The sequence below is a fragment of the Cellulomonas sp. NTE-D12 genome (assembly GCF_027923705.1).
In the GTDB taxonomy this organism is placed as follows: domain Bacteria; phylum Actinomycetota; class Actinomycetes; order Actinomycetales; family Cellulomonadaceae; genus Cellulomonas.
Window position 1 is genome coordinate 1476498 of sequence record NZ_AP026442.1, and the last position, 56362, is coordinate 1532859.

Annotated in this window: 51 protein-coding genes, 3 tRNA genes, 1 other RNA gene and 1 riboswitch (2 of these 56 only partly in view); of the genes, 27 read left to right on the forward strand and 28 right to left on the reverse strand. The window is 73.5% G+C overall.

Annotation, left to right across the window (positions count from 1 at the left end):
• Window positions 1–384, reverse strand: partial view of a metal ABC transporter substrate-binding protein gene (locus QMF98_RS06825; protein WP_337975253.1) — the 5' portion only. 585 nt of this gene lie to the left of the window's left edge; 384 of the gene's 969 nt are visible here — the first part of the coding sequence; its start codon is at window positions 382–384; the stop codon falls past the left edge of the window.
• Between the two features lie 131 nt (window positions 385–515).
• Here QMF98_RS06825 and QMF98_RS06830 point away from each other — a divergent pair, with 131 nt between their 5' ends.
• The 7 genes from QMF98_RS06830 to dusB all read left to right on the forward strand — a co-directional run bounded on the left by QMF98_RS06830 (window position 516) and on the right by dusB (window position 7429).
• Window positions 516–1901, forward strand: coding sequence for a glycine--tRNA ligase (locus QMF98_RS06830; protein WP_337975254.1), 1386 nt, complete (start codon window positions 516–518; stop codon window positions 1899–1901).
• A gap of 100 nt (window positions 1902–2001) precedes the next feature.
• A complete protein-coding gene (locus tag QMF98_RS06835) occupies window positions 2002–2958 on the forward strand; it encodes an ABC transporter ATP-binding protein (RefSeq protein ID WP_337975255.1) in 957 nt (318 codons plus the stop codon).
• On the forward strand, window positions 2955–3779 hold the full coding sequence (locus tag QMF98_RS06840) for an ABC transporter permease (RefSeq protein WP_337975256.1): 825 nt from the start codon (window positions 2955–2957) through the stop codon (window positions 3777–3779). Before QMF98_RS06835 ends, QMF98_RS06840 begins: the two co-directional genes overlap by 4 nt.
• A 47-nt stretch (window positions 3780–3826) precedes the next feature.
• Window positions 3827–5008, forward strand: coding sequence for a sensor histidine kinase (locus tag QMF98_RS06845; RefSeq protein WP_337975257.1), 1182 nt, complete (start codon window positions 3827–3829; stop codon window positions 5006–5008).
• The gene (locus QMF98_RS06850) at window positions 5005–5628 is read left to right on the forward strand and encodes a response regulator transcription factor (RefSeq protein ID WP_337975258.1); all 624 of its coding nucleotides are present in this window, start codon (window positions 5005–5007) and stop codon (window positions 5626–5628) included. The genes QMF98_RS06845 and QMF98_RS06850 overlap by 4 nt, the downstream gene beginning before the upstream one ends.
• Before the next feature lie 110 nt (window positions 5629–5738).
• Complete coding sequence (locus tag QMF98_RS06855) at window positions 5739–6134, forward strand: VOC family protein (protein WP_337975259.1); 396 nt, start codon at window positions 5739–5741, stop codon at window positions 6132–6134.
• Window positions 6135–6229: 95 nt separating this feature from the next.
• A complete protein-coding gene (dusB, locus tag QMF98_RS06860; protein WP_337975260.1) occupies window positions 6230–7429 on the forward strand; it encodes a tRNA dihydrouridine synthase DusB in 1200 nt (399 codons plus the stop codon).
• Window positions 7430–7509: 80 nt separating this feature from the next.
• On the opposite strand, the gene QMF98_RS06865 is transcribed toward dusB, so the two are convergent.
• Entirely contained in the window at window positions 7510–8403 is an 894-nt protein-coding gene (locus QMF98_RS06865; RefSeq protein WP_337975261.1) for a carbohydrate kinase family protein, read from the reverse strand.
• 87 nt (window positions 8404–8490) lie between these two features.
• Here QMF98_RS06865 and QMF98_RS06870 point away from each other — a divergent pair, with 87 nt between their 5' ends.
• Entirely contained in the window at window positions 8491–9993 is a 1503-nt protein-coding gene (locus QMF98_RS06870) for an alpha-amylase (protein ID WP_337975262.1), read from the forward strand.
• 46 nt (window positions 9994–10039) lie between these two features.
• Here the strand turns inward: QMF98_RS06870 and QMF98_RS06875 are convergent, their stop codons facing one another.
• Window positions 10040–11746: a glycoside hydrolase family 13 protein gene (locus tag QMF98_RS06875; protein WP_337975263.1), complete on the reverse strand. Its 1707-nt coding sequence runs from the start codon at window positions 11744–11746 to the stop codon at window positions 10040–10042.
• A gap of 124 nt (window positions 11747–11870) precedes the next feature.
• Entirely contained in the window at window positions 11871–12935 is a 1065-nt protein-coding gene (locus tag QMF98_RS06880; protein WP_337975264.1) for a LacI family DNA-binding transcriptional regulator, read from the reverse strand.
• 218 nt (window positions 12936–13153) lie between these two features.
• On the opposite strand from QMF98_RS06880, the gene QMF98_RS06885 reads away from it, so the two are divergent.
• The 8 genes from QMF98_RS06885 to QMF98_RS06920 all read left to right on the forward strand — a co-directional run bounded on the left by QMF98_RS06885 (window position 13154) and on the right by QMF98_RS06920 (window position 24366).
• Window positions 13154–14401 (forward strand): sugar ABC transporter substrate-binding protein, encoded by a 1248-nt coding sequence (locus tag QMF98_RS06885; protein WP_337975265.1) that lies wholly within the window; start codon window positions 13154–13156, stop codon window positions 14399–14401.
• A 175-nt stretch (window positions 14402–14576) separates the two neighbouring features.
• Window positions 14577–16196: an ABC transporter permease subunit gene (locus QMF98_RS06890; RefSeq protein ID WP_337975266.1), complete on the forward strand. Its 1620-nt coding sequence runs from the start codon at window positions 14577–14579 to the stop codon at window positions 16194–16196.
• A gap of 1 nt (window position 16197) precedes the next feature.
• Window positions 16198–17127: a sugar ABC transporter permease gene (locus QMF98_RS06895; RefSeq protein WP_337975267.1), complete on the forward strand. Its 930-nt coding sequence runs from the start codon at window positions 16198–16200 to the stop codon at window positions 17125–17127.
• On the forward strand, window positions 17124–18995 hold the full coding sequence (locus tag QMF98_RS06900; protein ID WP_337975268.1) for a glycoside hydrolase family 13 protein: 1872 nt from the start codon (window positions 17124–17126) through the stop codon (window positions 18993–18995). Before QMF98_RS06895 ends, QMF98_RS06900 begins: the two co-directional genes overlap by 4 nt.
• Window positions 18996–19038: 43 nt before the next feature.
• On the forward strand, window positions 19039–20331 hold the full coding sequence (locus tag QMF98_RS06905) for a deoxyguanosinetriphosphate triphosphohydrolase (protein ID WP_490715665.1): 1293 nt from the start codon (window positions 19039–19041) through the stop codon (window positions 20329–20331).
• Window positions 20332–20348: 17 nt separating this feature from the next.
• The gene (dnaG, locus tag QMF98_RS06910) at window positions 20349–22316 is read left to right on the forward strand and encodes a DNA primase (RefSeq protein ID WP_337975269.1); all 1968 of its coding nucleotides are present in this window, start codon (window positions 20349–20351) and stop codon (window positions 22314–22316) included.
• A gap of 92 nt (window positions 22317–22408) precedes the next feature.
• The gene (locus QMF98_RS06915; RefSeq protein WP_337975270.1) at window positions 22409–23311 is read left to right on the forward strand and encodes an ABC transporter ATP-binding protein; all 903 of its coding nucleotides are present in this window, start codon (window positions 22409–22411) and stop codon (window positions 23309–23311) included.
• Window positions 23308–24366, forward strand: a complete 1059-nt coding sequence (locus QMF98_RS06920; RefSeq protein ID WP_337975271.1) for an ABC transporter permease — start codon at window positions 23308–23310, stop codon at window positions 24364–24366. Before QMF98_RS06915 ends, QMF98_RS06920 begins: the two co-directional genes overlap by 4 nt.
• 17 nt (window positions 24367–24383) lie before the next feature.
• On the opposite strand, the gene QMF98_RS06925 is transcribed toward QMF98_RS06920, so the two are convergent.
• The 8 genes from QMF98_RS06925 to QMF98_RS06960 all read right to left on the reverse strand — a co-directional run bounded on the left by QMF98_RS06925 (window position 24384) and on the right by QMF98_RS06960 (window position 30057).
• Entirely contained in the window at window positions 24384–25064 is a 681-nt protein-coding gene (locus tag QMF98_RS06925) for a LysE family transporter (protein WP_337975272.1), read from the reverse strand.
• On the reverse strand, window positions 25061–25798 hold the full coding sequence (locus QMF98_RS06930) for a spermidine synthase (RefSeq protein ID WP_337975273.1): 738 nt from the start codon (window positions 25796–25798) through the stop codon (window positions 25061–25063). The genes QMF98_RS06925 and QMF98_RS06930 overlap by 4 nt, the downstream gene beginning before the upstream one ends.
• A complete protein-coding gene (locus QMF98_RS06935; RefSeq protein WP_337975274.1) occupies window positions 25795–26835 on the reverse strand; it encodes a LacI family DNA-binding transcriptional regulator in 1041 nt (346 codons plus the stop codon). The genes QMF98_RS06930 and QMF98_RS06935 overlap by 4 nt, the downstream gene beginning before the upstream one ends.
• A 44-nt stretch (window positions 26836–26879) precedes the next feature.
• The gene (gene galK, locus QMF98_RS06940) at window positions 26880–28073 is read right to left on the reverse strand and encodes a galactokinase (RefSeq protein ID WP_337975275.1); all 1194 of its coding nucleotides are present in this window, start codon (window positions 28071–28073) and stop codon (window positions 26880–26882) included.
• Between the two features lie 21 nt (window positions 28074–28094).
• Window positions 28095–29066 (reverse strand): UDP-glucose 4-epimerase GalE, encoded by a 972-nt coding sequence (gene galE / locus QMF98_RS06945; protein ID WP_337975276.1) that lies wholly within the window; start codon window positions 29064–29066, stop codon window positions 28095–28097.
• Between the two features lie 199 nt (window positions 29067–29265).
• Window positions 29266–29338: transfer RNA gene (locus QMF98_RS06950), tRNA-Asn, on the reverse strand.
• A gap of 66 nt (window positions 29339–29404) precedes the next feature.
• Window positions 29405–29911 carry a hypothetical protein gene (locus QMF98_RS06955; RefSeq protein WP_337975277.1) on the reverse strand — a complete coding sequence of 169 codons (507 nt, stop codon included), beginning with the start codon at window positions 29909–29911 and terminating at the stop codon, window positions 29405–29407.
• A 72-nt stretch (window positions 29912–29983) separates the two neighbouring features.
• A tRNA-Ile gene (locus QMF98_RS06960) sits at window positions 29984–30057 on the reverse strand.
• A 109-nt stretch (window positions 30058–30166) separates the two neighbouring features.
• Window positions 30167–30242: riboswitch (cyclic di-GMP riboswitch) on the forward strand.
• Window positions 30243–30260: 18 nt separating this feature from the next.
• Here QMF98_RS06960 and QMF98_RS06965 point away from each other — a divergent pair.
• A complete protein-coding gene (locus QMF98_RS06965; RefSeq protein WP_263730281.1) occupies window positions 30261–30473 on the forward strand; it encodes a BldC family transcriptional regulator in 213 nt (70 codons plus the stop codon).
• Window positions 30474–30564: 91 nt separating this feature from the next.
• Here the strand turns inward: QMF98_RS06965 and QMF98_RS06970 are convergent, their stop codons facing one another.
• From QMF98_RS06970 to QMF98_RS06980, 3 genes are read right to left on the reverse strand one after another with little or no spacing between them, the layout of a single operon-like run.
• A complete protein-coding gene (locus QMF98_RS06970) occupies window positions 30565–31101 on the reverse strand; it encodes a TetR/AcrR family transcriptional regulator (protein WP_337975278.1) in 537 nt (178 codons plus the stop codon).
• 13 nt (window positions 31102–31114) lie between these two features.
• On the reverse strand, window positions 31115–33247 hold the full coding sequence (locus QMF98_RS06975; RefSeq protein ID WP_337975279.1) for a YhgE/Pip family protein: 2133 nt from the start codon (window positions 33245–33247) through the stop codon (window positions 31115–31117).
• Window positions 33248–33294: 47 nt separating this feature from the next.
• Window positions 33295–34056, reverse strand: coding sequence for an AAA family ATPase (locus QMF98_RS06980; RefSeq protein WP_337975280.1), 762 nt, complete (start codon window positions 34054–34056; stop codon window positions 33295–33297).
• A gap of 153 nt (window positions 34057–34209) precedes the next feature.
• Between QMF98_RS06980 and def the strand changes: the two genes are divergently transcribed.
• Window positions 34210–34698 carry a peptide deformylase gene (def, locus tag QMF98_RS06985; protein WP_291762362.1) on the forward strand — a complete coding sequence of 163 codons (489 nt, stop codon included), beginning with the start codon at window positions 34210–34212 and terminating at the stop codon, window positions 34696–34698.
• 151 nt (window positions 34699–34849) lie between these two features.
• The gene (locus QMF98_RS06990) at window positions 34850–35350 is read left to right on the forward strand and encodes a DUF3145 domain-containing protein (RefSeq protein WP_263730287.1); all 501 of its coding nucleotides are present in this window, start codon (window positions 34850–34852) and stop codon (window positions 35348–35350) included.
• 102 nt (window positions 35351–35452) lie between these two features.
• Here QMF98_RS06990 and QMF98_RS06995 read toward each other — a convergent pair whose 3' ends face one another.
• The 5 genes from QMF98_RS06995 to QMF98_RS07015 form a co-directional block, all read right to left on the reverse strand.
• Window positions 35453–36697, reverse strand: coding sequence for a beta-ketoacyl-[acyl-carrier-protein] synthase family protein (locus QMF98_RS06995; protein ID WP_263730288.1), 1245 nt, complete (start codon window positions 36695–36697; stop codon window positions 35453–35455).
• 94 nt (window positions 36698–36791) lie between these two features.
• Window positions 36792–37040, reverse strand: a complete 249-nt coding sequence (locus QMF98_RS07000) for an acyl carrier protein (protein WP_263730289.1) — start codon at window positions 37038–37040, stop codon at window positions 36792–36794.
• Between the two features lie 61 nt (window positions 37041–37101).
• On the reverse strand, window positions 37102–38109 hold the full coding sequence (locus tag QMF98_RS07005; RefSeq protein WP_263730290.1) for a beta-ketoacyl-ACP synthase III: 1008 nt from the start codon (window positions 38107–38109) through the stop codon (window positions 37102–37104).
• Window positions 38106–39080, reverse strand: a complete 975-nt coding sequence (locus tag QMF98_RS07010; RefSeq protein WP_337975281.1) for an ACP S-malonyltransferase — start codon at window positions 39078–39080, stop codon at window positions 38106–38108. Before QMF98_RS07010 ends, QMF98_RS07005 begins: the two co-directional genes overlap by 4 nt.
• Before the next feature lie 89 nt (window positions 39081–39169).
• Window positions 39170–40441 (reverse strand): PucR family transcriptional regulator, encoded by a 1272-nt coding sequence (locus QMF98_RS07015; RefSeq protein ID WP_490715653.1) that lies wholly within the window; start codon window positions 40439–40441, stop codon window positions 39170–39172.
• 148 nt (window positions 40442–40589) lie between these two features.
• Here QMF98_RS07015 and QMF98_RS07020 point away from each other — a divergent pair, with 148 nt between their 5' ends.
• Window positions 40590–41276 (forward strand): hypothetical protein, encoded by a 687-nt coding sequence (locus QMF98_RS07020; RefSeq protein ID WP_337975283.1) that lies wholly within the window; start codon window positions 40590–40592, stop codon window positions 41274–41276.
• A 127-nt stretch (window positions 41277–41403) separates the two neighbouring features.
• Here QMF98_RS07020 and aceE read toward each other — a convergent pair whose 3' ends face one another.
• Entirely contained in the window at window positions 41404–44151 is a 2748-nt protein-coding gene (aceE, locus tag QMF98_RS07025) for a pyruvate dehydrogenase (acetyl-transferring), homodimeric type (protein WP_337975284.1), read from the reverse strand.
• Between the two features lie 278 nt (window positions 44152–44429).
• Here aceE and QMF98_RS07030 point away from each other — a divergent pair, with 278 nt between their 5' ends.
• On the forward strand, window positions 44430–44849 hold the full coding sequence (locus tag QMF98_RS07030) for a DUF3052 domain-containing protein (RefSeq protein ID WP_263730295.1): 420 nt from the start codon (window positions 44430–44432) through the stop codon (window positions 44847–44849).
• 44 nt (window positions 44850–44893) lie between these two features.
• On the opposite strand, the gene QMF98_RS07035 is transcribed toward QMF98_RS07030, so the two are convergent.
• A tRNA-Val gene (locus QMF98_RS07035) sits at window positions 44894–44967 on the reverse strand.
• Window positions 44968–45017: 50 nt separating this feature from the next.
• On the opposite strand from QMF98_RS07035, the gene QMF98_RS07040 reads away from it, so the two are divergent.
• The 3 genes from QMF98_RS07040 to QMF98_RS07050 all read left to right on the forward strand — a co-directional run bounded on the left by QMF98_RS07040 (window position 45018) and on the right by QMF98_RS07050 (window position 47803).
• Window positions 45018–46238 carry a Nif3-like dinuclear metal center hexameric protein gene (locus tag QMF98_RS07040; RefSeq protein ID WP_337975285.1) on the forward strand — a complete coding sequence of 407 codons (1221 nt, stop codon included), beginning with the start codon at window positions 45018–45020 and terminating at the stop codon, window positions 46236–46238.
• Window positions 46235–46957 (forward strand): zinc ribbon domain-containing protein, encoded by a 723-nt coding sequence (locus tag QMF98_RS07045; RefSeq protein WP_337975286.1) that lies wholly within the window; start codon window positions 46235–46237, stop codon window positions 46955–46957. Before QMF98_RS07040 ends, QMF98_RS07045 begins: the two co-directional genes overlap by 4 nt.
• A gap of 66 nt (window positions 46958–47023) precedes the next feature.
• Window positions 47024–47803, forward strand: a complete 780-nt coding sequence (locus tag QMF98_RS07050) for a histidine phosphatase family protein (protein ID WP_337975287.1) — start codon at window positions 47024–47026, stop codon at window positions 47801–47803.
• A 53-nt stretch (window positions 47804–47856) separates the two neighbouring features.
• Here the strand turns inward: QMF98_RS07050 and QMF98_RS07055 are convergent, their stop codons facing one another.
• On the reverse strand, window positions 47857–50418 hold the full coding sequence (locus QMF98_RS07055) for an ABC transporter permease (protein ID WP_337975288.1): 2562 nt from the start codon (window positions 50416–50418) through the stop codon (window positions 47857–47859).
• A complete protein-coding gene (locus QMF98_RS07060; protein ID WP_337975566.1) occupies window positions 50415–51206 on the reverse strand; it encodes an ABC transporter ATP-binding protein in 792 nt (263 codons plus the stop codon). The genes QMF98_RS07055 and QMF98_RS07060 overlap by 4 nt, the downstream gene beginning before the upstream one ends.
• A 102-nt stretch (window positions 51207–51308) precedes the next feature.
• Here QMF98_RS07060 and rnpB point away from each other — a divergent pair.
• Window positions 51309–51691, forward strand: an RNA gene (gene rnpB, locus QMF98_RS07065) — RNase P RNA component class A.
• Between the two features lie 78 nt (window positions 51692–51769).
• Complete coding sequence (locus tag QMF98_RS07070) at window positions 51770–52378, forward strand: PilZ domain-containing protein (protein WP_337975289.1); 609 nt, start codon at window positions 51770–51772, stop codon at window positions 52376–52378.
• A gap of 28 nt (window positions 52379–52406) precedes the next feature.
• Here the strand turns inward: QMF98_RS07070 and ppgK are convergent, their stop codons facing one another.
• Complete coding sequence (ppgK, locus tag QMF98_RS07075; protein ID WP_337975290.1) at window positions 52407–53186, reverse strand: polyphosphate--glucose phosphotransferase; 780 nt, start codon at window positions 53184–53186, stop codon at window positions 52407–52409.
• Window positions 53183–54055 (reverse strand): type I methionyl aminopeptidase, encoded by an 873-nt coding sequence (gene map / locus QMF98_RS07080; protein WP_337975291.1) that lies wholly within the window; start codon window positions 54053–54055, stop codon window positions 53183–53185. Before map ends, ppgK begins: the two co-directional genes overlap by 4 nt.
• Before the next feature lie 55 nt (window positions 54056–54110).
• Between map and QMF98_RS07085 the strand changes: the two genes are divergently transcribed.
• Window positions 54111–54287 (forward strand): SPOR domain-containing protein, encoded by a 177-nt coding sequence (locus tag QMF98_RS07085; protein ID WP_337975292.1) that lies wholly within the window; start codon window positions 54111–54113, stop codon window positions 54285–54287.
• A gap of 31 nt (window positions 54288–54318) precedes the next feature.
• Here the strand turns inward: QMF98_RS07085 and panB are convergent, their stop codons facing one another.
• The gene (gene panB, locus QMF98_RS07090; RefSeq protein WP_337975293.1) at window positions 54319–55128 is read right to left on the reverse strand and encodes a 3-methyl-2-oxobutanoate hydroxymethyltransferase; all 810 of its coding nucleotides are present in this window, start codon (window positions 55126–55128) and stop codon (window positions 54319–54321) included.
• On the reverse strand, window positions 55125–56362 hold the 3' portion of the coding sequence (locus QMF98_RS07095; protein WP_337975294.1) for an NAD+ synthase. The gene runs 457 nt beyond the window's last position; 1238 of the gene's 1695 nt are visible here — the last part of the coding sequence; the start codon falls outside the window, past its right edge; the stop codon is at window positions 55125–55127. Before QMF98_RS07095 ends, panB begins: the two co-directional genes overlap by 4 nt.

Genomic DNA, 56362 nt, shown 5'->3' on the forward strand with positions numbered 1-56362 from the left:
GGTGCCCAGGTCCATCAGACCGGCGTGTACCGCTGCGTCGAGCACGTGGCGCGGGCGCACCTGGCGGACCGCGTCGTCCACCGCTGCCTGGAACCCGGAGAGGTAGACCACCAGGTCGGCGGTCTCGACCGCGGACACCTGGGCGGGGGACAGCTCGACGTCGTGCGGCTCCGCGCCGGGGGGCGTCAGGGAGTCGACGTGCACCCGGTCGCCACCGACCTGCTGCGCCACGAACTGCAGCGGGTAGAACGACGCGAGCACCTGCACCTTCCCGGCAGGTGCGCCGGCGAGGGTGCCGCCGGCGCCGGCCGTGCCGCACGCGGTCAGGGCGGAGAGCGCGACGACGACCGCCGCCGCCAGCCCGCCGATCCGTCCTCTGCTCACGACGAGGATCTTGCCGAAGACGAGAATCATTGTCAAAAGCGCGCACGGGGCGGTGTTGCTGCAGGCCGGTAGCCTGGGGCGGCTGTTCCCGCGGCACCCAGCCGCGGGCCCTCGACCCAGGAGTGCTCACCGTGGCCGCACCGTCCCGCCTCGACAACGCCATCGCCCTCGCCAAGCGGCGCGGCTTCGTGTTCCCGAGCGGCGAGATCTACGGCGGGACCAGGTCGGCGTGGGACTACGGGCCGCTCGGCGTGGAGCTGAAGGAGAACATCAAGCGGCAGTGGTGGCGGTTCATGGTCACCAGCCGTGAGGACATCGTCGGCCTCGACTCCTCAGTGATCCTGCCCCGGCAGGTGTGGGTCGCCTCCGGTCACGTCGGCGTGTTCACCGACCCGCTCACCGAGTGCCTGCACTGCCACAAGCGGTTCCGTGAGGACCAGCTGATCGAGGAGTTCACCGAGCGCAAGGGCCACGAGCCCGAGGGCGGCCTCGCCTCGGTGCCGTGCCCCAACTGCGGCACCAAGGGTCGGTGGACCGAGCCGCGTGACTTCAACATGATGCTCAAGACGTACCTCGGCCCGGTCGAGGACGAGTCCGGCCTGCACTACCTCCGCCCTGAGACCGCGCAGGGCATCTTCGTCAACTTCGCGAACGTGCTGACCGCCGCCCGCAAGAAGCCGCCGTTCGGCATCGGCCAGATCGGCAAGTCGTTCCGCAACGAGATCACGCCCGGCAACTTCATCTTCCGCACGCGCGAGTTCGAGCAGATGGAGATGGAGTACTTCGTCGAGCCCGGCACGGACGAGACCTGGCACCAGTACTGGATCGACACGCGGACCGACTGGTACGTCGGGCTCGGCATCGCCCGCGAGAACCTGCGGCACTACGAGCACCCCAAGGAGAAGCTGTCGCACTACTCGAAGCGGACGGTCGACATCGAGTACCGGTTCGGCTTCCAGGGCAGCGAGTGGGGCGAGCTGGAGGGCATCGCCAACCGCACGGACTTCGACCTGTCGACGCACTCGCAGCACTCGGGTGCCGACCTGTCGTACTTCGACCAGGGCCGCGGCGAGCGGTACGTGCCGTACGTCATCGAGCCCGCGGCGGGTCTGACGCGCTCGCTGATGGCGTTCCTGGTCGACGCGTACACCGAGGACGAGGCGCCCAACACCAAGGGTGGCGTCGACACCCGCGTCGTGCTGAAGCTCGATCCCCGCCTCGCACCGGTGAAGGCCGCGGTGCTGCCGCTGTCGCGCAACGAGCAGCTGTCGCCGAAGGCCCGCGACCTGGCCGCCGAGCTGCGCCGGGCGTGGAACGTCGACTTCGACGACGCCGGCGCCATCGGCCGTCGGTACCGCCGCCAGGACGAGATCGGCACGCCGTTCTGCATCACGGTCGACTTCGACACCCTCGAGGACGACGCCGTGACCATCCGCCACCGCGACGACATGTCGCAGCAGCGCGTCGGGCTCGGTCACGTGTCGGAGTACCTCGCGCAGCGGCTGATCGGCGCCTGAACCGGATCGCTCGAGCCACCGGCTGGGCATGACATCCGTCATGCCCAGCCGGTGACGCGCGGCGTGGGCCGCTGACCTGGTAGGTCGCCAGGATCGGTGCATGACCTTCACCGAGACCTCCCTCCGGCCACGTGCGGCCGGGGATGCCCCGCCGGCCATCGACCTGCGCGGGCTGCACAAGTCGTTCGGCTCCGTGCACGCCGTCGACGGCATCGACCTGGCCGTCGAGCCGGGCGAGGTCGTCGCGTTCCTCGGACCGAACGGCGCGGGCAAGACGACGACGATCGACCTGCTGCTCGGGCTGTCCGTGCCGGACGCCGGGACGGTGCAGGTGCTCGGCCTCGACCCGACGCGGGCGATCGCCGAGGGCCGTGTGTCCGCCGTCATGCAGACCGGCGGGCTGCTCAAGGACCTCACCGTCGGCGAGACGGTCGAGGTGACCGCCTCGTTCTTCCGGTCGGCCCGCTCCGCGGCCGAGGTGCTCGGCCGTGCCGGCATCGCCGACATCGCGGGACGCAAGGTCGGCTCCTGCTCCGGCGGCCAGCAGCAGCGGCTGCGGTTCGCGCTGGCGCTGCTGCCCGACCCCGACCTCATCGTGCTGGACGAGCCGACCACCGGGATGGACGTCGAGGGCCGCCGGGAGTTCTGGACGGCCCTGCGGGCGGATGCGGCGCGGGGCCGCACCATCCTGTTCGCCACGCACTACCTCGACGAGGCGGACGCGTACGCCGACCGCATCGTGCTGGTCAGCCACGGCCGGATCGTCGCCGACGGCTCGGCCGCGCAGGTGAAGAACCTGGCGTCCGGCCGGCTGGTGTCGGCCACCCTGGCCGACCTGACGCCGACGGACGAGGCCGCCCTCCGCGGGCTGCCCGGGGTGCAGTCCGTCGAGCTGCGCGGTGACCGGCTGCTGGTGCGCACCTCGGACTCCGACGGGGTCGCGCGGCTGCTGCTCACCTCCACCACGGCCACCGATATCGAGATCACCGCCCGTGGGCTCGAGGACGCCTTCCTCGCGCTGACCAGCGACACGACCACCGCAGGGAGCCCCTCATGACCACCACCGAGACCGCCGGCGCCGTGCAGGCAGCGACCGGCACCACGCCCCGCCCGACGGGGGCGTCGGACCGCACGCCGCGCACCGGCCTGCTGAACGGTCGATTCCTCGCCGTCGAGCTGCGTCGGCTGCTGCGCAACCGCCGCACGGTGATCTTCACCCTGGTGATGCCGCCGGTGTTCTTCCTGATCTTCGGGGCGAATTCCGCCTACCGGCACCAGTCCGTCGGCCACGGCAACGTGACCGCTTTCATCATGGTGTCCATGGCGCTGTACGGCGCGATGCTCGCCACCACGGGCGGTGGCGCCAGCGTCTCGGTGGAGCGTGCCCAGGGGTGGACCCGTCAGCTCCGCCTCACGCCACTGCGCCCCGCCACCTACGTCACCACCAAGGTGCTGGTGGCCATGGTGCTGGGCCTCGCAGCCGTGGTCGTGGTCGGCGCGGTCGGGCTCGCCGAGGGTGCGACGGCGCAGGGCGGCGCGCTCGTGTGGTCGCTCCTGCTCGCCTGGGTCGGCTCCGTGGTGTTCGCCGCGTTCGGCCTGTTCATGGGCTACCTGCTGCCGGCCGAGAACGTCATGCAGATCCTCGGACCGGTGCTCGCGCTGCTCGCGTTCGCCGGTGGGCTCTTCGTGCCGCTCGGTGACGGGGTGTTCGCGCAGATCGCCAAGGCGGTCCCGACGTACGGGGTGGCGCAGATCGTCCGAGCGCCGTTGACGGGTGAGGCCGTGACGGGGTGGGCGGTGCTCAACGTGGTCGGCTGGGCCGTGGTCTTCGGGCTCGGGGCCGCGTGGCGGTTCCGGCGGGACACCGCACGGGTGTGACCGGCGGGCGGCCGGTGCCGGTGCGGCCGCCCGCTACCGTGGGCGCCGTGAGGCGCGGGTGGCCCGGCTGGGGCGAGCAGCCGGTCGCGGCGTCGGAGTCCGACGGCGCGGCGCGGCCCCTGAACCGACGGGTGATGGCGGTGGTCGGGCCCGCCATGGGCCTCGTCTGGGTCGTCTTCCTGGTGCAGCCCTGGCTGGCGGCCTGGCGCAGCCACGTGGGGCTCGCCCGGGACGTGTCGCTCGCTGCCGTCGCAGGGCTCGCGCTCAGCTTCGCCTGGACGGTCGTGACGCGGGGCGGCGGCCGTGGTGAGCGGATGGGCAGCCGCGGTGTCGCGCTGGTGCTCGGCGGCCAGGCCGTGCTGGTCGGGCTGTCGACCCTGGCCGCCGCCGAGCAGGGGCTGGTCGGGCTCGTCTTCCTCTCCGTCTCGGCCGTCTTCCTGATCTGCCAGCCGCGCGCGCTGCTGGTCCCCCTCGGGGCGAGCGCCGTTGTGGTGGGGCTGCCGCGGGTGGTCCCGGGCTGGCTCACCACCGACGGGCTCGTGCTGTCCGTGCTGCTGGCGTCGTTCGCCGTGTTCGGGTTCACGCAGCTGGTGCAGCGCAACCGCCAGCTGCAGCTGGCCCAGGCCGAGGTCGCGGTGCTCGCCGTGGAGCGGGAGCGGGAACGGATCGCCCGCGACATGCACGACATCCTGGGGCACTCGTTGACGGTGATCGCGGTCAAGGCCGAGCTGGCCGGCAAGCTGTTCGAGCTGGACCCGGAGCGGTCCCGTGCCGAGATGGCCCAGGTGCAGGCCCTGGCCCGCGGCGCTCTCGCCGACGTGCGCGGGATGGTGTCGGCGACCCGTGCCGTGACGCTGGCGGGCGAGCTCGCCGGCGCCCGGCAGGCGTTCGACGCGGCGGGCGTCCAGGCGCAGGTGCCCGGCAGCGTCGACGACGTCCCGGAGCACCTGCGTGAGCTGTTCGCCTGGGCGCTGCGAGAGGGGACGACGAACGTGCTGCGCCATGCGGCAGCCAGCCGCGTGGAGGTGACCATGACGGCGGACTCCCTCGTCGTCGACGACGACGGCCACGGGCCCTCGGGCGGTGCCGCCGGGGAGCCGACCGCACCGGGGAACGGGCTGCACGGGCTGACGGAGCGCGCGCGGGCCGCCCGGGCTCGCCTCGAGGTCTCGACGAGCCCGTTGGGCGGCTACCGGCTCGCGGTGATCGCGCGGAACGAGGGCCGATGAGCGAGCGACCGATCCGGCTGCTGCTCGCCGACGACCAGGCGCTGGTGCGCGGCGCCCTCGCAGCCCTGCTGGATCTCGAGGCCGACCTGACCGTCGTGGCGCAGGTCGGACGCGGCGACCTGGTGGTCGACGCCGCGCGCGCCAACGGGGCCCAGGTGGCGCTCCTCGACGTCGAGATGCCGGGCATGGACGGGATCGCCGCCGCCGCGGCACTGCGTGCCGCCTACCCGTCCTGCCGGTCCTTGGTGGTCACCACCTTCGGCCGGCCCGGGTACCTGCGGCACGCGCTCGACGCGGGCGCGAGCGGGTTCGTGGTCAAGGACACCCCCGCCGAGCAGCTGGCGGACGCCGTCCGCCGCGTGCACGCGGGGCTGCGTGTGGTGGACCCCGACCTCGCGGTCGAGTCGCTGGCGGTGGGCGCGAGCCCGCTGACCGATCGTGAGCGGGACGTCCTGCTGGTCGCCGGGCGCGGCGGGACGGTGGCGGACATCGCGCGGGAGACGTTCCTGTCCGAGGGCACCGTGCGCAACTACCTGTCCGCCGCGATGGGCAAGACGGGTGGCCGGACGCGGGCGGAGGCAGTCCGCCTCGCCCAGGAGAACGGGTGGCTGCTGGGCTGAGTCGCGGGTCCGCGACGCGGCCGCCGGAGGCGTCGTGGCTCACCGAGCGGGCGACGTGCGCCGCTGCGAGAGTGGGGCCGTAGATCCGCATCGTGCGCAGGAGGTCCATCGTGTCCCGTGTCGTGCACTTCGAGATCCACGCGGACGATGTCGCCCGGGCCCGGGAGTTCTACGGGTCGGTGTTCGGCTGGCAGTTCCAGGACTGGTCGGGCGTGGCCGACGACGAGTACTGGGGCGTCAGCACCGGCGGGGGTGACCAGGTCGGCATCGACGGCGGGCTGCTGAAGCGACGAGCCCCTGCGCCGGCCGCCGAGCAGGGCCCCAACGCGTTCGTCTGCACCGTCCAGGTGGACGACTTCGACGCCACCGCCGCGGCGATCGAGGCCGCAGGGGGCCGCGTCGCGCTGCCCAAGTACGCCCTCACCGGCATGGCGTGGCAGGGCTACTTCCTCGACCCCGAGGGCAACACGTTCGGCATCCACCAGGCCGACCCCGAGGCCCGGTAGCCGCTCGGTCGTCGTCGCGACACCTGACGACCGCGCACCCCGTGGCCGGTCCGCCGGGCGGCGGTCGTCCGCGGCCGGATGCGACACTGGACGGCATGCCCCCGGTCCTCGACGACGCCGACGCACGCCCGGCCGCCCCGACGGTCGGTGCCGTGCTGCCCCCGCTGCACATCGGTCCGATCGTCGTGGACACCCCTGTGGTGCTCGCGCCGATGGCCGGCGTGACCAACGCGGCGTTCCGCCGGCTGTGCCGCGAGTCCGGCGCGGGTCTGTACGTCGCGGAGATGGTGACCAGCCGCGCCCTCGTGGAGCGAAGCCCGGAGTCGTTCCGGATCATCGACTTCGCGCCGGACGAGCGCCCGCGCTCCGTCCAGGTGTACGGGGTCGACCCGACGACAGTCGGCGCCGCGGTGCGGATGCTGGTCGAGGAGGACCGCGCCGACCACGTCGACCTGAACTTCGGCTGCCCGGTGCCGAAGGTCACCCGCCGCGGCGGGGGAGCGGTGCTGCCCTGGAAGCGGGACCTGTTCTCGTCCATCGTGCAGGCGGCCGTGGCCGCCGCGGCGCCCGCCGGGGTCCCGGTGACGGTGAAGATGCGCAAGGGGGTCGACGAGGACCACCTGACGTACCTCGAGGCGGGTCTGCGTGCCCAGGACGCCGGCGTGGCGGCCGTCGCCCTGCACGGCCGGACGGCGGCGGACTACTACTCGGGGACGGCCGACTGGGATGCCATCGCGGCGCTCAAGGCCGCCGTGACCGACATCCCGGTGCTGGGCAACGGAGACATCTGGTCGGCGGAGGACGCGCTGGAGATGGTGGCGCGCACGGGTGTCGACGGGGTGGTCGTCGGCCGGGGGTGCCAGGGGCGGCCGTGGCTGTTCGCCGACCTCGCGGCGGCGTTCTCCGGTTCTGACGTGCGGGTGCGCCCGGGACTCGGCGAGGTCGCGGCCGTGGTGCGGCGGCATGCCGAGCTGATGGTCGACACCTTCGGTGACGAGTCGAAGGCGCTGCGCGAGATGCGCAAGCACATGGCCTGGTACTTCAAGGGCTACGTGGTGGGCGGTGAGCTGCGGGCCCGGCTGGCGATGGTGTCGACGACGGCGGAGCTGGACGACCTGCTCGCGCTGCTGGACCACGACCAGCCCTATCCCGGTGCCGCCGCCGAGGGGCAGCGGGGCCGTGCCGGGTCCCCGAAGCGGCCGCACGTGCCGGACGGGTGGCTCGACTCGCGGGAGCTGTCGGAGGACTTCCGGCGCACGCTGCGCGAGGCCGAGCTGTCGGTTTCGGGCGGCTGACGCCGCCACGCGTCGCCTGGCATCGGCCGCCTGGCCCACCGCGCGCGAGAGGCCGGCTGCGCAGGGCAGCGGCGTGGGGCTCAGTGCCGACGGACCTGGACCGAGGTCGCCAGCGTCGTCGCCTCCGCGCGCGTGAGGGAACCGCCACCGAGGCCGGGCTGCGCGACGGCGAGCGCCGCGACGGCAGAGGCGAGCGCCAGGCCCTCCGGCGTCGGCAGCCCGTCGAGGTGCGCCGCCAGGAGCCCCGCGAGGAAGGCGTCACCGGCCCCCTCGGCGTCGACCACGTCGACCCGCACCGCCGGGACCTCCCACCAACCCTCGGCGTCGCGCGCGAGCGCGCCCGCCGACCCGGCGGTGCAGACGGCCAGCCGCGTCCCGGCTGCGACGCGGGCGTCGAGGTACGCGCGCGGGTCGTCGAGTCGTGCCGCGCTGACGAGCAGCACGTCCGCCGCCTCCGCGAACGCTCGTGGGTACGCGGCCGCGCCGTCGTCGTCGTGGACGTCGCACCACACGGGCACCCCGCTCGCCCGTGCGGTCTCGAGCAGCGGACGGGAGTGCTCCGCCAGGTCGAGGACCGCGACCGGTGCCTCGCGCAGCGCTGCGAGGAGGTCGGGCGGCGTGGGCCCCTGCACCTGCGGCAGCTCGAGGTAGATCGACACCCGGTCGCCGTCCTCGGCGAGGAGGTTCAGGTGCTGCTCGCTGCGACCGCGAGCCGCCGGACGGGCGAGCACGCGGAGCCCGGGCCGCTCGAGCGCCGCGCGCACCAGCGTGCCCGGATCGTCGTCGCCCAGCACGGTCGAGAGCAGCACGTCGACGCCGAGTGCGGCCAGCGTCACCGCCTTGCCGGCGGAGGTGCCGCCCAGGGCGTGCTCGACGGAGCGCGCTGCGAGCGTCTGGGGTCGCGGCTCCGGCAGTGCGTCGAGCCGCACCAGGGTGTTCCACGACGCGGGCCCGTTGACGACGACGGCTGGCACGACGGCAGCGTACGGCCGCGGTTCGCGGGCTACACTCGGCGCGCCGAAACTTGCTGCAAGTCCTTGCGGCCCGACCTGGTGGTGACGATGACGCACCGCACGCCCCCGTTCACCCGCACTCGCCGGTTGCTCCCGACCGTTGCGCTGGCGGCCGCGCTCGCCCTGCTGGCCGGCTGCACGACGTCCGGAGTGTCCGCCTCCGCGACGGCGGCGCCTGCCGTCCGCGACGTCGGCGTCCAGCTGTTCCAGTGGACGTGGCCGGCGATCGCCCGTGAGTGCACCGACCGGCTGGGACCCGCCGGCTACGGGTGGGTGCTGACCTCGCCGCCGCAGGAGCACGTGCTCGGTAGTCAGTGGTGGACCTCCTACCAGCCGGTCAGCTACCGGTTGGAGAGCAGGCTCGGTACCCGCGAGCAGCTCGCCGCCATGGTCACGGCCTGCCACGCCGCCGGCGTGAGGGTCTACACGGACGCCGTGGTCAACCACATGACCGGCCAGGACGCCCCGGGCGTCGGCTGGGCCGGTTCGTCGTACTCGCACTACGACTACCCAGGGCTGTACTCGGACGCCGCGGGCGACTTCCACCACTGCGGCCTGACGCCGGGTGACGACATCGTCAGCTACCAGGACGCGACGCAGGTGCGCACGTGCCAGCTGTCCAACCTCGCCGACCTCGCGACCGAGAAGCCGCAGGTGCGCCAGAAGATCGCGGCCTACCTCGCCGACCTCGTCTCGCTCGGCGTCGACGGCTTCCGCATCGACGCGGCCAAGCACATGGCGCCGGAGGACATCGCGGCGTTCACGGCCTCGCTCCCGGCCGGCACGGGCGTCGTCCAGGAGGTGATCCGCGGCAGCGGCGAACCCATCACCCCTGAGCAGTACCTCGCCAACGGGAAGGTGCTCGAGTTCTCCTGGGGCCGGGACGTCAAGGGCATGCTGGCCGGCTCGATCGGTCCGGTCTTGGCACTCGGGACCGGCAGCCGGTACGCGCCGAGCGACAAGGCGGTCGTCTTCGTCGACAACCACGACACCGAGCGGAACCGCTCCACCCTCAGCTACCGCGACGGCGCCACCTACCAGCTGGCCGACGTGCTGATGCTCGCAGGCACCTACGGCACGCCGCTGGTGCACTCCGGGTACGCGTTCGACGACCGCGACGCCGGTCCGCGCCAGGACGCCCGCGGTGCCGTGCTGGATGCCGCGTGCGGCGCCGCTCCCGGCCCGGGCGCCGCGCTGCAGCCCGGCGACTGGGTGTGCCAGCACGCCTGGCCTGCCGTGGCCGGCATGGTCGGCTGGCGTGCCGTCGTCGGCTCGGCGGCCGTGGTCGACACGTGGTCGGAGGGCGACGCGGTCGCGCTCGGGCGCGGCGGTCTGGGCTTCGTCGTCGTGAACAACGGGGACAGCCCGGTGGCGACGAGCATCCCGACGCACCTGCCGGCCGGCACCTACTGCGACGTGCTGGCGGGTGGTGCGCCGGTGAGCGGAGGCCGGTGCACCGGGTCGTCGGCGACCGTCAAGGGCGGCGAGATCGTGGTGCAGGTCCCGCCCCGCTCGGCGCAGGCGTGGGACGTGTCCGCACGGCGAGGCTGACGCCGTCGGACCCGCAGCGACACGGTCGCAGCGCCGCGCGCGGCCGTCAGCGCAGCTCGACCCAGACCGTGGTGGCGGCCGGCACGGTGCGCTCGGCCCCCGCAGCCAGCGGTGCGGAGGACAGCAGCACGTGTCCGTCGTCCGGCAGCTGCACCGAGCCCTCCCCGAGGTTGGCCACCACCAGGACGTCCCGGTCGACGAATGCGAGCACCGTCGGGTCGGTCGACACCTCCGGCGCCCAGCTGAGGTCGCCCGAGCCCAACCCGTGGTCCCGCCGCAGCCGCAGGGCCGCCCGGTAGAGCTCGAGGGTGGAGCCGGCCTGGTCACGCTGGACGTCCACGGCGAGGCGCGCCCACTCGTCCGGCTGGGGGAGCCACGTCGCCCCGGTCGGTGAGAAGCCGTACGCGGGTGCGTCCGCGCGCCACGGGAGCGGGACCCGGCAGCCGTCGCGACCCAGCTCGGTGCCACCGGTCCGGAAGAAGGCCGGGTCCGTCCGGACGGACGGGTCGAGGGTGGTGTGGTCCGGCAGCCCCAGCTCCTCGCCCTGGTACAGGTACGCGGAACCCGGCAGCGCCAGCACCAGGAGCGTCGCGGCGCGCGCACGCCGCAGCCCGAGCTCGGCATCCGGCTGGACGTCGTCCGGCCCGATGCCGTTGGGCCGGCTGGTCGGGTCGGGCAGGCCGAGCCGGGACGCGTGCCGGACGACGTCGTGGTTGGACAGCACCCAGGTGGTGGGAGCACCGACGGCGTCGTTGGCGGCGAAGGACGACTCGATCACCCGCCGCAGCCGCACCGCGTCCCAGCCGGTGACCAGCACGTCGAAGTTGAACGCCTGGTGCAGCTCGTCGGGCCGCACGTACCGGGCCAGCCGGGGAAGCGGGTCCACCCACGCCTCGGCGACCATCACCCGTTCGCCCGGGTACTCCTCGAGCACCCGGCGCCACGCACGGAAGATCTCGTGCACACCCTCCTGGTCGAACATCGGGTTGGTGCCGCCGGGGACGGTGCCCTGCTCGTCGCCCTCGATCATCGCGACGTGGCCCGACCAGTCCGGCAGCCCCTCGGCCTTGACCATGCCGTGCGCGACGTCGACGCGGAAACCGTCGACCCCGCGGTCCAGCCAGAACCGCAGCACGTCCTCGAACTCGGCGCGGACCTCCGGGTTCTCCCAGTTCAGGTCCGGCTGGCCGGCGTCGAAGAGGTGCAGGTACCACTGGCCGGGGGTGCCGTCCGCCTCGGTCACCCGCGTCCACGCACGTCCGCCGAACACCGACTCCCAGTTGTTCGGCGGCAGCTCACCGTGCTCGCCACGGCCGTCCCGGAACAGGTACCGGGCCCGCTCCGGCGAGCCGGGTGCCGCCGCGCAGGCGGCCCGGAACCACGCGTGCTCGTCCGAGGTGTGGTTGGGCACCAGGTCGACGATCACCCGCAGCCCGAGCTGGTGCGCGCGCGCCAGCAGCGCGTCGGCGTCCGCCAGCGTGCCGAACAGCGGATCGACGTCCCGGTAGTCGGCGACGTCGTAGCCCGCGTCGACCTGCGGCGAGCGGTAGAACGGCGACAGCCACAGGGCGTCGACGCCCAGCTCGACCAGGTGGTCCAGGTGGGCCGTGATGCCGGGCAGGTCGCCGATGCCGTCACCGTCCGAGTCGGCGAACGAGCGCGGGTACACCTGGTAGATCACGGCGGAACGCCACCACTGCGCGTCAGCCGGGGCGGTGTGCACGCGGACGCGGTCGGGAGCGGTGCTGGTCATGGAGGCCTCTCGGACGGTGCGGCGGGGCGCCGCGCGGGCGCGTCGGGACGCGACGGTGCAGGACGTGACGGCTCGGGCGGTGCGGTGGTGGGGTGCCGACGGCACCGGACGGCCGGAGCCGTCGTCAGACCGCGGCGGCCCCGGGTCCGGGGAGCACCAGGGCACCGGCGGGCGCGGCGCCGGTGGAACCGCGCACGACCAGCTCCGGCTGGAACAGCAGCTCCGCCCGGGAGACCGGCGTGGAGCGGATCTCCGCGACGAGCGCCGCGACGGCGGCGTGCCCCATCGCCGCCACCGGCTGCCGGATCGTGGTCAAGGGCGGGTCGGTGAAGGCGATCAGCGGCGAGTCGTCGAAGCCGACCACGGAGAGGTCGTCCGGCACCCGGAACCCGCGCGAGCGGGCGGCACGGACCGCGCCGAGGGCCATCAGGTCCGACCCGCAGATCACCGCGGTGTGCCCGGACTCGATCAGCTCGAGGGCGGCGGACTGACCACCCTCGACCGTGAAGAGGGTCGAGACGATGTGCTGCTCGGGCTCGGCGACGCCCTGCCGCCGGAGCAGCTCGGAGAACGCGTCGATCTTGCGGCGCACCGGCACGAACCGCGTCGGCCCCACGGCCAGCCCGATCGACCGGTGGCCGAGCGACGTCAGGTGCCGGACGGCCTGCTCCATCGCGGCCGCGTCGTCCGTCGACACCGTCGGCGCGTCGACGCCCGCGGCGAACCCGTTGACCAGCACGAGCGGGATGCCGCGGCTGCGCAGCCGCTGGTAGCGCTCGGTGCTGGCGGACGTGTCGGCGTGCAGGCCGGACACGAAGACGATGCCGTCCACCCCGTGCTCGAGCAGCATCTCCACGTACTGGTCCTCGGTGGTGCCGCCCGGCGACTGCGTGCACAGCAGCGGCGTGTACCCGCGGTCGGACAGCATCGTCTCGATCACCTGCGCGAACGCCGGGAACACGGGGTTGCTCAGCTCCGGCACCACCAGCCCGACGAGGCCGGCAGGCCGCGAGTGCAGCCGGTCGGGCCGTTCGTAGCCGAGCACGTCGAGGGCGGCGAGCACCGCCTGGCGGGTGTGGGAGGACACCCCGTGCTTGCCGTTGAGCACGCGCGACACCGTGGCGGTGCTGACACCTGCCTGTTCGGCGATGTCGGTCAGCCGGGTGCGTGCCGGCGGCAGCAGAGACACGGGACCTCCTCGTCCATCACGGGTGCGACGGTCAATCATGCCCGGCGCGTCGTCGGCGTGTCTCCGTCCGACGTCCCAGCCCTGCAAACCGTTGCCTGAAAGTTACCGTAACGAGTTGCTGATGCGATCACAAGCGCGTTACCGTCCCAGCCATCAGGCCATCGTCGGCGGGCGTCCCGTCGGCCGACGGCACGACTTCCACCGAGGAGCACACAACGATGCGACGGAGCATCCCCCTCGCGGCGATCGCCGGAGTGACCCTGGCGCTGGCCGCATGTTCGGGCTCGGGGTCGGGTTCCGGCTCCACCGCGAGCGCCACCGCGAGCGCGAAGCCGACGCTCAGCGGCACCCTGACCATGTGGGTCGACGAGACCCGCATCGACTCCATGAAGCCGATCGTCGACGAGTTCCAGCAGCAGACCGGCGTGAAGGTCGACCTGGTGCAGAAGGTGTCGGGCGACATCCGCACCGACTTCGTCTCGCAGGTACCCACCGGGCAGGGCCCCGACGTGATCATCGGCGCGCACGACTGGACCGGTGAGTTCGTCAACAACGGCGTCGTCGCCACCGTCCAGCTCGGCGACAAGGCGAAGGACTTCAGCAAGTCCGCCGTCTCCGCGTTCGCCTACAACGGCCAGCAGTACGGCGTGCCGTACGCCATCGAGAACATCGCGCTGGTCCGCAACAACAAGCTCCTCCAGGACACGACGGCGAAGACGTTCGACGACCTGGTGACGCAGGCCAAGACGGCCAACACCCCGTTCTCCGTGCTGATCCAGCAGGGTGACAAGGGCGACGCGTACCACCTGTACCCGCTGCAGACGTCCTTCGGCGCCCCGGTGTTCAAGCAGAAGGACGACGGCTCGTACACCAACGAGATCGGCATGAGCGGCGACGCGGGCGCCAAGTTCGCGGCCTACCTGCAGAAGCTGGGCAAGGAGAAGGTCCTCGACGCCTCGATCGACGGCGACAAGGCCAAGCAGGCGTTCCTCGACGGCAAGGCGCCGTACATCATCACCGGCCCGTGGAACACCACCGCGTTCACCAAGGCGGGCATGGACATCTCCGTGCTGCCGATCCCGAGCGCCGGAGGCCAGGAGGCCAAGCCGTTCGTCGGCGTCCAGGGCGCGTTCATCTCGGCGAAGAGCAAGAACCCGCTGCTCGCGCAGGAGTTCGTGGTCAACTTCCTCACCACCGAGAAGGTGCAGACCGAGCTGTACAAGAGCGGTGGCCGCCTGCCGGCCCTCACCGCCGCGGCCAGCAAGGTGGACGACAAGGTGCTCGCCGGCTTCAACGCCGCCGGTTCCACCGGTGCGCCGATGCCGTCCATCCCCGAGATGGGCTCCGTGTGGTCCTTCTGGGGCACCACCGAGGTGCAGCTGATCAACGGCCAGGCGGCCGACCCGGCCGGCGCCTGGACCACCATGATCACCAACATCCAGAACGCCATCGCCACCAAGAAGTGACGCCCGTGACCGGTCGCTGACCGGTCAGGGAGAGGCGGTCGCGGTCCCGCCGGGGATTCACCCGGCGGGACCGCCCCGCCGCCGGGCGGCCGCCAGGCGCCGCCGCCCGGACAGGACCACCATGAGCCGCAGACGACGACGTCACCCGGCCGTCCCGGCCGCCTCGAGGAGCACCATGTCCCACCAGGGAACCCAGGTAGAGATCCCGGACGAGGCGCCCCCGCGCACGCCGTCCGGCCGGCGCACCGGCGTGGGGGACACGTCCCACGCCCGCAGCTGGTCCCGCGGCTTCTTCGTCAAGCTGGCCGTCGTCGCCATCGCCGACGCCGTCAGCGTGTACGGCATCCTCACCGCGGTCGCCGTGCAGTCGTGGGGTGTCGCGGCGTTCCTGCTCGCGGCGCTCGTCGCCATCACGTGGGTGTACTTCTCCCGGCGCGGCCTGCCGGCCAAGTACCTGCTGCCGGGGCTGCTCTTCCTGCTCGTGTACCAGCTGTTCGTGATGGGGTACACCGCCTACGTCGCCTTCACCAACTACGGCGACGGGCACAACTCCACGAAGAGCGATGCGGTCGCCCAGATCCTGGTGCAGAACGAGAAGCGGGTGGAGGGCTCCGCCACCTACCCGCTCACCGTCGTCGACAAGGCCGGCACGGTCGGCTTCGCCGTCGTCGTCGACGGCAAGGCGGAGGTCGGTTCGGCGTCGCAGCCGCTGACCGCGGTGGACGGTGCGACCGTCGACGGCGGCAAGGTGACCGCGGTGCCGGGCTGGCAGGTGCTGGACTTCGCCTCGATCGCCGGCCGGCAGGACGAGATCGTCAACCTGCGCGTGCCGTTCTCCTCGAACCCGGACGACGGGTCGCTGCGCACCCAGGACGCCCAGAACGGCTACCTGTACAGGTCCGCGCTGACGTACGACGCGGCGGCCGACTCGATGACGGACACGAGCACGGGGACGGTGTACCGGCCCGACTCGCGCGGCAGCTTCGTCTCGCCCGACGGGACCGCGCTGACCCCCGGCTGGCGCGTCGCGGTCGGCTTCTCGAACTTCACGCAGATGTTCACCGACAGCCGGTTGTCCGGGCCGTTCACCCAGATCCTGGTGTGGACCTTCGTGTTCGCGGGGCTCTCGGTGCTGACGACGTTCGCGCTGGGACTGTTCCTGGCGATCACGTTCAACGACCCGCGGGTCCGTGGCCGGCGCGTCTACCGGTCCCTGCTGATCCTGCCGTACGCCTTCCCCGCCTTCCTGTCCGCGCTGGTCTGGCGAGGCATGCTCAACCAGCGGTTCGGGTACGTCAACGAGGTGCTGCTGGGCGGGGCGAACGTGCCGTGGTTGACCGACGGCACGCTGGCCAAGGTGTCCGTGCTGATGGTCAACCTGTGGCTGGGCTTCCCGTACATGTTCCTGGTGTGCACGGGGGCGCTGCAGTCGATCCCGACCGACATCATCGAGTCGGCGCGGATGGACGGCGCGAGCCCCTTCCGGATCTTCCGGTCGATGACCCTGCCGCTGCTGATGATCTCCGTCGCGCCGCTGCTGATCTCGAGCTTCGCGTTCAACTTCAACAACTTCTCGCTGATCTACATGCTGACCGGCGGCGGACCGAGCTTCACCGGTACCCCGGTCCTGATCGGGCACACGGACATCCTGATCTCGATGGTCTACGCGGTGGCGTTCGGCAGCGGTCTGAAGCAGTACGGCCTGGCGAGCGCCGTCTCGATCCTCATCTTCATCGTCGTCGGCCTCATCTCGTGGTGGGGCTTCCGGCGCACGCGCACCCTCGAGGAGCTCTGACATGGCCGCGACCTCGACCCGGACCGGCACCGTCCTGCGGACGCCCATCAAGCCGACCCGCTCGCTCGAGCACCACGCCCCCGTGCACGGTGTGCGGTGGTGGCGGGAGATCGGCTGGCGGCACGTCGTCGCCGTCGTCATGGTGGTCGTCTGCGTGCTGCCGCTGCTGTACGTGCTGTCCGCCTCGTTCAACCCGGGCGGCACTCTGACGGGCTCGAACCAGCTTTTCCGGCACGTCTCGGCGCAGAACTACCAGGACCTGTGGGGCCGGTACTTCGGCTCGTGGCTGCTGAACTCGTTGCTGGTGTGCACGGTGACCGCCGTCGGCACGGTGCTGATGGGCGCGGCCGCCGCCTACGCGTTCAGCCGGTTCCGCTTCCGCGGACGGCGGGGCAGCCTGACGTTCCTGCTGCTGGTGCAGATGTTCCCGCAGATGCTCGCGTTCGTCGCGATCTTCCTGCTGCTGCTCAGCCTGTCCAAGGTGTTCCCCGCGATCGGCGTGAACAGCCAGCTCGGGCTGATCGCGGTGTACCTCGGCGGTGCGCTGGGCGTGAACACGTTCCTGATGTACGGGTTCTTCAACACCGTCCCGCGTGAGCTGGACGAGGCGGCCAAGATCGACGGCGCCACGCACGCGCAGATCTTCTGGACGATCATCCTGCGGCTGGTCGCCCCCATCCTCGCGGTGGTGGGGCTGCTGTCGTTCGTCTCGTCGTACGGCGAGTTCATCATCGCCAAGATCGTGCTGCAGCGGCCGGAGAAGTGGACGCTCGCGGTCGGGCTCTACAGCTGGGCGGCGGACGAGAAGACCGCCCCCTGGGGGCTGTTCGCGGCCGGCGCGGTGCTGGCGGCCATCCCCGTGGTGCTGCTGTTCCAGTTCCTGCAGAAGTACATCGTGTCCGGGCTGACGGCCGGTTCGGTCAAGGGGTGAGCCGGGGCCGCACCCGGCAGGCGCCGCGGCACCGGCTCGACCGGCCGCACCACGACGGCTCGGCGCTCTACGTGGCGCCGGGCACCCCGGCGCTCGGCGACGTCGTGCGGGTACGCGTCCGCGTTCCCGCCGACCGGCCGGTCGACTCGGTGTGGGTGCGCGTGCTGCGGGACGGGGAACCGGTGATGGTGCCGGCCCGCGCGGACGGCGACGGCGGCGACGAGCGGTGGTTCGCGGTGGACGTCACCGTGCACAACCCCGTGACGGGGTACCGCTTCTTGCTGGACGAGCCCGGTGGCGCGCGGTGGCTGAACGGCACCGGCCTGCACGCCCGGGACGTCACGGACGCCGCCGACTTCCGGCTCTCGGTGCACCCACCGGCCCCGTCGTGGACGAGCGGCGCCGTGGTGTACCAGGTGTTCCCGGACCGGTTCGCCCGTGCCGACGGGTACGACGGGCCACCGGCCGGAGGGCCGGCCTGGGCGGAGCCCGTGGCGTGGGACGTGCCGCCCGCGGCGACCGGTCGCTCCACGGGACGCCAGCTGTACGGGGGAGACCTCCGCGGGCTCGCCCAGCGGCTGGACCACCTCCAGCGGCTCGGGGTGGACACCGTCTACCTCACCCCGGTCTTCCCCGCGCGGTCGGTGCACCGGTACGACGCGACCAGCTTCGACCACGTCGACCCCCTGCTGGGCGGCGACGAGGCGCTCGCAGACCTGTCCCGCGCGGTGCACGAGCGCGGGATGCGGCTGGTCGGCGACCTGACGACGAACCACACCGGTGCGGGCCACGACTGGTTCGAGGCCGCGCGGCAGGACCGCTCGGCGCCCGAGGCATCGCTGTACTACTGGACGGACAGCGAGCCCGGCTACGTCGGGTGGCTGGGCCACCCGTCCCTGCCCAAGCTGAACTACGGCGCGGGCAGCACGTTCGACCGGATGGTGTCCGGCCCCGGCTCCGTGACGGCACGCTGGCTGCGCGAGCCTTACGCGCTCGACGGCTGGCGGGTCGATGTGGCGAACATGACCGGCCGGCACGGGTCCGACGACCTGACGCACCGCGTGGCGCGCGAGATGCGGGAGACGATGTCTGCGGTCAACCCGGCGACGGTGCTGGTCGCGGAGCACTTCCACGACGCGGGGGAGGACCTGCGGGCCGGCGGCTGGCAGGCGGCGATGAACTACGCCGGGTTCGCGACGCCGGTGGGCGGGTGGCTGGTGGACCCGGCGGCCGGCCTGACCATGCCGGGCATCCCCGTGCCCCGGGCCTCGCGGCGCGGGAGGGCGATGGTGGCGACGATGCGCGAGGTGCTGGCGGGCGTGCCGTGGTCGGTGGCGGCGCACCAGTGGAACCTGCTCGGCTCGCACGACACGCCCCGCATCCGGACGCTGGCGGGCAGCGCGGCCGCGGTGGAGGTGGCCGCCGGGCTCCTCTTCACGTATCCGGGCACGCCGATGGTCTTCGCCGGCGACGAGGGGGGTCTGACCGGGTCCACAGGCGAGGGGGCGCGGGTACCGATGCCCTGGGCCGACATCGACGGCGGCGGCTCGCGGTGGGACCGGGGCACGTTCGACGTCTACCGCCGGCTGATCGAGGTCCGGCGGGGGAGCCGGGCGCTGCGCGAGGGCGGGCTACGCTGGGCGGTGGTGCACGACGACGCGGTCGCGTTCCTGCGCGAGACGGCCGACGAGCGCGTTCTGGTGCTCCTGGCCAGGGGCCGGTGGCCGGGGGCGCGGTTGCCGCGCACCCTGCTGGCCGGCGGTTCAGCGCCCGAGCGGCTGCACGGCGACGGCGAGCTGGAGGTCCGGCGGGACGGACTCGTCCTTCCCGGCGACGGACCGGCGGTCCACGTCTGGCGACTGTCCTGACCGGCGGGGTGCGCGGTCGCCTAGGGTTTCCCGCGTGACCGTCGTGCACCCCGCCGTGCCCGGCAACCAGGCCGCCCTCGTGCCCGGCTACGCCGAACGGGACCTGCAGCGCTGGGTCCACGAGGGGTCGAAGAACCAGGAGCGCACGCCGTTCGAGCGCGACCGCGCCCGCCTGGTGCACTCCTCGGCGCTCCGGCGGCTCGGCGCCAAGACCCAGGTGCTCGGCCCCGCGTCCGACGACTTCGTGCGCACGCGCCTCACGCACACCCTCGAGGTCGCGCAGGTCGGCCGCGAGCTCGGCAAGACGCTCGGGTGCGACCCGGACGTCGTGGACACCGCCTGCCTGGCGCACGACCTCGGCCACCCGCCGTTCGGGCACAACGGCGAGCGGGCGCTCGCCGACCTGTCCCGGCACATCGGCGGCTTCGAGGGCAACGCCCAGACGCTCCGGCTGCTCACCCGCCTCGAGCCCAAGGTCGTCGGCCCCGACGGCCCGGTGGGTCTCAACCTGACGCGCGCCAGCCTCGACGCCTCGGTGAAGTACCCGTGGCGGTACGGGGAGGGGCCGGTCAGCGCCGCGAGCGGCCGACCGACCCACAAGTTCGGCGTGTACGAGGACGACCTGCCGGTGTTCACGTGGCTGCGTGAGGGCGCGCCGGCGGGCCGCAAGTGCCTCGAGGCGCAGGTGATGGACCTGGCCGACGACATCTCCTACTCGGTGCACGACGTCGAGGACGCCGTGGTCGGAGGCCGGTTCGACCTGGTGGTGCTGACCGACGACGACGAGCGCGCTCGCGTCGTCGAGGCGGTGGAGACCTGGTACGGCGACCAGGTGGACGCTGACGGCCTGCAGGCCGCCACGGACCGGCTGGTCGACGCCGAGCTGTGGACCACCGGCTTCGACGGCTCCCGTGGCGCGCTGGCCATGCTCAAGGACGCCACGAGCCAGCTGATCGGCCGGTTCGCCGCCGCGGCCCAGCGTGCCACGCGCGAGCAGTACGGTCCCGGACCGCTCACCCGGTACGCCGCAGACCTGATCGTGCCGATCGAGACGGTGGCCGAGATCCTCGTCCTCAAGGGCCTCGCGGTCGCGTACGTGATGGCGCCGCGCGAGCTCGAGCCGCTCTACCAGCGGCAGCGCGAGATGCTCGTCGACCTGGTCCGGGTCCTGTCCGAGCGGGCGCCGATCGCACTCGAGCCGCCGTTCGCCGCCGACTGGGCGGAGGCGTCGGACGACGCCGCCCGCCTGCGCGTGGTGATCGACCAGGTCGCCTCCCTCACGGACGTCTCGGCGGCCTCCTGGCACGCCGACCTCGTCGCACCGCCCTACCGCTGACGACCTACACTTCGCGCGTGGCGGGGCGCATCCGGCGGGAGGACGTGGAGGCGGTCCGCGAACGCGTCCGCATCGAGGACGTCGTCGGCCAGCACGTCGCGCTGCGACCCGCGGGTGTCGGATCCCTCAAGGGCCTGTGCCCGTTCCACGACGAGAAGTCGCCGTCGTTCCACGTCCGCCCGCAGGTGGGCCGGTACCACTGCTTCGGGTGCGGCGAGGGCGGCGACGTCATCGCCTTCGTGCAGAAGGTGGACGGCCTCGGGTTCACCGAGGCGGTGGAGTACCTCGCCGCCCGGGTGGGTCTGCAGGTGCGGTACGAGGAGGGTGGTGCGCCACGGCCCGGAGACGAGCCGGGTCGGCGACGCCGGCTGCTGGACGCGCACCGTGTGGCCGAGGAGTTCTACCGGGAGCAGCTCGCGGGTCCGTCGGCCGCGGCGGGGCGCCGGTTCCTCGGCGAGCGCGGGTTCGACCGTGCCGCTGCCGACGGCTTCGGCGTCGGGTACGCGCCGCAGGGCTGGGACGCGCTGCTGCGCCACCTGCGCGGGCGGGGGTTCACCGAGCCGGAGCTGATCGCGTCGGGCCTGGTCAGTCAGGGGCAGCGCGGTGTGTACGACCGGTTCCGGGGCCGGCTGGTGTGGCCGATCCGCGAGGTGACCGGCGAGACCGTCGGCTTCGGCGCACGGCGGCTGTTCGACGAGGACAACGGGCCGAAGTACCTCAACACCCCGGAGACGGCGCTCTACCGCAAGTCGCACGTGCTGTACGGGATCGACCTCGCCAAGCGGGAGATCGCCCGCGAGCGGCAGGTGGTGGTCGTCGAGGGGTACACCGACGTGATGGCGATGCACCTGTCCGGCGTCGGGACGGCGGTGGCGACCTGCGGAACGGCGTTCGGTACCGAGCACGCGCGCATCGTGCGGCGGCTGATGGGCGACTCCGGCGGGGCCGGCGGGGTGCAGCTCGCCGGGGGCGGGTCCGTCGGAGGTGCCGTCGTCTTCACGTTCGACGGGGACGCCGCCGGCCAGAAGGCTGCGCTGCGCGCGTTCGGCGAGGACCAGTCGTTCTCCGCGCAGACGTTCGTCGCCGTCGAACCCTCCGGGATGGACCCGTGCGAGCTGCGGCAGGCGAAGGGGCCCGACGCGGTGCGGGCCCTCGTCGCCGGGCGGCAGCCGCTGTTCGAGTTCGTCATCCGCTCCACCCTCGCCAGCTTCGACCTCGGCACGGCCGAGGGCCGCGTCGGGGCGTTGCGTGCGGCGGCGCCGGTGGTCGCGGGCATCCGGGACGCCGCACTGCGGCCGGAGTACACCCGCCTGCTCACGGGCTGGCTCGGGCTGGGTGACGAGGCGCAGGTGCGCCGGGCGGTCGCCGCCGCGGGGCGGTCCGCGCCGGCTGGCGACCGCGCCCGGGGCGACGACCGCTCTCGGGGCGACGGCGACGGACGCGGGGGCCACCCGGGTCGAGAGGTGCAGCCCCCGCCGGCCCCGCGGCTGCCGGTCCCGGACCGGCGCGACCCGGTCGCCTCCCTCGAGCGCACCGCCCTCGAGGTGCTCCTGCAGCTGCCGGCGCTGGTCCCGTCCGACGCCGACGACCTCGGCTCCGACACGTTCACCGTGCCGGCCTACCGGGCGGTGCACGAGGCGCTCCGGGCCGCGGGGGGACCGCAGGCCGGCCGCGTCGTCGCAGCCGGCGGGGACGCGACCGGCTGGGTGGGCCAGGTGATCGAGGAGGCGTCCGAGCCCGTCCGTCCGCTGGTCACCGAGCTGGCGGTGGCGCCGGTCCCGGAGGACCGTGCCGACGCGCTCGCGGACTACGTCCGCGGCGTGGTGCTCCGGCTGGTGGAGATCGGCTGCACGCGGCAGATCGCCGAGCTGCGCGGGCGGCTGCAGCGGATGGACGCACAGGCCGACGCGGCGGCGTACTCCGCCGCCTTCGCCGAGCTCGTGGCGCTGGAGGGTCGGCGCCGCACGCTGCGGGAGAGCGCCTGACCGCTGCGGCCGCGGGGCGCCGGGCTGCAGGCGGGAGCCGGGTCGCCATCGGGGGGTGGTGGCCGCGCGGCGGCCGGTGGTGAGGTGGGCACATGGGCGTCCGCATCGACGTGTCGCACCTGACCATGACGTACGGGGCACTGGTCGCCGTGGACGACGTCTCGTTCGTCGTCGAGCCGGGGGAGTTCTTCGGCCTGCTCGGGCCCAACGGCGCCGGCAAGACCACGGCTCTGGAGGCGATCGAGGGGCTGCGCCGGCCCGCCGGCGGAACCGTCCGGCTGGACGGCCACGACCCCTGGCGGCGCGACCCCGCCCTGCAGCGCCGGATGGGCGTGCAGCTGCAGGCGTCGTCGTTCTTCGAGCGGCTGACCGCCCGTGAGCAGCTGCGCACGTTCGGCGCGCTGTACGGCGTCCCGGCCGCTCGTGCCGATCTGCTGCTCGGCACGGTCGGCCTGGAGGACAAGGCGGACGAGCGCACCGAGAAGCTGTCCGGCGGCCAGCGGCAGCGGCTGTCCATCGCCTGCGCCCTGGTGCACGACCCGGAGGTGGTGTTCCTCGACGAGCCCACCGCGGCGCTCGACCCGCAGGCGCGCCGCAACCTGTGGGACCTGCTGCGGGGCCTGACCGCCGACGGGCGCACCGTGGTGCTCACCACCCACTACATGGACGAGGCCGAGGCGCTGTGCGACCGCGTCGCCATCGTCGACGAGGGCCGGCTGCTGACGCTGGACACGCCGGCCGGACTGGTGCGCGGTCTCGACGCACCGGTGCGGATCACCCTCGCCCCCGGCGCGCTGACGATGGACCAGGTGCCCGGGATCGGCGGCGTCGCGAGCGCCGAGGAGGACGACGGCGGCCTCGTGCTCACCACCCGCGAACCGGCCGCGGTGCTCGGCCAGCTCGCGGCGGGCGGAGCACTGACGGGGCTGAGCGTGCGCGGAGCGACTCTCGAGGACGTGTTCCTGCACCTGACCGGACGGGAGTACCGCTCGTGACCGCGCTGCGCTCGCTGACCGCCGCCATGGCGAAGGGTTTCGTGCGCGACCGCATGACGATCTTCTGGTCCGTGGTGTTCCCCCTGATGTTCCTGGTGCTGTTCGGCGGCATCTTCTCCGACCGCTCGAGCCCGCGGCTCGATGTGGTCGCCGTGGGACCGGTCGCGGTGCTCGACCGGCTGCCCGCTGACGCCCGTGCCCAGCTGGACCAGTCGATCTCCGTCACGACGAGCGACGACCTCGACGCTTCGCTGGCCCGGGTGCGGTCCGGTGCCGTCGCCGCCGTGGTGACGCAGGACGGTCCCACCGTGGACGTGCACTACTCGCGTGCCGACCAGGTGCGCGCCGCCCAGGTGCTCGGCACGTTCCGCGGGCTGGTGGACGCGACGAACCTCGCGGCGTCGGGCGCTCCGCCGGCACTCTCGCTGCGGACCGCCCAGGTCGAGGACACGTCGTTGCGGACCATCCAGTTCGTCACCCCGGGCCTGCTCGGCTGGGCGGTGGCGATGAGCGCGACGTTCGGTGCGGCGGTCAACCTGGTGACGTGGCGCACCAACGGGCTGCTGCGCCGGATGCGGCTCGCTCCCGTGTCGACCGCGTCGGTGGTGCTCGCGCGCGTCGGGGTCAGCCTCGCCGTCGCGTTCGGTCAGGTGGTGATCTTCCTCGCCGTGGCGGTCGCCTTCTTCGGCCTGAAGCTGACCGGGTGGTGGCCGATGGTGTTCCCGCTGACCCTCGTCGGGACGCTCGCCTTCCTGTCGATCGGCCTGCTCGCCGGCTCGGTGGCCAAGACGGAGGAGGCCGCGGTGGGGCTCGCCAACGTCATCGTGCTGCCGATGGCGTTCCTGTCGGGGTCGTTCTTCTCGCTGGCCGGCGCACCGGGCTGGTTGCAGGGCGTCTCCCGGGTGCTGCCGCTGCGGTACCTGAACGAGGCGATGCTCGACACGATGGTGCGCGGGAGGGGTCCGTCGTCCGTGGTGCTGCCCGTGCTGGTGCTGCTGGCGTTCACCCTGGTGCTGACTGCCGTGTCGGCGCGCCTGTTCCGCTGGGAGCCCTGAGCGGAGCCGACGCCCCGTCAGCCGCCCGCTGCCGTCGCCACGGCCAGCGCGCCGACGGCCACGGCCCCCGCCGCCGCCGTCCAGCGCCGCGCCCGGGGTCCCGTCAGCACGCCTCCGACGGCCGAACCCGTGCCGGCGAGCAGCAGCTGCCAGCAGGCGGAGCCGAGGAGTGCGCCGACGACGAACGCCGTCCGCTGGGGCAGGTCCGTGACTGTCCGGGCGGCCGGACCCGCCACGAGTGCCGCGAAGTAGACCACCGTGGCCGGGTTGACGGCCGTCAGGCCGACGACGGTCAGGTACGCCCACCCGGGCCCGAGGGCCGACCGTTGCTCGACCGTCGTGCTCGGTGCGGCACCGGCGGGGCGCCACGCCGGCCGGGCCAGCACCACCGCCACCGCCGCCAGCACGACGGCGGACGACCACCTCAGCGTCGTGCGGTGGGCCTCGATCAGCGGGGCCAGGGCCGCGCCCGCCACCAGAGCGACCGTCGCGTACGCTCCGTCGACGGTCGCCGCACCGAGCCCTGCCGCGGCGCCCACCCGCCACCCGCGCTGGGCGGCGACCATGACGATCAAGGTCGAGACGGCACCGACCGGCACCGCGATCGCCAGCCCGGCCACGACGCCGGATGCGAACGCCGTCGCGAGCCCGCCGGGCGTCCCGGCGAGCGCCGCGACGGGGCTCAGCAGCCCGCTCATCGTCCGCCGACCGCGACGGCCAGGTACAGGGCGTACTCCAGGTCCCGTCCGTCGCGGTGCACGGGCAGCGTCACCTCCCGGCAGTCGGCGCCGGCGGTGCGTAGCGCGTCGGCGAGGGCCGGCGCCCGGTCGGCCGACCACACGGCCAGGACGCCGCCCGGCGCCAGCAGGTCCAGCGCGGTGCGCAGGAACTGCGGCTGGTAGACGACGGCGTTCGGCGGGTGGATCAGGAAGCCCGGGCCGTTGTCGACGTCCAGCAGCAGGGCGTCGAACGAGCCGGCCGGAATCGTCGGCAGCAGGTCGACCACGTCGCCCACGGTGACCGTCAGGCGGGGATCGCTCAGCGCAGCAGCGGGTAGCGGCAGCATCCCGGCGCGCGCCCACTCGACGACCGCCGCGTGGAGCTCCACCACGTGCACGGTCGCCACCCGTGGGTCGGCGAGCAGCGCCGCCGTGGTGAACCCCAGGCCGAGCCCGCCCACCAGCACGCGGGCCCCGGGACGCCCGCCCGGGTCGCGCTCCTCCCTGCGCTGGCCGTCGTGCCCCTGCCAGCGGTCGAGCGCCAGCCGCGCGAGGGCACGTTCCGTCCCGGTGTCGACCGTGTCCATCGCGAACACCCCGTCGACGATCAGCTCGGTCACGGCGCCCCGCCGCGCGAGCGCCACCTCCGCGCGCTCGTCCTGCGCCCGTGCGACGACGACGCGGTGCACCTCCTGCGCGTCCGGCGTGCTCACGACCCGGTCCCGGGCCGGGGAGGGGCGGTGCTCGCACGGACGACCAGCGGGGCCGGCACCACGACGCGCTCGGCGCCCAGGTCGGACCCGTCCCGGATCTGCCGCACCAGCAGCTCGACCAGCGCGGCGCCGACCCGCTCGAAGTCGTGCACCACCGTGGTCAGCGGTGGCCACACGTAGCCGGCCAGCGGGATGTCGTCGAAACCGACTACCGACACGTCCTCGGGCACCCGACGGCCCGCCTCGAACAGGGCCCGCACCACACCGACGGCCATCTCGTCGTTGGCGGCGAAGACGGCGGTCACGGACGGGTCGAGCGCGAGCCGGCGGCCGGCTTCGTACCCGGACTCCGCGCTCCAGTCACCCACCTCGGGTGGGGGCGTGCCGGCGCCGGCCGTGGCGCTCGCCGCGCGCCACGCGTCGCGGCGCAGGCGCGCCGGCACCGAGTCCTCGGGTCCGGCGACGTGGTGGACCTGACGGTGCCCGAGCGCCAGCAGGTGCTCGACGGCCGACCGTGCACCGGTTGTCTCGTCGGCGCCCACGGTGGCGTGCCGACCGACCTGACGCGGATCGGCGACCACGACCGGGAGGTGGGAGGGCAGCGCCAGCGTCTCGGGTGTCGCCGTCTCCGCGCGGATCACCACCAGCCCGTCGACGGCCTGGTTGTCCAGCCGCTGCACGGCGTCGCTCACGTCGTGCGGTGACGGCGTGAGCACGTCGACCAGGGAGATCGTGAAGCCCTCGCGCCGGGCCGCCTCGACGACCGCCTCGACGATCCGGGTCTCGCCGGTGCGTGGCAGGCGGTGCGCCACCACCCCGATCGCCTGAAAGCTGCCGTACCGCAGGGCCCGCGCCGCGTGGTTGGGGGCGTAGCCCAGGCTGGACATCGCCTCGAGCACCCGTGCCCGCGTCCCGGGCCGGACGGAGGCCGAGCCGTTCGACACCCGGGACACCGTCTGCAGCGAGACGCCGGCGAGGCGCGCGACGTCACCGATGGACGCGCGGCCGCCTCGGCCGGAACCGGTCGGGCTGGGCATGTGCCGAGCATAGGGAGGCTGCTGGGCACCCTCCGCCGTGCTGCTCAGACGACCCGCGCCCCCGGTGCGGCGGTGTCGGCCACCAGGAAGCCCGGCTCACCCCATCCCCGTGCGGCGTAGGCCGCCGAGACGGCATCGGCCACCGTGGCCACGTCGACGCTCCGGACCAGGGCGATCGCCGACCCGCCGAAGCCCCCGCCGGTCATCCGCGCACCCAGGGCCCCGGCCGCCCGAGCGGTCTCCACCGCCACGTCGAGCTCCTCGCACGAGACCTCGTAGTCGTCGCGCAGCGAGGCGTGCGACGCGTCCAGCAGCGGACCGGTGCCGGCCAGGGCCCCGGCGCGCAGCAGCGCGACGAACTCGCGGACGCGGGCGATCTCCGTGACGACGTGCCGCGTGCGGGCCCGCTCGACGGGGTCGGTCAGGGCGAGCAGTGCCGCGTCGAGGTCGGTGACCTCTCGCAGCGAGCCGAGCCCCAGCTTCTCCGCGGCGGACTGGCACTGCTGCCGACGCAGCCCGTACTGCCCGTCGTTCAGGCTGTGCGGCGCCCGGGTGTCGATCACGAGGATCGCCAGGCCGTCGGCCGCGGGAGCGAACGGGATGTGGTCCACCGAGAGGTCCAGGCAGTCCAGCAGCAGGGCGTGGTCGGCGCGGGACCGCAGGCTGGCCGCCTGGTCCATGCCGCCCGTCGGTGCGCCGGCGATCTCGTTCTCCGCGCGGACGCACGCGGCCGTCAGGTCGGCACGCGCGCCATCGTCCAGCGGGCCGACGCCGGCCAGCTCGCGAACCGCCAGCACGACTGCACCCTCGATGGCGGCCGACGACGACAGCCCGGCACCGAACGGAACGCAGGACGTGACGGCTGCGTCGAAGCCGCGCACCGGTACGCCCTCGTCGCGCAGCACCCACGCCGGACCACCCGCATAGGCGGCCCACCCGGTCGCCCGGCCCGGCCCGAGGTCGTCGAGGGACCCCTCGAAGACGGCGTCCGGTGCCTGCGCCGAGACCAGCCGCACCCGGTCGTCGTCCCGCGCACGGACCGCCGCGAACGTGCGGTGGGGCAGGGCGAGCGGCAGGCAGAGCCCGGCGTTGTAGTCGACGTGCTCACCGATCAGGTTGATGCGTCCCGGCGAGGCCCACACACCGTCCGGCGGGGTGGCGAACGCCTGCGTGAAGAGCTCGGTGGCGCGTGCGGCGCCCGTGGGGTCGTCCCAGGAGGGCTGGATGGCGCTCGGCATCGGTGGCGGCGTCCTCTCGTGTCAGTCGGTGGTGGGGTGGGTCTGACGTGCGTGCCACGCGCTCGCCACCATGTCGGTGAGCGTGCGGTGCGGGTCCCAGCCGAGGTCGCGCGTGGCGAGCGCCCCGGAGGCGACGATGCGTGCCGGGTCACCCGCACGGCGCGGGCCGACGACGGGCTCGAACGGCGTCCCGGTGACCTGCGCGATGGCTGTCATGATCTGCCGCACCGAGACGCCGTCGCCGGCGCCGAGGTTGTAGACGGGCTGCAGCGGGGTTCCGGCGGCCAGCGCCTGCGCGGCTGCGACGTGGGTCTCGGCGAGGTCCTGCACGTGCACGTAGTCGCGCACGCACGTGCCGTCGGGCGTGGGGTAGTCGTCGCCGTTGAGGACGGGCGTGCGGCCGGCCAGGAGCGCGTCGAACACCAGGGGGAACAGGTTGTGCGGCGAGGTGTCCACGAGGTCGTCGTGGCCCGAGCCGACCACGTTGAAGTACCGCAGCGACGTGTGCGTCAGGCCGGTCGCGGTCGCCTGGTCGGCCAGCAGCCACTCGCCGATCAGCTTGCTCTGGCCGTAGGGCGACTCGGGCCGCGTCGGGGTGGTCTCGGTGACGACGTCGATGTCGGGCGTGCCGTAGACCGCCGCCGACGACGAGAAGACGATCGCCGTCACGTCGGCCGCCGCCATCGCCTCGAGCAGGTGCGCCGTGCCGGTGACGTTCTGCTCGTACGTGTGCAGGGGGCGCTGCACCGACACGCCCGCGTACTTGAACCCCGCGAGGTGCACCACTCCCTGGACGCGGTGCTCCCGGAGCGTGCGCGTCACCAGGTCGGTGTCCAGCACGGAGCCGACCACCAGGGGAGTCCCGTCGCTGACGAAGCGGCGGTGCCCGGAGGAGAGGTCGTCCAGCACCACGGCCTCGACACCGGCCGACTGGAACGCCCGAACCACGTGCGAGCCGATGTACCCGGCACCGCCGGTGACCAACCACGTCATGTGCGTTGCGCTCCGTCCCGAGGTCGACGCTGTCGTCGAGGCAGCCGCGCCCCGCCGGCACCGGGCCGGGACGGTGGGCACGCCCCGTCAGCCGTGCGTGGCAACGTTAACACGCCCCCGGTTCCGGCCGGATGAGACCTGTCCGGGACAGCGAAGAACCCCCACCAGGCAGCTGCCCGATGGGGGTTCGTGAGCGTTGCTCCCCCGACTGGACTCGAACCAGTAACCCTCCGATTAACAGTCGGATGCTCTGCCAATTGAGCTACGGGGGATCGCGGGCAGAACTGTATCAGCCGGCCGGCGGCGCTCCGACACGACGGCGGCCGTCCCGGTGCCGGTCAGCGGAGCCCGGCGGCCTCGCGCACCCGCGCCTCGGCCTCGTCCAGCAGACGTCGCACCTGCGGGTCCGACAGGTCGACGCGCGGGCCGCCCAGCACCTGCGTGAACAGCTCGCCGTCCTCCCCGCGCCGCAACGCCACCTGCACCTGCCCGCCGCCGGGGACCGTCACGGTCGTCGCGTTCACCACCGACTGCTGGACGCGCTCGCGGAAAGTGCGGGCGAACGCCTTCCCGTCGGCGTCCTCCGGCAGCTCGATGGCCGCCGTCGCCCCTGTCACCCAGTGCACCGTCAGCGTGTGGCTGGCGGTGTCGAGCGTGCCCCGCTCGATCGCCGACCACGGGACGTGCGCCACCTCGCCGACGACGGGCACGAGGTGCAGCGCCCGACGGCTCGCCACCGCCCACCGGTCGTCGGTCATCCGCACGGCGACCAGCAGAGCGTCCCCGTGCGTCAGGGCGAGCCGCTGGCGGACGTCGGCTGGCGGACGGTGGGAGAGGCGGGGCATCGATACCTCCGTGCGTGCAGGCTGCGGGGACGCGGAGCGGCGTCGCGGGCCGGGCCGTGGGTGGGTTGCGGGTGGGGCAGGTGGGGCTTGAACCCACGACCGACGGATTATGAGTCCGCTGCTCTGACCGGCTGAGCTACTGCCCCTGGTGCGAGGGCAGGCTACCGCTGCGCACATTTCACCCGGTATCGGCGGTGCGTGGAGAGGGCGGTTGTTGCGCAGATGTCCTGTTTTCGGGCATAGTCCCCTGCTGTCAGCGAAAAACGGCAAACCCACCGCAAGGCGGGGACGCAAAGCCACGGGACCCACGCAGGTCAGCCGAGCTACCGAACGACAAGGAGTGCCACAGATGGCAACCACCCACACCACGCTCCCGCAGGGCGCACTCCTCACCCCTGGTGAGGTCGCGGTCATGTTCCGGGTCGACCCGAAGACCGTCACCCGGTGGGCGCAGGCGGGCAAGCTCTCCGCGGTCCGCACGCTCGGCGGGCACCGCCGGTTCCACGAGGACGAGGTCCGTCAGCTCCTCGAGGGTGTCCCGCAGCAGCGCGTGGCGGACTGAGGTTCCCGGTCGCGTCGACCGAGATCCCGCACAGCAGTCGAACGCCGGTGGTGACCGCGAAGGTCACCACCGGCGTTCGTGCGTCAGCGGCTCAGCGGATGGTGGCCAGGACGGCGTCCCGGACGTCCTCCAGCGAACGGTCCGGCTGGAAGACGAGCCACTCGAGCCCCGTGATCACCGTGGCGCCGAACAGCGCGGCCGCGGTGAGCGTCGTGTCCCGCTCGGGCCACGCCTGCGCCACGACGGTGCGGAACGCGCCGATCGAGTCCTCGCGAATGTTGCGGATGGACTCCTGCCACTGACGTCCGGTCCGGAACACCTCGGCGACCGCCAGCTTGGCGAAGTCGGGGTGGTCGCGGATGTGCACCAGCAGCTGCGTCACCATCGCCTCGACGGCCGCCCGACCGGTCAGGCCGTCGCTCGCCGCCTGGAGCGCGGCCGTCAGCCGGGCGACGCCCTCGGCGATGATCGTCTCGAACAGAGCCGACTTGCTGCCGAAGTTGTAGAACACGCTGCCCTTGGCCACGCCCGCGGCCGCCGCGATGTCGTCGATCGACGTCGCGGCGATGCCGCGGTCCGCCACGAGCGCGAGTGCTGCCGAGACGATGTGCTCCCTCGTGGCCGCCATGTGCGGAAGCCTGTCAGATCGACAGCACGGGGTGCAGGCGTGACAGCGTCCACGTGCGCATCCGGCCGGCGCGCCACGCCGTGATCGCGAGCGACCCGACCAGCACCCCGACCAGGACGAGTACCGCGACCAGCAGCCGCCCGTCGGCGCCACCCGTGATCACCTCACGCAGCCCGCCGACCGCGTAGCTCATGGGCAGCCACGGGTGCACCGCCTGGAAGAAGGCGGGAGTGGTCTGGACCGGGTAGGTGCCACCGGAGGAGGCGAGCTGCAGCATCAGCAGCGCCAGCACCGCCACCTTGCCTCCGGCGGGACCGAGCACGGCCACCAGCATCTGCTGCAGGGCGAGGAACGCCGCGACGACGAGCAGGGTGAACGCCACGGTGCCGACCGCGGATGCCGGCTGCAGCCCCACCCCCCAGTGGATGACGGCGAGCATCACCGCGACCTGCGCGACGCCGATCACCATCGCCGGCAGGAACCCGGCGAACGTCGCGCGCCAGCCCGACGCCGGTGTGGCCAGCGCTCGCGAGGGCAGCGGCCGCAGCAGCAGCCAGGTGATCAGGGAGCCGACGAACAGCGCCAGCGGGATGAAGAACGGCGCGAACCCCTCGCCGAAGCCGGCGGCGGCGTGCACGTCGGTGCTCGCCAGGCGGACCGGGGTGCTGAGCGTCGCGGCACGCGCCGTCTGCGTCCCCGGGTCGTCCGCCGGGATGGACGAAGCGCCGCTGTGCAGCGCGTCCGCCAGCGTGGCGGAGCCGGCTCCGAGCTGGTCCGAGCCTGCGGCGACGCGCGAGGCGCCGGACGCCAGGGTGCTCGTACCGCCGGCGAGCGTGGTCGCGCCCGTTGCGAGCGTCGCGGTGCCGGCGGCGAGCTGGTCGGCGCCTGCCGCGAGGTCGTGCGCCCCGGCGGCGGCCGACACCGCTCCGCCGGACACCTGCGCCGTCCCGCCGGCCAGGGCAGCGGCACCGGAGCTGAGCTGCGAGGCAGACGTGCTCAGCGTGCCCAGTCCGGAGCTCAGCTGAGCCGCACCGCCGGCGACCTTGGTCGCACCCGCCTGCAGCTGGGACAGCTGCTCCGTGGTCTGCGTGAGCTGGGAGGCCGAGGGCAACGCGGCGGCGTCCTTCTGCATCCCGCTCAGGAGCGCGGCCGCGGTCGGGTCCACCGGTGCCCGGGCGGCGAGGTACGTCATGACGGAGGTCAGGCCCCCCGACAGGTCTCCGAGCTGCGTCGCCAGCGCGGACACCTGTCCCACGGCGCTCGTGACACCGGCGGACACCTGCGCCGCGCCGGTGGCGAGCGCGGTCGCCGACGTCGCCGCCGTCGTGCTGCCGTCGGCGAGCCGGGCGGCACCGTCGGCGAGCGTGCGTGCTCCCGAGGCGGTGGCCTGCGCGCCGGTGGCGAGCGTCGAGGTGCCGTCGGCCAGGGCGTGCGCCCCCTTGTCGAGCGTGGCCGACCCGCTCGCTGCTGCCGCGCTGCCGGAGGCCAGGCTCGCGGCGCCCCCGGCCGCGGCATCCGCACCGGAGGCCACCTGGTGCGCGCCCGACGACAGCGTCCCGGCCGCCGCCTGCAGCGTCAGCGCACCGTCCGACGCCCGGGCGAAGCCGTCGCGCGCCGACCCGAGCCCGACCAGCACCTGGTCGGCCGCCTGTTGACCGATCGTCGCGCGGACGGCGTCGGACACCTGCGCCATCGCGCTCCGGCCGAGCGTGGTGGCGAGGAACGAGTTGGTGTCGTCGTACGTCACCTGCAGCTGGGCGGGGTGAGGCTCGCTCCCGCCCGCGGACACGACGGAGGCGGAGAAGTCGGCCGGGACGGTGAGCGCGAAGTAGTAGCGCCCGTCCCGGACACCGCTCGCCGCGTCCTCGGCGTCCGTGCGGACCCACTTGAGCGCCTTGGAGTCGACCAGCGCCGTGGTGACCTCGTCGCCCGCGTGCACCGGTGCGCCGTCGCGCACGGCGCCGGTGTCGGAGTTGACCAGGGCGACGGGCAGCCGGTCGAGGTGCCCGGTCGGGTCCCAGAACGCCCACAGGTAGAGGGCGCCGTACAGCAGCGGCACCAGCACCATCGCGGCGATCGCGAGCTTGGGCAGCAGCCCGTGGCGGAACCGGCGCAGCTCGGTGCCGGTGGAGGTGAGGGAGGTCATCGCAGTCCTCAGGAGGGTGGTCGGGGGTGTGGCGCAGCAGAAGGGGGTCAGGCGGCGGCGGGCACGGCGTGCGGGCCCGAGGAGAGCGCCACCCGCGTCGGTGGCGACATCCACTGCATCCGCGCGAGCTCGTCGAGCGAGGCGACGGCGGCGACGACGGTGGTGCCGGACGTCGTCAGCGCCTCGAGGCAGCTCCACACCGTCTGGCGCCGGGTGCTGTCGTGGACCTGGTCGACGTCGTCGACCAGCAGGAGGTCGGGTGCCTGCGCCATCGCCAGCGTGACGCGCAGCAGCATGGCGTCGACCTCGTCGAGGTCCCAGACCAGGGTCTGGACCTGGGGGAGCGGCCGCGGTCCGAACACCGGTGCCGCCAGCTGGCCGAAGGCGGCCTGGTCGACCCGCGGCGAGCGCGCCCACCACGGCCGCAGCCACGCCAGCCGTTCGCGCACGGTCGCACCGACGCTCACTGAACCGTCGAGGTCGTCGATACCGGCGAAGCCCGCAACGGCGGCCCGTCGTTGCACCGCCCGCCGCCGACGGGGGAGCGGCTCGCCCAGGACCTCCAGCTGCGACCCGGCGTCGGGCACCATGCGGCCCGCCAGCGTGAGCAGCAGGCTGGACCTCCCGCCGCCCTGTGGCCCTTGCACCACGACGAGGCCGCCGCTCGGCAGCTCGAGGTCCAGGGGTCCGTAGACGGCGCCCCTGCTGCCGTGCAGCGCGAGTCCCGTGGCCCGTACGGCAGGCGGTACCTCCCTGGGCGCGGACGCGACGGTGGTGGTGTCGGGCAGATGGCGTGCGTCGGTGTTCACGGGGCCTCTCTCACACTGACCAGTCAGTACAAAGACACCGTACCCCCGCAAGGGCCAGGACTCGCGCCTCGCGTCGTCTGGTGCGTCACATCCGGGCGGCGACGCAGTCCGGCGGCTCACCGGCGCCCGGTCGCTTCATGGGAGGATCGAGCCATGGCCCTGCGTGAGATCCGGATCGTCGGCGACCCCGTGCTGCGCACCCCGTGCGACCCCGTGACGACCATCGACGCCCGTGTCCGCGGGCTGGTGGAGGACCTGCTGGAGACCGTCGACCAGGAGGGACGTGCCGGCCTGGCTGCCAACCAGATCGGCGTCAGCCTGCGCGCCTTCTCGTGGAACATCGACGACGAGATCGGCTACGTGCTGAACCCCGTGATCGTCGAGCTGTCGGAGGACGAGTACCAGGACGGCGACGAGGGCTGCCTCTCGGTGCCCGGCCTCTGGTACCCCACGCGGCGTGCCTGGTACGCGCGGGTGGTCGGTACCGACCTCGACGGCCACGAGGTGGTGGTCGAGGGCACCGAGCTGATGGCCCGCTGCCTGCAGCACGAGGTGGACCACCTCGACGGGATGCTGTACCTCGACCGCCTCGAGCGGTCCGTGCGCAAGAAGGCGATGCGCGCGATCCGCGAGCAGCTGTAGCCGCTCGGAGCGGGGCGCGCCGCGCTCGCGCTGGCGCAGCCGGCGTGTCGTCAGGCATGCTGGCCCCGTACGCCGCGAGCGCCACGAAGTCTCCTGGGTGCTGAGCGAGGTCGTTGGGGAAGGCGAACCTCGATCCGCCCAGGAGGATGACATGGCCGGTGCTCTGACCCGCGGTGTTCTTTTCGTGCACTCAGCACCCCGCGCGCTGTGCCCCCACGTCGAGTGGGCGGCCGGCAACACGCTCGGGGTGCGCGTCAGCATGGACTGGACCGTGCAGCCGGCGGGGCCGGGCTTCTACCGGGCGGAGCTGTCCTGGCAGGGCCCGCAGGGCACGGGCGCACGGCTCGCGTCTGCGCTGCGCGGCTGGGCGCACCTGCGGTACGAGGTGACCGAGGAGGCGAGCCACGGCGCCGACGGCGCGCGGTGGAGCCACACGCCCGAGCTCGGCATCTTCCACGCCGCGACGGACGTGCACGGCAACATCGTCGTGCCGGAGGACCGCATCCGTGCCGCGCTGGAGCACGCCGGCGACGCCGCCCGGCTCCGTGCCGAGCTCGACCTGGCGCTCGGGCAGGCGTGGGACGACGAGCTCGAGCCGTTCCGGTACGCGGGTGCCGGGGCGCCTGTCCGCTGGCTGCACCGCGTCGGCTGACGCGAGCGGGCGAGGCGTCTCCCGACGCGAGGACGACGACGGGCGCCGGACGACCTGGGTCGTCGGGCGCCCGTCGTGCGTCGCAGTCAGGCGGGGCCGCGGTCAGGCGGAGGTGACCACCAGGGCCACGTTGTGCCCGCCGAAGCCGAACGAGTTGTTCACCGCGGCGATCTGACCGTCCGGCAGCGGCCGCGGCTCGGACCGGACCAGGTCCAGCACCAGCTCGGGGTCGGGCTTGTCGACGTTGATCGTCGGCGGCGCCTGGCGGTCGTGCAGCGCCAGCACGGTGAAGATCGTCTCCAGCGCTCCCGCGCCGCCCAGCAGGTGCCCCGTCATCGACTTGGTGGCCGACAGGGCCACGTGGTCCGCCTCGTCGCCGAGGAGGCCCCGGATGGACCGCGCCTCGATCAGGTCGCCGACCACGGTCGAGGTGGCGTGCGCGTTGACGTGCACCACGTCCCGCGCCGCCACGCCGGAGTCCTTCAGCGCGGCGCTCATCGCGCGGATCTGGCCGTCGCCGCTCGGCTCGGGCGACGTGATGTGGTAGCCGTCCGAGGACAGCCCGACACCGGCGATCCGGGCGTAGACCCGGGCGCCGCGGGCGGCGGCGTGCTCGGCGCTCTCCAGCACCACGATGCCGGCGCCCTCGCCGAGCACGAACCCGTCGCGGTCGACGTCGTACGGCCGCGACGCGGCCTGCGGGTCGTCGTTGCGGAGCGAGAGGGTGCGAGACGCCGCGAACGCCGCGACGGGCATGGGGTGGATCGAGGCCTCGGTACCGCCGGCGACCACGACGTCGGCCCGGCCGCTGCGGATCATCTCCACGGCGTAGCCGATCGCCTCTGCGCCGCTCGCGCACGCGGACACCAGGGCGTGCGCCCCGGCCCGTGCGCCGAGCTCGAGCGAGACGAAGGCCGTCGGGGAGTTCGGCATGAGCATCGGGACCGTCATCGGGAGGACACGACGGGCGCCCTTCTCGCGCAGCGTGTCCCACGCGTCCAGCGTGGTCCAGATGCCACCGATGCCCGAGGACACCACGACACCGAGACGTTCGCGGTCGACCTCGGGGGAGCCTGCGTCTGCCCACGCCTCACGCGTCGCGATCATCGCGTACTGGGCCGACGGGTCGAGCTTCTTCAGCTCCGGCACCGGTAGGACGTCCCGCGGCGACACCTTGATGGTGGCCGCGAAGGTGACGGGGAGCCCGTACCGCTCCACCCAGTCGTTGTCGAAGGGGCGTGCCCCCGACTCACCGGCGAGCGCCGCGTTCCACGTGCTGGTGAGGTCACCGCCGAGGGGCGTGGTGGCCCCCATCCCGGTGACGACGACGTCGGGTACGGGTGTCATCGGATGCTCCTGGTCGTGAGGGGGACGGGGGTGTCACCGGCCGGTGCGGGCACCGAGGGCGCCGGCACCGGCCGGTGACAGCGGCCGGAGCCGATCAGGCCTGTGCGCCGGCGATGAACGACACGGCGTCGCCGACGGTGGCGAGGTTCTTGACCTCGTCGTCGGGGATGGTGACCGAGAACTTCTCCTCGGCCAGCGTGACGATCGTCATCATCGAGAGCGAGTCGATGTCGAGGTCGTCGGTGAAGGACTTCTCGGGCAGGACGGAGTCGGTCGGCAGGCCGGTCTCCTCGCTGACGATCTCGGCCAGGCCGGCCAGGATCTCCTGCTCGGTGTACGCCATGGGGGTTCTCCTCGTGTCGGTGGTGCGGGTCGGACGAAACCTACAGCGGGTCGCGACGGCGTCAGGGCAGCACGACGACCTGGGCGGCGTACACCAGCCCCGCGCCGAAGCCGATCTGCAGGCACAGGTCGCCGGACTTCGCCTTGCCCTCGCGGCGCAGACGCTCCGTCGCCAGGGGGATCGAGGCGGCCGACGTGTTGCCGGTGTCGGCGATGTCACGTCCGACCACGACGGTCTCGGGCAGCTTCAGCTGCTTGATCAGCAGGTCGATGATCCGCATGTTCGCCTGGTGCGGCACGAAGACGTCGATCTGGTCGGCCGTCACGCCGGCGGCGTCCAGCGCCTTCTGCGCGATCGGGGCCATCTGCCAGACGGCCCACTTGAACACCGACTGACCCTCCTGCCGCAGCGTCGGCCAGCCGAGCGAGGAGTCCTCGCGCCACTGCAGCCACGAGTGCGTCTGCCGGATCAGCTGGGACTGCCCGCCGTCGGACCCCCAGACCGTCGGGCCGATGCCCGGGAAGTCCGACGGACCGACGACGACGGCACCGGCGCCGTCGCCCAGCAGGAACGAGATCGACCGGTCGGTCGGGTCGACGAACTCGCTCATCTTCTCGGCGCCGATCACCAGCACGTTGCGCGCGGCTCCGGCCCGGACCAGGGCGTCGGCCTGGCCGATGCCGTAGCAGTAGCCCGCGCACGCCGCCGAGATGTCGTAGGCGGCAGCCGGCGTCGCACCGATCCGGTCGGCGACGATCGCGGCGCCGGCCGGCGTCTGGTGGAAGTAGGTGACGGTCGACAGGATCACCGCGTCGATGTCCGCACCGGTCAGCCCGGCGTCGGCGATCGCGGCGCGGGCCGCCTCCTCGGCGAGGTCCAGCACCGAGACGTCGGCGCCGGCCCGGCGCCGGGTGACGATGCCGGTGCGCTGCTGGATCCACTCGTCGGACGAGTCGATCGGGCCGACCAGCTCGTCGTTCGGGACGACGCGCTCGCCGCGTGCGCCTCCGAGACCGAGGATCCGGCTGTGCGCGGCACCGCTGGACTGCGTCAGGGTGGGACGGGTCACTGCTGCTCCTTCGCGGTGGGCGCGGTGTGCCGCAGCACGAGGTCCCGCGCGGCGTCCAGGTCGGCCGGCGACTTCAGCGCGACGGTCTCGACCCCGGGCAGCGTACGCCGGGCCAGTCCGGTCAGGACGCCGCCGGGGGCGACCTCGAGCAGCCCGGTCACGCCCTGCTCGGCCATCGTCTGCTGGCACAGGTCCCACCGGACCGGACGCGCGACCTGCGCGACGACGCGGGCGAGGGCCTCGGCGCCGGACGAGACGAGCTCGCCGTCGGCGTTGCTGAGCAGCGGGGTGGTCGGGTCCGCGGGCACCACCTGGTCGGCTGCCGCCTGCAGGTCAGCCACCGCGGGGGCCATCACGTCCGTGTGGAACGCTCCGGCGACCTGCAGGGCGATGATCCGCGCCTTGGCCGGCGGCTCTGCGGCCAGCGCCGCGAGGCGGTCCAGCGGGCCGGCGGCGACCACCTGCCCGCCACCGTTGACGTTGGCGGCCACGAGCCCGTGCCGGGCGATCGCGGTCAGCACCTCCTGCGGGTCGCCGCCGAGCACGGCGCTCATCCCGGTGGTCGGTCCGGCAGCGGCCGCCCGTGCCATCGCGGCGCCCCGCACGGCGACCAGGCGCAGCGCCTCGTCGTCGGACACCACGCCCGAGATCGCCAGCGCCGCAAGCTCTCCCACCGAGTGCCCCCCGACGCCGCCCAGTCGTCCGGCGACCACCTCGGTCCACCCGGCGGTGGGCTCGGAGGCGCCGAGGACCGCTCGCAACGACGCGAGTGCCGAGGCGACCAGCAGGGGCTGGGCGACGGCCGTGTCGCGGATGGTGTCGGCGTCCGACGTGGTGCCGTGGCGGACCAGGTCGACGCCCGTCACCTCCGCGGCGCGGTGGAGCGCGGGGGCCACACCGGGCACCTCGAGCCAGGGGGTGAGCATGCCGGGGGACTGGGCACCCTGGCCGGGGCAGACGACGACGAGCACCCGACCACTGTGCCGGGTGACGTCAACCCGTCCCGGTCACGGCGGGCACCAACCTCGTCGGACGCCCTTGTGAGAGTCCTACAAGCCGATCAGCTCGCGGGCGCCACGCCGTCGAGGCGCCCGAGCGCGACCGACGTCTGGAGCACGTACGAGTCGCGTGCATCCAGCGGGTCCCAGCCCGTGATCTCCGCGACGCGACGCAGGCGGTACCGGACCGTGTTCGGGTGCACGTAGAGCGACCGCGCCGCGGCCTCGAGCGAACGTCCGGTGCCGAGGTACGCGGTCAGGGTGTCGAGCAGGGCGCCCTGGCCCGCGGCGAGCGGCGCGTAGGCCCGCGCGACCAGCTGGCGGCGGGCGGTGGTGTCCCCGACCAGGACACGTTCCGGGAGCAGCTCGTCCGCCTGGACCGGTCGTGGGGCGTTCGCCCAGGCCGCGGCCGCCTGGAGACCGGCCAGCGCTGCCCGGGCCGAGCGTGCGCAGTCGGCGAGGTCCTGGGCCGGCGGCCCCACCACGACGGGCCCCGGACCGAACCGCGGCAGCAGGCTGGTCACCACGGCACCGAGGTCCCCGTCGCCGGAGAGGAACACGACGAGGCGGTCGCCCTGGATGCCGACGAGGACGTCGGCCTCGCGACGCGTCGCGCGGCGCAGGTCGGTGGCGCGAACCTCCTCCAGCGAGGACGTCGTCGTGCCGACCACCACGAGCATCGCGCCGTGGCCGCGCCAGCCGAGCGCGGCGACCCTGGACCGGAGCGAGTCGTCGACGTCGCCGCGGACCAGCGAGTCGACGACCAGCGCCTCGAGGCGGGCGTCCCACGCGCCCCGCACCTCCGCCGCCCGGGCGTAGACGTCCGCCGCCGAGAAGGCGACCTCGCGGGAGTAGCGCAGCACCGCCTCGCGCAGCTCCCGCTCCTCGCCCGGGGCGGCGAGGCGGTCGCTGTGCGCCTCGACGACGTCCACGCCGATGCGCACCAGCTGCAGCGTGTGCTGCAACGAGATCGACCGGGTGAGCTCGGGCGGTGCGCCGGAGAAGATCTCCCCGGCTCCGGCGGGTGCGCGGGTCGGGTCCGAGAACCACTGCACGAAGGCGGTGATGCCCGCCTGGGCGACCAGCCCCACCCACGACCGGTCCTCGGCGGGCAGTGCCCGGTACCACTCGAGGTCGGCGTCGAGGCGGCGCATCGTCGCCGCGGCGAGGTCGCCCGCGGCCTCCCGCACGCGGCGCTGCGTCTCCGGGCTGGTGGAGGGGGACGGGGCCACCCGTGGTCCGCGGGGCGGGCGGTGCGTGCCGTCGGGGCCCCGTCCCGCTGTCGTCGACGTACGACCGTCAGCGGGTCCGCCACGGGGGCTCGCAGGGTTCATGCCCGGAGCATACGGGCGCACTTGTGGGGAGTCGACAAACTGCCCGGAACGCGTCGTCGGGCGGCGGAGGTCACGGCGGGCACCAGGCGGCCCTGCACGGGCTCCGGGTGGCCGGGTGCGGCGAGACGCCCTCGGCTATGGTCGCTGCATGGCACTCCTGCCTCGTCTCCGTCAGCTGATCCGACGCCCGTCGTCGGCATCACGCGTCGGAGCGCGTCGTCCGACGTCGAGCCAGCGTCGCGGCGACACCCTCCACGAGGACGCGCTGCGGTCCATGCTGGCGGACGACCCGAACAACGAGCGGGCGTTCCAGGCGCTCGCCGAGATCGTCCGGCGCCGGGCGGCGGAGTCGGTCGCCGACCAGGACCCGCTGACGGCGCCGGCCGACGAGCAGGAGCGGCGGCACGCCGCCGACCTCGCCGTCTGGGCGCTCGCCGAGGAGTTCGCCGGCAACCCGCGCGGGTGGTACCCGCTCATCGAGCTGGCCCGGCTGTCGGTGCACGACGACCACGACGGGACCATGCGGCGCGTGGTGACGGCCGCCGAGCGCGACCCTTCCGGACGCGCCCTGGCCCAAGGCCTGGCGCTGCTGCGCGAGGCCGGTCAGCCGGTCGAGGCGCTCGGGCTCGGCGTGGGTCACTGGCGGCCCCGCGAGCACGATCCGGAGGTGGCGCGCGAGCTGGTGCTCGCGTCCATCGAGGCCGGGCGGCCGCTGGACGCCAAGCAGCACCTCGACGCGTTGTCGCTCTACCCCGACCAGGCAGCCGTGCAGCCGATGCGGGCGGAGCTGACCCAGGCGGTCGCCGAAGCGGAGCAGGCCCTCCCGGGCACCTGACCCCCGTGCCACGGCGCCCTGGCGCCCGTGCGGCTTCAGGGAGGCGCGGACCGTGGTGCGCTGCCGCCGACAGCACCGCGGCCCGCCCGGATGCACCGGACGGGCCGCGTCGTAGGACCGGTACGGATCAGCTGTCGCCGCCCGTGGCGCCCGAGGTGCCGGCCGTGACGTCGTAGAGCCGGTACCGCTCGATGGCCTGGCCCGGCAGGGACGGGTCCACCGCACCCTCGGCGACCAGCTGCTGCAGCACCCGCACGGCGACCGACGGACCGTCGATCTTGAAGTGGCGGCGTGCGGCGGCGCGCGTGTCCGAGAACCCGAACCCGTCGGCACCGAGGGTGGCGTACCGGCCGGGGATCCACGCGCGCACCTGGTCGGGGACCAGGTGGTCGAAGTCCGACGTCGCGACGAACGGGCCCTCCGCACCGGCGAGCTTGGCGGTCAGGTACGGCACGCGTGCCGGCTCGCCGGGGTGCAGGAAGGCGTGCTCGTCGGCGGCGAGGCCGTCGCGGCGCAGCTCGTTCCAGCTGGTCACCGACCAGACCGCGGCGCGCACGCCCCAGTCCTCGGCGAGCAGCTGCTGCGCCTCGAGCGCCCACGGGACGCCCACGCCGGACGCGAGGATCTGGGCGCGGGGTCCGTCGCCCTCGGCCGGGCTGACCAGGTAGATGCCGCGCAGGATGCCCTCGACGTCCACGTTCTCCGGCTCCGCGGGCTGCGGCATCGGCTCGTTGTAGACGGTCAGGTAGTAGACGACGTTCGGGTCGCGCCCGTCGGTCCCGTCGCCGTACATGCGCTCGATGCCGTCCCGCACGATGTGCCGGATCTCGTACCCGTACGCCGGGTCGTAGTGGACGACGTGCGGCATGGTCGCGGCCAGCACCGGCGAGTGGCCGTCGGCGTGCTGCAGACCCTCACCGGTCAGGGTGGTCCGGCCCGCGGTGGCGCCGACCAGGAACCCGCGGGCCATCTGGTCGCCGGCGGCCCAGAACTGGTCGCCGGTCCGCTGGAACCCGAACATCGAGTAGTAGAAGTAGAACGGGATCAGCGGCTCGCCGTGCGTGGCGTAGCTGGTGCCCGTGGCCTGGAACGCCGAGGCGGAACCGGCCTCGTTGATGCCGGTGTGCATGATCTGGCCGGACGGCGACTCCTTGTAGGAGAGCATCAGCTCACGGTCGACCGCCATGTAGTGCTGCCCGAGCGTGTTGAAGATCTTGGCGCTCGGGAAGAGGGCGTCGAGGCCGAACGTGCGGGCCTCGTCCGGGACGATCGGCACCAGGCGGGAGCCGATGGCCTTGTCCTTGACCAGGTCCTTGAACAGCTGGACCAGGGCCATCGTCGTGGCCACCTGCTGCGTGCCCGAGCCCTTGGCCAGCCGCTCGTACACCTTGGGCTCCGGCAGGACCAGCGGCTTGTACGTCGCGCGGCGCTCCGGGACGAAGCCGCCCAGCTGACGACGCCGCTCCAGCATGTACTGGATGGCCTCGTCGTCCGGACCCGGGTTGTAGTACGGCGGGAGGTACGGGTTCTCCTCGAGCTGCGCGTCCGTGATGGGCAGGTGCAACGTGTCGCGGAGGGTCTTCAGCTCGTCGACCTTGAGCTTCTTCATCTGGTGCGTCGCGTTGCGGCCGGCGAACCCGGAGCCGAGCCCGTAGCCCTTGATGGTGTGGGCGAGGATGACCGTCGGCTGACCGGTGTGCTCGCGGGCGGCCTTGTAGGCCGCGTACACCTTGCGGTAGTCGTGGCCGCCACGCTTGAGCGCCCAGATGTCGTCGTCCGTCATGTTCTCGACGAGCTTCTTGGTCCGCGGGTCGCGGCCGAAGAAGTGCTCGCGGATGAACGCGCCGTCCTCCGCCCGGTACGTCTGGAAGTCGCCGTCCGGGGTGACGTTCATCAGGTTGACCAGGGCGCGGTCCTTGTCCGCGTTGAGCAGGACGTCCCACTCGCGGCCCCAGATCACCTTGATGACGTTCCAGCCGGCGCCACGGAACTGCGCCTCGAGCTCCTGGATGATCTTGCCGTTGCCGCGCACCGGACCGTCCAGCCGCTGCAGGTTGCAGTTGACGACGAACGTCAGGTTGTCCAGGCCCTGCGACGAGGCGAGCTGCAGCATGCCGCGCGACTCCGGCTCGTCCATCTCGCCGTCGCCGAGGAACGCCCACACGTCCTGCTGGCTGGTGTCCTTGATGCCGCGCTCGTGCAGGTAGCGGTTGGTCCACGCCTGGTAGATCGCCGACGACGGGCCGAGGCCCATGGACACGGTCGGGAACTCCCACAGGTCGGGCAGCAGGCGGGGGTGCGGGTAGGACGGCAGACCGCCGCCCGGGTGGGACAGCTCCTGGCGGAACCCGTCGAGCTGCTCGGCGCTCAGACGGCCCTCGAGGAAGGCGCGGGCGTACACGCCGGGGGAGGCGTGGCCCTGGAAGTAGACCTGGTCACCGCCGCCCGGGTGGTCCTTGCCGCGGAAGAAGTGGTTGAGGCCGACCTCGTAGAGCGTCGCGACGGACGCGTACGACGAGATGTGCCCGCCGACGGCGACGCCGGGCCGCTGCGCGCGGGTCACCATCACGGCCGCGTTCCAGCGGATCAGGCGCCGGTACTGGCGCTCCATCACCTCGTCACCGGGGAAGTACGGCTCGTTGTGCACCGCGATCGTGTTCACGTACGGCGTGTTGAGAGAGGCCGGGATCGCGACGTTCCGCTGCCGGGCGTGCCGCAGCATGCTCATCAGCACGTAGCGAGCGCGGGGACCGCCCTCCGAGTCGATCAGCCCGTCCAGCGACTCGAGCCACTCCCCGGTCTCCTCGGGGTCGATGTCCGGAACCTGGCTGAGAAGTCCGCCGATGAGGGGACCCGTCTCGTCGATCGACGCCACCTTCGCTCCTTGCGCTCTCGTGCACGCCGGGACGTTGGTCGCCCCGGTGCGCATCCGGTCCCTCCGCGGGTGGCGGCTGTGGCCGCGGCGCATCGGGCAGTGCCCCACATTCTCCGCCGTCCGTGGGCCGAAAGTCACACGAGGACCCGTGCCGCAGCGTGACGTCGGCGACACCGGGCGGCGCGCGGCGCCTGAGAGCTCTTGTCGGGGCCAACCGGAGGTGCGTGGGCTAGCGTGTGCGGTCATCAGCAGGTCGGCCCGAAGGGAGCAGTCAGGTCGTGTCATCCACCGCGGACGACGCAGCCGCGCAGGCGGCGCATCTGGGTTTCATCTCCGGGCAGGTGATCCAGGAGTTCGGTTACGACGACGACGTCGACGAGGACCTGCGCCGGGGGCTCGAGGCCCTGACGGGTTCGGAGCTGGTCGACGAGGACTACGACGACGTCACCGACGGCGCCCTGATCTGGTTCCGGGAGGACGACGGCGACCTGACCGACGCCCTGGTGGACGCCATGACGGTGCTGGACGGCGCCGGACCGATCTGGGTGCTGACGCCCAAGGCCGGCCGTGCCGGCCACGTGTCGCACAGCGACATCGAGGAGGCCGCCACGACGTCGGGCCTGCACGCGATGTCGACCTTCTCGATCGCCCCGGACTGGTCCGCCACGCGGCTGGCGACCCGCGGCCGGGGTCGCTGACCGTTCCGCACGGACGCGGAGCGGCGACCAGGGAGCGACGAGGGTGGGCCCGGCCGGTCTCGAACCGACGACCTCCGCGGTGTAAGCGCGGCGCTCTGACCAACTGAGCTACAGGCCCCGAGGACGCCACAGCCTAGCGGTGCCCGGCTGGGCGATAGGTTGGCGGCGATGAGCGCCTCGAGCCCACCACCCCCCGGTACGCCGACGCTGGCGCAGGTGGTCCGTGCGCTCGACGGGCGGTATCCGCCCGCGACGGCACAGTCGTGGGACTCCGTGGGCCTCGTCGTCGGGGACCCGGAACAGGCCGTGCGGCGGGTGCTGTTCGCCGTCGACCCCGTCGCCGCCGTCGTGGACGAGGCGCTGGAGTGGGGCGCCGATCTGGTCGTCACCCACCACCCCCTCTTCCTGCGCCCCGTGCACTCCGTCGCCGTGACGACCTTCAAGGGGTCGGTCGTGCACCGGCTGCTGCGCGGCGGCGCCGCGCTGTACAACGCCCACACGAACGCCGACGCGGCCGCCGACGGCGTCGCCGACGCCCTGGCGGCGGCGGTCGGCCTCGTGGACACCCGGCCTCTGGTCGCGGACCCGGGACCCGCGCTCGACAAGCACGTGGTGTTCGTGCCCGTGGGCGGCGCGGAGCAGCTGGTCGACGCGATGGCGGCCGCGGGTGCGGGAGCGTTGGGCGAGTACAGCCGGTGCGCGTGGTCGAGCACGGGCGAGGGCACGTTCGTGCCGTCCGGGGACGCGCACCCGGCTGTCGGGGCACCGGGGGAGCGGGCGCACGTCGTGGAGGCGCGGGTCGAGATGGTCGCGACCCGCGACCGGCGCGCGGCCGTGGTCGCCGCGATGCGCTCCGCGCACCCGTACGAGGAGCCGGCGTTCGACGTGCTGGAGCTCGCGGCGCTGCCGGGCGGCACAGGTCTCGGTCGGGTCGGGCGACTGCCCACCCCGACGACCCTCGACGCCTTCGCACGTGCGGTCGCGGCGGCCCTGCCGGCCACACCCCAGGGTGTGCGGTACGCCGGTGCGTCCGACCTTCGCGTCGAGAGTGTGGCGGTGCTCGGCGGCTCGGGCGACAGCGAGCTCGATGCCGTCCGCGCGGCCGGGGTGGACGTGTACGTGACGTCCGACCTGCGCCACCACCCCGCCTCCGAGCAGCGCGAGCGTGCGCTGTTCGAGTCGCCGACGGGCGTCCCCGCGCTGGTCGACACCGCGCACTTCGCCTCGGAGTGGCCGTGGTTGCGCCGCGCCGCAGCGGCGCTCGAACGAGACCTCGGCGCGGTGGGCGCTACCGTGAGCACCCGCGTCAGCACCCTGCGCACCGATCCGTGGACCGCCCGTGTGGACGGTCCGGCGCCGCTGGCCGGCGCATCCGAAGGAGACTCGTGACCACAGCCCCCGCCGCCGACCAGCACCGCCTCCTCGAGGTGCAGGAGCTCGACACGCGTCTGGACCAGAACGCGCACCGCCGCCGGACCCTGCCGGTGCTCGAGCGGATCAGCGAGCTGGCGGCACAGCTCGCGGACCTGGACACGGCGCTGGTCACGTCACGCACGGCGGCGGGAGACCTGCGCCGGGAGCTGTCGAAGGCGGAGACCGACGTCGAGCAGGTGCGCAGCCGGGCCGTGCGGGACCAGGCGCGCCTGCAGGCGGGCGCCGGCGCCAAGGACGCGCAGGCGCTGACCAGCGAGATCGAGAGCCTGGCCCGGCGGCAGGCCGACCTGGAGGAGGTCGAGCTCGCGGTGATGGAGCGCCTGGAGGCGCACACGGCCGCGCTGGCCGAGCTCGAGAAGGCGCACGCGGCGCTGGTCGAGCAGCAGTCCGCGTCGGCGGCCGAGCGGGAGCAGGCAGAGCGCGAGCTGGACGACGAGGCAGGCCGGCTGCGGGCGGAGCGCCAGAACGCGGCGACCGGCCTGGATGCCGGCCTGCTCGCGTTGTACGAGCGGCTCCGCGGGCAGCTCGGAGGTCGCGGGGCGGCGGCGCTGCGCGGCCGGCAGTGCGACGGGTGCCGGATGGAGCTCAACCCGCTCGACCTGGAGCGGATCCGGTCGGCGGCGGAGGACCAGGTGGTCCGGTGCGAGGAGTGCGGGCGGATCCTCGTCCGCTGACGGATGCAGACGCACCGCCCGGGGCGCGGGGTGGCGTCGCCGCCCGACCGACGTCAGAGTTCGTCCGTGAGCTCCCTGCTCCCCGCGTCCGGGGACCCCTCGTCGTCCTCCGCGGCTGCCGGCACTCCGGCAGCCGACAGCTCCTCGGGTCGGCGCGCACCTCGCCCGTCCGGGGCGGGCGTGCGGTTCGACGAGGAGGAACCGGTCACCGTCGTGCTGGTGCGGCACGGGCAGACGGCGATGACCGTCTCACGCGGGTACTCCGGCTCGAGCGAGCCGGGACCGCCGCTGGACGAGACGGGCCGGCGCCAGGCGGCCGACGTGGCGGCGCTCGTCGACCGGGTCGGGCGGGACCTGTGGGGTGACGTCGCCTACCCGAGCCGGGTGATCGCGTCGCCGATGGTGCGCACGCAGCAGACCGCGGCTGTGGTGGCGGAACGGCTCGGGCTGCACGTCGAGACCGACGCCACCTTCCAGGAGGCCGACTTCGGAGCGTGGCAGGGGCTGACCGCGGAACAGGTCGAGGAGCGGTGGCCCGGTCGGCTCGAGCCGTGGCACACGCTCGGCACGGTCCGACCGCCCGACGGCGAGTCGATCGCGGACGTCGGTGAGCGGGTGCGCGCCGGACTGGACCGGCTTCAGGCGGCCGGCGAGGGTCGCACCGTGGTGGTGGTCAGCCACGCGGTGGCCATCCGGGCGATGCTCGGCGTGACGATGGGGGCCGCACCGGGGTCGTGGTCACAGCTGCGGGTGGCACCGGCCTCCGTCAGCATCGTCCGGCTGTTCAGCGACAAGCGCGACGAGATCGCGGTGGCCGGGGTGCCGAGCGAGGGCTGGGCGCGCTGAGCCGAGACGGCCGGTGGACGCGCCCCCTGTCGCGCCACCGGCCGCCGTTCCGGCTACTCCTGCGCGACGGCGTCCAGCACGGGCAGCCGTGCCGCGCGCACCGCGGGCCAGACCGCGGCGACCACGCCGACGAGCACGGCCAGCACCAGCATCCCGGCCAGGCTCGACCCCGGTACCGAGAGCTGCGACAGCCCCTGGTCGGCGTAGAGCCGCGGCAGCGAGGCGGCCAGGCCGATGCCGACCGTGAGGCCGATCACCGTGCCGCACACGGCCGTCAGGACCGACTCCACGGTGATCACCCCCGACAGCTGCAGCCGTCCCAGACCCACCGCTCGCAGCAGGCCGATCTCACGCGTCCGCTCGATCACCGACAGCGCCAGGGTGTTGACGATCCCGAGCACGGCGATCGCCACCGACAGGCCGAGCAGCGCGTACAGGATGGCCAGCATCTGGTTGACCTGCGCCGCGAGGCCGTCGACGAACTGCTTCGAGTCCATGACGGAGACCACGTAGTAGGGGCGCGAGAGGTCGGTCAGCTGCGTCCGCAAGGCGTTGAGGTCGGTGCCCGCGGCCGCCTTGACCAGCACGGTCGTGTCCGGCTGCTGCGCGGCAGGCACCAGCGTGTCGACCACCGAGGGGGAGGCCCAGAGCGCCTGCCCGACGGCGCCCGACCGTGCTATCGCTCCGATCCGCAGCGACTTCTCGCCCAGCGGGCCGGTGACGGACACCGTGTCGCCGATCTTCCAGCCCTTGTCCTTGGCGAGGAGCTTGTCCGCGACCAGCTCGCCGCCGGTGAGGGCCTGCGTCACCGAACCCTCGGTCGACGACGGCCGCAGCAGCGACCCGACCATCGTCGGCTCGACGGCGACGAGCGCCTGCCCGTCCGCGCCCGTCGGCGCGCGACCCACGGCGGCCAGCACGTGCGTCCAGGGGAAGCCCTCCGCCTGCTGCACGGACGGCAGCGCCCGCACCTTCTGCAGGAGCGCGGGTGCGACCGTGTCGCTCATGCCGGTCCGCAGCACGTAGTCCGCGCTGACCTCCGAGCTGACCAGCGATCCGACCGACGCCTGCGTGCTCGCCGCGATGACGGCGGCCGCACCGACCAGCGCCATGCCGATCGTCAGCGCTCCCGCGGTGTTGGCGGCACGGCGCGGGTTCCGCACCACGTTCCCGCGGGCGAGCCGGCCGACGGGACGCAGCCACGCCACCGCGGGCGCGGCGAGCAGCCGCACCACGGCCGGCACGACGACCGGTCCGACCACGAGCGTCCCGATCAGGACGAACCCCGCCCCGACGCCCAGCAGGGTGCCGGCGGAACCGAGGTGCGGGCGGACGGCCGCCACCACCACGGCGGCCGCACCGGCGACGACGAGAACCAGGCCGGCCCAGGCGCGCAGCCGCAAGGACCGCTCGTTCACGGTCACCTCGTCCCGCATCGCCTCGACGGGCGGGACGACGGCGGCGCGCCGGGCGGGCAGCGAGGCCGCGGCGACGGAGACGCCCGTGCCGACTGCCAGACCGATCAGCACGGTCGACGTGGACAGCGGCACGCGGGTGGACAGCGTCATGTCCATCCGCTGCAGCACCACGCCGATCAGCTCGACCAGCCCGAGGCCGCCGAGGACGCCGATGGCCGAGCCGACCACCCCGACGAGGGCCGACTGCGTGAGGATCGACCCGAACACCTGCCGCGGCGACGCGCCGACGGCCCGGAGCAGGGCGAACTCCCGCATCCGCTGCCGCACGGACATGGTGAAGGTGTTCGCGATGATGAAGGCCCCGACGAACAGCGCGAGGAGCGCGAAGACGAGCAGGAACGTCGACACGAAGCCGAGCTGCTTGGAGATCTGCGAGCTGGTCTCCGTGCGCATCGCCGCACCGGTCAGCGCCTGGGCGTGGGCGTCGCTCGCGACGGGCGCCAGGCGGTCCACCAGCTGCTGCTCGGTCAGCCCGGCCGACCTGTCGGCGTACACCTGGAACGACGACGTCGTCCCCGCGGGCGCGAACGCAGCCTGCTCCACGCTGGGGTCGAGCAGCACGATCGTCGCCCCGGCCATCGGCGCACCGAAGTCGACGGCTCCGACCACCGTGACGTCGTGGACGTCCCCGAGGAGCACGACCTTGGTGCGGTCGCCGACGTGCAGGCCGGAGGAGTCCAGCGTGTGCCGCTCGACGGCGATCTCGTCGCGTCCGACGGGCCCCCGGCCGGTCAGCCCGGCGACCGAGGGGTCCCGGCGGTCGTAGGCCAGCGCGAAGCTGGGCGCCTGCGTGCTCCGGACGGCGGTGCCGCTCGCGCCGACCAACGTGATCGGCCCGGACAGGGACGGGATCACAGCCTGCACACCGGGGACCCGCTCCAGCGCGCCGGCCAGGGAGAGCGGGAGGCCGGGGGCGGCCGACCGCTCGCCGGACACGACGTTCGAGCCGTCGTCGGGCACCCGGACGTAGGCGTCGGCGGTGGTGGAGGCGCCGACGATCTCGTCGAACGTCGACGAGAGCATCTCGCGCAGCGAGAAGGTGCCGGTGACGAACGCGACGCCGAGGGCCACCGCGACGATCGACATGGCGAACTGCCCGAGGTGCGCACGCACGGCGCGCCAGGCGATGCGCCTCATGACCGCGACCGCGCGGCGAGGCCCTCGAGGCCGGCCAGCGTGTCCAGCACGCTGGCGGCGGTCGGGTCGGTCAGCTCGGCGACGAACAGCCCGTCCGCGAGGAACAGGACGCGGTGGGCGTACGAGGCCGCGCGCGGGTCGTGCGTCACCATGACGACCGACTGGCCGAGGGTGTCCACGCTGCGCCGCAGGAAGCCCAGCACCTCGGCCGACGCGTGCGAGTCGAGGTTGCCGGTCGGCTCGTCGGCGAAGACGACGGCCGGACGGGACACCAGCGCGCGTGCGCACGCGACGCGCTGCTGCTGCCCGCCGGACAGCTCGGCCGGCTTGTGGGTCAGCCTGTCCCGCAGGCCGACGGCGTCCACGACCTCGTCGAACAGGCCGCGGTCGACCGGCCGCCGCGCGATGTCCAGCGGGAGCGTGATGTTCTCGGCCGCCGTCAGGGTCGGCACCAGGTTGAACGCCTGGAAGATGAAGCCCACCCGGTCCCGCCGCAGCTTGGTCAGCCGGCGCTCGGACATCGCCGAGACGTCCTGCCCGTCCACGACCACCGTGCCGGAGGTCGGCCGGTCGAGGCCGGCGAGGCAGTGCATCAGCGTCGACTTGCCCGATCCGGACGGCCCCATGATCGCGGTGAGCTCGCCACGGCCCAGGTCGACGTCGATGCCGCGCAGGGCGTGCACCTCGGTGGACCCCGATCCGTAGACCTTGGTCAGTGCGCGGGCGGAGGCGATGGCGTCGGTGGCCGGTGCGGCCGCAGGCGCAGGGGAGAGCTCGGAGCTCGTCATGGGGGTCACGGGATCATCCTTCCGGTGGCGGCGCCCGCGATGGATCCGGGAAGTCCCTGGACGAACCCTGAGATCGCCGTCGGCTACCCTGGTCAGCGCGGATGAGTCAGTCAGGCGGCCGCGTCGGGACTCCGCAGGGAGGCCCGCCGAGGAACGTCCGGGCTCCGTAGGGCAGGGTGGTGGGTAACACCCACCCGGGGTGACCCGCGGGACAGTGCCACAGAGAACAGACCGCCGGCCCCTCCGGGGACCGGCAAGGGTGAAACGGCGGTGCAAGAGACCACCAGCGCACCGGGCGACCGGTGCGGCTCGGCAAACCCCACCCGGAGCAAGGCCAGACAGGGAGCGTTCGAGGGCTGCCCGCCCGAGCTCCCGGGTAGGCCGCTGGAGGCGTGCGGCAACGTACGTCGTAGATGGATGGCCGCCACCCGGTCGCGGGAGACCGTGACCGGGCACAGAACCCGGCGTATCGACTGACTCATCCGCAGCACCGCCGGTCGGCGCACGCCGCCGCGCGGTGGACGCTGTCGTTCGCCGGCCATTCGGCGCGCGAGGATGTGCGGGTGCACGAGCTTGCCGGCTGCCGGGTCGCGACGCCGAGCGGCGACGTCGGCGGCTACGTCACCGAGTACGCCGACGGCGTGCTGCGGATGCGCGCCGATGCCGCGCTGCCCGGCCTGCAACCCGGCGAGTCCATCGGGGTGACGGTGCTGGACCCGGTCCGGGGCGTGTGCTCGTACGCCGGCCTGGTGGCGGCCGTCGAGGCCCGTGACGACGGTGCCGCGGTCGACGTCGTCGTCGTGGAGGACCTCGCCCGTCACCAGCGCCGGGCGGCGGCTCGGGCCGCCTACCGGTGCAGCTGCGTGGCGACCCTCGAGGGCGGGGCGAGCCCGGCGAGCCTGCGGGTCACCGTGCTCGACGTCTCGGCGACGGGCGCGCGCTTCATGGCGCCCGAGGAGCTGCACGAGGGTGCGACGCTTCGGCTGGGGCTCCCTGTGGGCGAGGAGCTGGTCGACCTCCGGCTGCGCGTGGTGCGGCACGAGGTGTCCAGCACCGGGACGCGCTACGGCGCGACGCTCGTCGACCCCTCGGAGCGCACCCGCGACGCGCTGTACCGGCTCGTGCTGCGGCTGCAGCGGGAGCAGGCTCGGCACGCGGCCGAGCACTGGTAGGTCCCGGGCCTGGTGCGGCCGGGTCGGCTCAGTGCGCCCGGGCAGCCAGCCGGGCGGCGCCGACGATGCCCGCTGCGTTGCGCAGGGCGGCCGGCACGATCGGCGCCCGCAGCGTCAGGCGGGGGAGGAACTCCTGGTACTTCTTGCTCACGCCGCCGCCGACCACGAAGAGGTCGGGCCAGAAGAGCTTCTCGACCACCGAGAAGTACCTCTGCAGGCGTTCGGACCACTGCTCCCAGCTCAGGTCCTCGCGGTCGCGCGCCGCGTCGGACGCGCGGACCTCCGCGTCGAACCCGTCGATCTCCAGGTGACCGAGCTCCGTGTTCGGCACCAGCACGCCGTCGTTGATCAGCGCGGTGCCGATCCCCGTGCCGAGCGTGACGACGATGACGAGACCCGGCACGCCGCGTGCGGCGCCGTACTCGACCTCCGCGAAGCCTGCGGCGTCCGCGTCGTTGACGGCCAGCACGCGCCGACCGGTGGCGGCCCGGAGCGTCTTCTCGATGTCGGTGCCGATCCACGACGGGTCGACGTTGGCTGCGGACTGCGCGACGCCGTGCAGCACCACCGCCGGGAAGGTGACGCCGATCGGCACCGTCCGGCGCAGCTTGAAGGAGTCCACCACCTCGGCCACCGTGGCTGCGACCGCATCCGGGGTGGCGGGCTGCGGCGTCGGGATCCGCACCCGGTCCGCCGCGAACTCGCCCGTCCGCAGGTCGACCGGGGCGCCCTTGATGCCGGACCCGCCGATGTCGATGCCGAAGGCTGTGTGCATCTTGCTCTTGCCGAGGATCGAGGTGTCGCTCATGGCAGCGTCAGGATCTCCGCTCCGGTGTCGGTGACCAGCAGGGTGTGCTCGAACTGCGCGCTGCGCCGGCCGTCGGCCGTGACGACCGTCCAGTCGTCGTCCCACATCAGCCAGTCCGGGGTGCCGAGGTTGAGCATCGGCTCGATGGTGAACACCATGCCCGGCTCGATCACGGTGTCGTACGCCGGCGCCGCGTCGTAGTGCGGCACCACCAGACCCGTGTGGAAGGCCGGCCCGACACCGTGGCCGGTGTAGTCGCGCACCACGCCGTACCCGAACCGGGCTGCGTACCGCTCGATCACCCGGCCGATCACGTTGAGCTCGCGCCCGGGTGCGACGGCCTTGATGCCACGGGCGAGCGCCTCACGCGTCCGCTCGACGAGCAGCCGTGACTCCTCGTCCACGTCCCCGGCCAGGAACGTCGCGTTGGTGTCGCCGTGCACGCCGCCGATGTAGGCCGTGATGTCGATGTTGACGATGTCGCCGTCCTCGACGACCGTCGAGTCCGGGATGCCGTGGCAGATCACCTCGTTGAGCGACGTGCACAGCGACTTGGGGAACCCGCGGTAGCCGAGCGTCGACGGGTACGCCCCGTGGTCGAGGAGGAACTCGTGCCCGACGGCGTCGAGCTCGTCCGTCGTCACGCCGGGCACCACGTGGCGACCGACCTCCGCCAGCGCCTGCGCCGCGATGCGCGAGGCGGTGCGGACGCGGTCGACCGTCTCCGGCTCCAGCACGTTGCTGCCCGTCCAGGGTCGAGGTCCCGGCCGACCGACGTACTCCGGCCGCTCGATGGACGCGGGGACGGTCCGGCGCGGGCCCAGCCGCCCCGGGGTCAGGGGGGCTCGTGACGCGTGCACCGGCGGCATACCTGGCAGTCTACGAAAGACGACCCCACCGCCGATCCCTCGGAGGGAGCCCGCCATGGCCACCGAGTTCTACTTCAACACCCAGACGCACGAGGTGGAGGAGGGACGGCACAGCGACTGGAGCGTGCTGATGGGCCCGTACCCGACACGCGAGGCAGCGGCCCGGGCCCTGCAGACCGCGCACGAGCGCACCGAGGCGTGGGACCGGCAGGACGAGGCCGATCGCAGCTGACGGGTCCGATCGCGGCTGACGGCCCCGACGCTCAGGCGCCGAACTCGTGCTCCGCGTCCGGGAAGGCGCCCGCCCGGACGTCGTCGGCGAACGCGCGAGCAGCAGCACCCAGGGCGGCACCGAGCTCGCCGTAGCGCTTGGCGAACCGCGGCGTCCATTCGGTCATGCCCGCCATGTCGACCCACACCAGCACCTGGCCGTCGCAGCCGGCGCCGGCGCCGATGCCGATGGTGGGCACGCGCAGCATCGAGGTGACCGACGCGGCCACCGGGGCGGGCACCATCTCGAGCACCACGGCGACGGCGCCCGCGTCCACCACCGCGACGGCGTCGTCGCGGAGCCGGTCGGCACCGTCGTCACCGCGGCCCTGCACCCGCGGCCCGCCGAGCAGGTTCTCGGACTGCGGCGTGTACCCCAGGTGCGCCACGACCGGGATGCCGGCGTCCGTCAGCGCCCGGATCTGGGGTGCGACGCGGCGGCCGCCCTCGAGCTTCACCGCGGCGGCACCGGTCTCCTTGAGGACGCGGACGCCGGCGGCGAGGGCTTGGGCGGGGCCTGCCTCGTAGGTGCCGAACGGCAGGTCGACGACGACGAAGGCGCGGCGGACCGCGCCGGCGACGGCTCGGCCCGCGACCACCATCTCGTCGAGCGTGACCGGCAACGTGCTGGCGTACCCGTGCATGGTGTTGCCGATCGAGTCGCCGACCAGCAGCAGGTCGACGCCCGCCTCGTCGAAGATGCGCGCCGTGACGGCGTCGTAGGCGGTGAGCATCACCAGCCGCTCGCCGCGGTCCTTGGCGGCCTGGAGGTGCTGGACCCGCACGCGCGGCGGGGCGTTCACAGCTCGCGCCAACGGGTGGTGACGGGCAGGCGGCGGTCGCGGCCGAAAGCCAGCGCGGTCACCTTGGGACCGAGCGGGTACTGCCGGCGCTTCCACTCGGCTCTGTCGGTCAGCTGCAGCACCTTGTCCACCACCTCCGGTGCGAAACCACGAGCGAGGAGCTCGGCCCGCCCCTCGGCGTTCTCGACGTAGGCGTCGAGCACCGTGTCCAGCAGGTCGTACGGGGGCAGCGAGTCCTGGTCGACCTGTCCCGGGCGCAGCTCCGCCGACGGCGGCTTGGTGATCGACGACTCGGGGATCGGCGGCACCTCGTCGGGCCGGAACACGCCGTCGAGCGCGGCGTGGTTGCGCCAGCGGGCGAGGGCCCAGACGCGCGACTTGTCCACGTCCTTCAGCGGGGCGAAACCGCCGACCGCATCGCCGTAGATCGTCGAGTAGCCGACGGCCAGCTCGGTCTTGTTGCCCGTGGCGAGCACCAGGTGGCCCTCGGCGTTGGAGAGGGCCATCAGCGTGACGCCGCGGACCCGGGCCTGCAGGTTCTCCTCGGCGAGCCCCTCGAGGTGCAGCTGCCCCTGGAAGGCATCCACCATCGGCGCGATCGGCTGCACCCGGTAGTCGGCACCGATCCGCTGCGCGAGGTCCGCGGCGTCGTCCTTGGAGTGCCCGCTGGAGTACACCGAGGGCATCGAGACGCCGACGACGTGCTCCCCGCCGATCGCGTCGGCCGCGATGGCGGCGCACAGCGCCGAGTCGATGCCACCGGACATCCCGAGCACCACGGAGCGGAAGCCGTTCTTGCGGACGTAGTCCGCCAGCCCCAGCACGAGCGCCCGGTACACCTCCTCGTCCGCGGTCAGGGGGACCGCGGATGGGCCCGGCACCTCGGGCTCGTCGTCCTCCGCCAGATCCCAGAGGAGCAGGTGCTCCACGAACTGCGGTGCGTAGGCCAGCACCTGCCCGTCGCGCCCGACCACGAACGAGCCGCCGTCGAACACCAGGTCGTCCTGGCCGGCGACGAGGTTGACGTAGGCGACCGGCGCCCCGACCTCGTGCGCGCGACGGGCAGCCAGCGCCGTGCGGACGTGCCCCTTGCCCTCCTCGTACGGGGAGGCGTTCAGCACGAGGAGCAGGGAGAGGTCCTCGTCCGCGAGGGCCGTCACGGGTCCGCCGTCCTGCCAGATGTCCTCGCAGATCACCACGGCGACACGTCGGTCCAGGACGTCCAGCACGCACA

Excerpts from the sequence above, each read along its gene's own strand:
- QMF98_RS07060 (WP_337975566.1), bottom strand. The coding sequence starts at position 51,206 with ATGACGAGCTCCGAGCTCTCCCCTGCGCCTGCGGCCGCACCGGCCACC.
- QMF98_RS06975 (WP_337975279.1), bottom strand. The coding sequence starts at position 33,247 with ATGACCTCCCTCACCTCCACCGGCACCGAGCTGCGCCGGTTCCGCCAC.
- QMF98_RS07055 (WP_337975288.1), bottom strand. The coding sequence starts at position 50,418 with ATGAGGCGCATCGCCTGGCGCGCCGTGCGTGCGCACCTCGGGCAGTTC.
- QMF98_RS07040 (WP_337975285.1), top strand. The coding sequence starts at position 45,018 with ATGAGCGCCTCGAGCCCACCACCCCCCGGTACGCCGACGCTGGCGCAG.
- QMF98_RS07000 (WP_263730289.1), bottom strand. The coding sequence starts at position 37,040 with ATGGCGTACACCGAGCAGGAGATCCTGGCCGGCCTGGCCGAGATCGTC.
- ppgK (WP_337975290.1), bottom strand. The coding sequence starts at position 53,186 with ATGAGCGACACCTCGATCCTCGGCAAGAGCAAGATGCACACAGCCTTC.
- QMF98_RS06850 (WP_337975258.1), top strand. The coding sequence starts at position 5,005 with ATGAGCGAGCGACCGATCCGGCTGCTGCTCGCCGACGACCAGGCGCTG.
- QMF98_RS06895 (WP_337975267.1), top strand. The coding sequence starts at position 16,198 with ATGGCCGCGACCTCGACCCGGACCGGCACCGTCCTGCGGACGCCCATC.
- QMF98_RS06885 (WP_337975265.1), top strand. The coding sequence starts at position 13,154 with ATGCGACGGAGCATCCCCCTCGCGGCGATCGCCGGAGTGACCCTGGCG.
- def (WP_291762362.1), top strand. The coding sequence starts at position 34,210 with ATGGCCCTGCGTGAGATCCGGATCGTCGGCGACCCCGTGCTGCGCACC.
- galE (WP_337975276.1), bottom strand. The coding sequence starts at position 29,066 with ATGACGTGGTTGGTCACCGGCGGTGCCGGGTACATCGGCTCGCACGTG.
- QMF98_RS06955 (WP_337975277.1), bottom strand. The coding sequence starts at position 29,911 with ATGCCCCGCCTCTCCCACCGTCCGCCAGCCGACGTCCGCCAGCGGCTC.
- QMF98_RS06995 (WP_263730288.1), bottom strand. The coding sequence starts at position 36,697 with ATGACACCCGTACCCGACGTCGTCGTCACCGGGATGGGGGCCACCACG.
- QMF98_RS07015 (WP_490715653.1), bottom strand. The coding sequence starts at position 40,441 with ATGAACCCTGCGAGCCCCCGTGGCGGACCCGCTGACGGTCGTACGTCG.
- QMF98_RS06875 (WP_337975263.1), bottom strand. The coding sequence starts at position 11,746 with ATGACCAGCACCGCTCCCGACCGCGTCCGCGTGCACACCGCCCCGGCT.
- QMF98_RS07085 (WP_337975292.1), top strand. The coding sequence starts at position 54,111 with ATGGCCACCGAGTTCTACTTCAACACCCAGACGCACGAGGTGGAGGAG.
- QMF98_RS06965 (WP_263730281.1), top strand. The coding sequence starts at position 30,261 with ATGGCAACCACCCACACCACGCTCCCGCAGGGCGCACTCCTCACCCCT.
- QMF98_RS06970 (WP_337975278.1), bottom strand. The coding sequence starts at position 31,101 with ATGGCGGCCACGAGGGAGCACATCGTCTCGGCAGCACTCGCGCTCGTG.
- galK (WP_337975275.1), bottom strand. The coding sequence starts at position 28,073 with ATGCCGAGCGCCATCCAGCCCTCCTGGGACGACCCCACGGGCGCCGCA.
- dusB (WP_337975260.1), top strand. The coding sequence starts at position 6,230 with ATGCCCCCGGTCCTCGACGACGCCGACGCACGCCCGGCCGCCCCGACG.
- QMF98_RS06935 (WP_337975274.1), bottom strand. The coding sequence starts at position 26,835 with ATGCCCAGCCCGACCGGTTCCGGCCGAGGCGGCCGCGCGTCCATCGGT.
- QMF98_RS06870 (WP_337975262.1), top strand. The coding sequence starts at position 8,491 with ATGACGCACCGCACGCCCCCGTTCACCCGCACTCGCCGGTTGCTCCCG.
- QMF98_RS07020 (WP_337975283.1), top strand. The coding sequence starts at position 40,590 with ATGGCACTCCTGCCTCGTCTCCGTCAGCTGATCCGACGCCCGTCGTCG.
- QMF98_RS06890 (WP_337975266.1), top strand. The coding sequence starts at position 14,577 with ATGTCCCACCAGGGAACCCAGGTAGAGATCCCGGACGAGGCGCCCCCG.
- map (WP_337975291.1), bottom strand. The coding sequence starts at position 54,055 with ATGCCGCCGGTGCACGCGTCACGAGCCCCCCTGACCCCGGGGCGGCTG.
- QMF98_RS06915 (WP_337975270.1), top strand. The coding sequence starts at position 22,409 with ATGGGCGTCCGCATCGACGTGTCGCACCTGACCATGACGTACGGGGCA.
- QMF98_RS06835 (WP_337975255.1), top strand. The coding sequence starts at position 2,002 with ATGACCTTCACCGAGACCTCCCTCCGGCCACGTGCGGCCGGGGATGCC.
- QMF98_RS06925 (WP_337975272.1), bottom strand. The coding sequence starts at position 25,064 with ATGAGCGGGCTGCTGAGCCCCGTCGCGGCGCTCGCCGGGACGCCCGGC.
- QMF98_RS06840 (WP_337975256.1), top strand. The coding sequence starts at position 2,955 with ATGACCACCACCGAGACCGCCGGCGCCGTGCAGGCAGCGACCGGCACC.
- QMF98_RS06990 (WP_263730287.1), top strand. The coding sequence starts at position 34,850 with ATGGCCGGTGCTCTGACCCGCGGTGTTCTTTTCGTGCACTCAGCACCC.